The organism is Mycobacterium sp. NGS26, assembly GCF_059813025.1.
The window spans coordinates 344245-401158 of record NZ_JCALDU010000003.1; the positions used below are offsets into that span (position 1 = coordinate 344245).

Annotated in this window: 52 protein-coding genes, 1 tRNA gene and 1 pseudogene (2 of these 54 running past the window's edge); 41 read left to right on the plus strand and 13 right to left on the minus strand. The window is 68.9% G+C overall.

All coding sequences use genetic code 11. The features are described from left to right. The 6 genes from mbtD to AC5Y6X_RS12570 form a co-directional block, all read left to right on the plus strand. A protein-coding gene (mbtD, locus tag AC5Y6X_RS12545; RefSeq protein ID WP_499986753.1) for a mycobactin polyketide synthase MbtD crosses the window boundary here: on the plus strand, positions 1-865 show its 3' portion. The gene continues 2132 nt to the left of window position 1, outside the view; the window shows 865 of its 2997 coding nt (coding positions 2133-2997); its start codon lies off the left edge, out of view; it ends in the stop codon at positions 863-865. Further along, positions 858-6050, plus strand: coding sequence for an amino acid adenylation domain-containing protein (locus AC5Y6X_RS12550; RefSeq protein ID WP_499986754.1), 5193 nt, complete (start codon positions 858-860; stop codon positions 6048-6050). Before mbtD ends, AC5Y6X_RS12550 begins: the two co-directional genes overlap by 8 nt. Beyond that, positions 6047-10390, plus strand: a complete 4344-nt coding sequence (locus tag AC5Y6X_RS12555) for an amino acid adenylation domain-containing protein (RefSeq protein WP_499986755.1) — start codon at positions 6047-6049, stop codon at positions 10388-10390. The genes AC5Y6X_RS12550 and AC5Y6X_RS12555 overlap by 4 nt, the downstream gene beginning before the upstream one ends. Then, on the plus strand, positions 10387-11676 hold the full coding sequence (gene mbtG / locus AC5Y6X_RS12560) for an NADPH-dependent L-lysine N(6)-monooxygenase MbtG (protein WP_499986756.1): 1290 nt from the start codon (positions 10387-10389) through the stop codon (positions 11674-11676). The genes AC5Y6X_RS12555 and mbtG overlap by 4 nt, the downstream gene beginning before the upstream one ends. A gap of 109 nt (positions 11677-11785) precedes the next feature. After that, on the plus strand, positions 11786-12325 hold the full coding sequence (locus AC5Y6X_RS12565; RefSeq protein ID WP_499986757.1) for an MTB12 family secreted protein: 540 nt from the start codon (positions 11786-11788) through the stop codon (positions 12323-12325). A gap of 40 nt (positions 12326-12365) precedes the next feature. After that, a complete protein-coding gene (locus AC5Y6X_RS12570) occupies positions 12366-12875 on the plus strand; it encodes an MTB12 family secreted protein (RefSeq protein WP_499986759.1) in 510 nt (169 codons plus the stop codon). On the opposite strand, the gene AC5Y6X_RS12575 is transcribed toward AC5Y6X_RS12570, so the two are convergent. The 3 genes from AC5Y6X_RS12575 to AC5Y6X_RS12585 all read right to left on the minus strand — a co-directional run bounded on the left by AC5Y6X_RS12575 (position 12869) and on the right by AC5Y6X_RS12585 (position 14746). After that, entirely contained in the window at positions 12869-13756 is an 888-nt protein-coding gene (locus AC5Y6X_RS12575; protein WP_499986760.1) for a sigma-70 family RNA polymerase sigma factor, read from the minus strand. The two genes, AC5Y6X_RS12570 and AC5Y6X_RS12575, sit on opposite strands and share 7 nt — an antisense overlap. Then, entirely contained in the window at positions 13753-14349 is a 597-nt protein-coding gene (locus tag AC5Y6X_RS12580) for a carboxymuconolactone decarboxylase family protein (protein WP_499986762.1), read from the minus strand. The genes AC5Y6X_RS12575 and AC5Y6X_RS12580 overlap by 4 nt, the downstream gene beginning before the upstream one ends. Before the next feature lie 82 nt (positions 14350-14431). After that, entirely contained in the window at positions 14432-14746 is a 315-nt protein-coding gene (locus AC5Y6X_RS12585; protein WP_324680893.1) for a type II toxin-antitoxin system VapB family antitoxin, read from the minus strand. 153 nt (positions 14747-14899) lie between these two features. On the opposite strand from AC5Y6X_RS12585, the gene hrcA reads away from it, so the two are divergent. The 3 genes from hrcA (at position 14900) to AC5Y6X_RS12600 (ending at position 17939) form a co-directional block, all read left to right on the plus strand. Beyond that, entirely contained in the window at positions 14900-15931 is a 1032-nt protein-coding gene (gene hrcA, locus AC5Y6X_RS12590; protein WP_324680895.1) for a heat-inducible transcriptional repressor HrcA, read from the plus strand. Positions 15932-15999: 68 nt separating this feature from the next. Further along, complete coding sequence (dnaJ, locus tag AC5Y6X_RS12595) at positions 16000-17145, plus strand: molecular chaperone DnaJ (RefSeq protein ID WP_324680897.1); 1146 nt, start codon at positions 16000-16002, stop codon at positions 17143-17145. A 23-nt stretch (positions 17146-17168) separates the two neighbouring features. Beyond that, the gene (locus AC5Y6X_RS12600; RefSeq protein WP_324680899.1) at positions 17169-17939 is read left to right on the plus strand and encodes a 16S rRNA (uracil(1498)-N(3))-methyltransferase; all 771 of its coding nucleotides are present in this window, start codon (positions 17169-17171) and stop codon (positions 17937-17939) included. Positions 17940-17957: 18 nt separating this feature from the next. On the opposite strand, the gene AC5Y6X_RS12605 is transcribed toward AC5Y6X_RS12600, so the two are convergent. Beyond that, positions 17958-18761: a maleylpyruvate isomerase family mycothiol-dependent enzyme gene (locus AC5Y6X_RS12605; RefSeq protein WP_499986763.1), complete on the minus strand. Its 804-nt coding sequence runs from the start codon at positions 18759-18761 to the stop codon at positions 17958-17960. A gap of 46 nt (positions 18762-18807) precedes the next feature. Here AC5Y6X_RS12605 and AC5Y6X_RS12610 point away from each other — a divergent pair, with 46 nt between their 5' ends. From AC5Y6X_RS12610 to era, 6 genes are all read left to right on the plus strand, one after another. Next, the gene (locus AC5Y6X_RS12610) at positions 18808-19422 is read left to right on the plus strand and encodes a TetR/AcrR family transcriptional regulator (protein ID WP_324680903.1); all 615 of its coding nucleotides are present in this window, start codon (positions 18808-18810) and stop codon (positions 19420-19422) included. An 87-nt stretch (positions 19423-19509) separates the two neighbouring features. Further along, entirely contained in the window at positions 19510-20568 is a 1059-nt protein-coding gene (locus AC5Y6X_RS12615) for a PhoH family protein (protein WP_324680906.1), read from the plus strand. A gap of 7 nt (positions 20569-20575) precedes the next feature. Then, the gene (gene ybeY, locus AC5Y6X_RS12620; RefSeq protein ID WP_324680908.1) at positions 20576-21109 is read left to right on the plus strand and encodes an rRNA maturation RNase YbeY; all 534 of its coding nucleotides are present in this window, start codon (positions 20576-20578) and stop codon (positions 21107-21109) included. Further along, positions 21106-22404: a hemolysin family protein gene (locus AC5Y6X_RS12625; RefSeq protein ID WP_324680910.1), complete on the plus strand. Its 1299-nt coding sequence runs from the start codon at positions 21106-21108 to the stop codon at positions 22402-22404. The genes ybeY and AC5Y6X_RS12625 overlap by 4 nt, the downstream gene beginning before the upstream one ends. Then, the gene (locus tag AC5Y6X_RS12630) at positions 22394-22717 is read left to right on the plus strand and encodes a cytidine deaminase-like protein (RefSeq protein WP_324680911.1); all 324 of its coding nucleotides are present in this window, start codon (positions 22394-22396) and stop codon (positions 22715-22717) included. Before AC5Y6X_RS12625 ends, AC5Y6X_RS12630 begins: the two co-directional genes overlap by 11 nt. Before the next feature lie 39 nt (positions 22718-22756). Beyond that, the gene (era, locus tag AC5Y6X_RS12635; RefSeq protein ID WP_324680914.1) at positions 22757-23665 is read left to right on the plus strand and encodes a GTPase Era; all 909 of its coding nucleotides are present in this window, start codon (positions 22757-22759) and stop codon (positions 23663-23665) included. 6 nt (positions 23666-23671) lie between these two features. Here era and AC5Y6X_RS12640 read toward each other — a convergent pair whose 3' ends face one another. After that, a complete protein-coding gene (locus AC5Y6X_RS12640; RefSeq protein WP_324680916.1) occupies positions 23672-25147 on the minus strand; it encodes an amidase in 1476 nt (491 codons plus the stop codon). A gap of 61 nt (positions 25148-25208) precedes the next feature. Between AC5Y6X_RS12640 and recO the strand changes: the two genes are divergently transcribed. The 3 genes from recO to AC5Y6X_RS12655 are packed head-to-tail and all read left to right on the plus strand — an operon-like array spanning position 25209 to position 27332. Further along, positions 25209-25994: a DNA repair protein RecO gene (gene recO / locus AC5Y6X_RS12645; protein WP_324680918.1), complete on the plus strand. Its 786-nt coding sequence runs from the start codon at positions 25209-25211 to the stop codon at positions 25992-25994. Then, positions 25987-26904, plus strand: a complete 918-nt coding sequence (locus AC5Y6X_RS12650; protein ID WP_420715957.1) for a decaprenyl diphosphate synthase — start codon at positions 25987-25989, stop codon at positions 26902-26904. The genes recO and AC5Y6X_RS12650 overlap by 8 nt, the downstream gene beginning before the upstream one ends. Next, complete coding sequence (locus AC5Y6X_RS12655) at positions 26904-27332, plus strand: hypothetical protein (RefSeq protein WP_324680922.1); 429 nt, start codon at positions 26904-26906, stop codon at positions 27330-27332. Before AC5Y6X_RS12650 ends, AC5Y6X_RS12655 begins: the two co-directional genes overlap by 1 nt. Here the strand turns inward: AC5Y6X_RS12655 and AC5Y6X_RS12660 are convergent. The 3 genes from AC5Y6X_RS12660 to AC5Y6X_RS12670 form a co-directional block, all read right to left on the minus strand. After that, positions 27329-28327: an alpha/beta fold hydrolase gene (locus tag AC5Y6X_RS12660; RefSeq protein ID WP_324680973.1), complete on the minus strand. Its 999-nt coding sequence runs from the start codon at positions 28325-28327 to the stop codon at positions 27329-27331. The genes AC5Y6X_RS12655 and AC5Y6X_RS12660 overlap by 4 nt on opposite strands. A gap of 130 nt (positions 28328-28457) precedes the next feature. Then, entirely contained in the window at positions 28458-28850 is a 393-nt protein-coding gene (locus tag AC5Y6X_RS12665) for a Fur family transcriptional regulator (protein WP_324680924.1), read from the minus strand. Then, positions 28847-29233, minus strand: a complete 387-nt coding sequence (locus tag AC5Y6X_RS12670; protein WP_324680926.1) for an ArsR/SmtB family transcription factor — start codon at positions 29231-29233, stop codon at positions 28847-28849. Before AC5Y6X_RS12670 ends, AC5Y6X_RS12665 begins: the two co-directional genes overlap by 4 nt. 186 nt (positions 29234-29419) lie before the next feature. On the opposite strand from AC5Y6X_RS12670, the gene AC5Y6X_RS12675 reads away from it, so the two are divergent. The 5 genes from AC5Y6X_RS12675 (at position 29420) to AC5Y6X_RS12695 (ending at position 33125) form a co-directional block, all read left to right on the plus strand. Next, positions 29420-30811, plus strand: coding sequence for a glycine--tRNA ligase (locus AC5Y6X_RS12675; RefSeq protein WP_324680928.1), 1392 nt, complete (start codon positions 29420-29422; stop codon positions 30809-30811). A gap of 102 nt (positions 30812-30913) precedes the next feature. Further along, positions 30914-32107 (plus strand): PPE family protein, encoded by a 1194-nt coding sequence (locus AC5Y6X_RS12680; protein WP_324680930.1) that lies wholly within the window; start codon positions 30914-30916, stop codon positions 32105-32107. Between the two features lie 136 nt (positions 32108-32243). Beyond that, positions 32244-32471 (plus strand): hypothetical protein, encoded by a 228-nt coding sequence (locus tag AC5Y6X_RS12685; protein ID WP_420715961.1) that lies wholly within the window; start codon positions 32244-32246, stop codon positions 32469-32471. A 57-nt stretch (positions 32472-32528) separates the two neighbouring features. Further along, on the plus strand, positions 32529-32825 hold the full coding sequence (locus AC5Y6X_RS12690; RefSeq protein WP_324674753.1) for a WXG100 family type VII secretion target: 297 nt from the start codon (positions 32529-32531) through the stop codon (positions 32823-32825). 15 nt (positions 32826-32840) lie between these two features. Beyond that, on the plus strand, positions 32841-33125 hold the full coding sequence (locus AC5Y6X_RS12695; protein WP_324680932.1) for a WXG100 family type VII secretion target: 285 nt from the start codon (positions 32841-32843) through the stop codon (positions 33123-33125). A 26-nt stretch (positions 33126-33151) separates the two neighbouring features. On the opposite strand, the gene AC5Y6X_RS12700 is transcribed toward AC5Y6X_RS12695, so the two are convergent. Further along, a complete protein-coding gene (locus AC5Y6X_RS12700) occupies positions 33152-35116 on the minus strand; it encodes a TPM domain-containing protein (RefSeq protein WP_324680934.1) in 1965 nt (654 codons plus the stop codon). A gap of 77 nt (positions 35117-35193) precedes the next feature. Between AC5Y6X_RS12700 and AC5Y6X_RS12705 the strand changes: the two genes are divergently transcribed. The 3 genes from AC5Y6X_RS12705 to dnaG are packed head-to-tail and all read left to right on the plus strand — an operon-like array spanning position 35194 to position 39007. After that, on the plus strand, positions 35194-36453 hold the full coding sequence (locus AC5Y6X_RS12705; protein ID WP_324680936.1) for a deoxyguanosinetriphosphate triphosphohydrolase: 1260 nt from the start codon (positions 35194-35196) through the stop codon (positions 36451-36453). A gap of 11 nt (positions 36454-36464) precedes the next feature. Next, positions 36465-37064: a superoxide dismutase[Cu-Zn] gene (gene sodC, locus AC5Y6X_RS12710; RefSeq protein ID WP_324680938.1), complete on the plus strand. Its 600-nt coding sequence runs from the start codon at positions 36465-36467 to the stop codon at positions 37062-37064. A gap of 26 nt (positions 37065-37090) precedes the next feature. Beyond that, positions 37091-39007 carry a DNA primase gene (gene dnaG, locus AC5Y6X_RS12715; RefSeq protein WP_324680940.1) on the plus strand — a complete coding sequence of 639 codons (1917 nt, stop codon included), beginning with the start codon at positions 37091-37093 and terminating at the stop codon, positions 39005-39007. On the opposite strand, the gene AC5Y6X_RS12720 is transcribed toward dnaG, so the two are convergent. Beyond that, the gene (locus tag AC5Y6X_RS12720) at positions 38982-39248 is read right to left on the minus strand and encodes a hypothetical protein (RefSeq protein WP_324680975.1); all 267 of its coding nucleotides are present in this window, start codon (positions 39246-39248) and stop codon (positions 38982-38984) included. The two genes, dnaG and AC5Y6X_RS12720, sit on opposite strands and share 26 nt — an antisense overlap. A gap of 138 nt (positions 39249-39386) precedes the next feature. Between AC5Y6X_RS12720 and AC5Y6X_RS12725 the strand changes: the two genes are divergently transcribed. After that, positions 39387-39459 (plus strand) — tRNA-Asn (locus tag AC5Y6X_RS12725). Positions 39460-39593: 134 nt separating this feature from the next. Here AC5Y6X_RS12725 and AC5Y6X_RS12730 read toward each other — a convergent pair. From AC5Y6X_RS12730 to cysK, 3 genes are read right to left on the minus strand one after another with little or no spacing between them, the layout of a single operon-like run. Further along, positions 39594-41252, minus strand: a complete 1659-nt coding sequence (locus tag AC5Y6X_RS12730) for an NAD-dependent malic enzyme (RefSeq protein WP_499986769.1) — start codon at positions 41250-41252, stop codon at positions 39594-39596. Positions 41253-41311: 59 nt separating this feature from the next. Further along, complete coding sequence (gene cysE, locus AC5Y6X_RS12735; protein ID WP_324680944.1) at positions 41312-41989, minus strand: serine O-acetyltransferase; 678 nt, start codon at positions 41987-41989, stop codon at positions 41312-41314. 2 nt (positions 41990-41991) lie between these two features. Then, a complete protein-coding gene (cysK, locus tag AC5Y6X_RS12740) occupies positions 41992-42924 on the minus strand; it encodes a cysteine synthase A (RefSeq protein WP_324680946.1) in 933 nt (310 codons plus the stop codon). A 237-nt stretch (positions 42925-43161) separates the two neighbouring features. Between cysK and AC5Y6X_RS12745 the strand changes: the two genes are divergently transcribed. From AC5Y6X_RS12745 to AC5Y6X_RS12810, 14 genes and pseudogenes are all read left to right on the plus strand, one after another. Continuing rightward, a complete protein-coding gene (locus tag AC5Y6X_RS12745; protein ID WP_499986771.1) occupies positions 43162-43287 on the plus strand; it encodes a hypothetical protein in 126 nt (41 codons plus the stop codon). Between the two features lie 555 nt (positions 43288-43842). Next, entirely contained in the window at positions 43843-44610 is a 768-nt protein-coding gene (locus tag AC5Y6X_RS12750) for an MlaE family ABC transporter permease (protein ID WP_499986772.1), read from the plus strand. Further along, entirely contained in the window at positions 44607-45455 is an 849-nt protein-coding gene (locus AC5Y6X_RS12755) for an MlaE family ABC transporter permease (protein WP_499986773.1), read from the plus strand. Before AC5Y6X_RS12750 ends, AC5Y6X_RS12755 begins: the two co-directional genes overlap by 4 nt. A gap of 5 nt (positions 45456-45460) precedes the next feature. Further along, entirely contained in the window at positions 45461-46726 is a 1266-nt protein-coding gene (locus AC5Y6X_RS12760; protein WP_499986775.1) for an MCE family protein, read from the plus strand. An 11-nt stretch (positions 46727-46737) separates the two neighbouring features. After that, complete coding sequence (locus tag AC5Y6X_RS12765) at positions 46738-47754, plus strand: MCE family protein (RefSeq protein WP_499986776.1); 1017 nt, start codon at positions 46738-46740, stop codon at positions 47752-47754. Beyond that, positions 47751-48929, plus strand: coding sequence for an MCE family protein (locus tag AC5Y6X_RS12770; RefSeq protein WP_499986778.1), 1179 nt, complete (start codon positions 47751-47753; stop codon positions 48927-48929). The genes AC5Y6X_RS12765 and AC5Y6X_RS12770 overlap by 4 nt, the downstream gene beginning before the upstream one ends. Further along, positions 48926-50251: an MCE family protein gene (locus AC5Y6X_RS12775; RefSeq protein ID WP_499986779.1), complete on the plus strand. Its 1326-nt coding sequence runs from the start codon at positions 48926-48928 to the stop codon at positions 50249-50251. The genes AC5Y6X_RS12770 and AC5Y6X_RS12775 overlap by 4 nt, the downstream gene beginning before the upstream one ends. Then, positions 50248-51369, plus strand: a complete 1122-nt coding sequence (locus AC5Y6X_RS12780; protein WP_499986780.1) for a virulence factor Mce family protein — start codon at positions 50248-50250, stop codon at positions 51367-51369. The genes AC5Y6X_RS12775 and AC5Y6X_RS12780 overlap by 4 nt, the downstream gene beginning before the upstream one ends. Next, positions 51370-52839, plus strand: a complete 1470-nt coding sequence (locus AC5Y6X_RS12785; RefSeq protein ID WP_499986781.1) for an MCE family protein — start codon at positions 51370-51372, stop codon at positions 52837-52839. 15 nt (positions 52840-52854) lie between these two features. After that, positions 52855-53439: an Rv1363c family protein gene (locus tag AC5Y6X_RS12790; protein ID WP_499986782.1), complete on the plus strand. Its 585-nt coding sequence runs from the start codon at positions 52855-52857 to the stop codon at positions 53437-53439. After that, a complete protein-coding gene (locus AC5Y6X_RS12795) occupies positions 53367-54038 on the plus strand; it encodes a hypothetical protein (protein ID WP_499986784.1) in 672 nt (223 codons plus the stop codon). The genes AC5Y6X_RS12790 and AC5Y6X_RS12795 overlap by 73 nt, the downstream gene beginning before the upstream one ends. 10 nt (positions 54039-54048) lie before the next feature. After that, positions 54049-54546: a CAP domain-containing protein gene (locus tag AC5Y6X_RS12800; protein WP_499987042.1), complete on the plus strand. Its 498-nt coding sequence runs from the start codon at positions 54049-54051 to the stop codon at positions 54544-54546. A gap of 18 nt (positions 54547-54564) precedes the next feature. Next, positions 54565-55917: pseudogene (locus tag AC5Y6X_RS12805) on the plus strand (rhodanese-like domain-containing protein); the annotation flags it as partial. Then, positions 55894-56914, plus strand: the 5' portion of a protein-coding gene (locus tag AC5Y6X_RS12810; protein WP_499987043.1) for a molybdopterin-dependent oxidoreductase. The gene runs 407 nt beyond the window's last position; the window shows 1021 of its 1428 coding nt (coding positions 1-1021); its start codon is at positions 55894-55896; its stop codon lies off the right edge, out of view. The pseudogene AC5Y6X_RS12805 and the gene AC5Y6X_RS12810, both read left to right, overlap by 24 nt.

Below are 56914 nucleotides of genomic sequence, written 5' to 3' on the forward strand. Positions count from 1 at the left end.
ACCGCCGTGCGACATCACCGACGCCGCCCAACTGTCGGCGACCGCAGCCGAATTCGCTGGTTCCGGCGCCTCGCTGATCATCCACGCGGCGGGCCGGGCGGTCTCCGGCACCTCCGCAGGGCTGACGGCGGCGGCCGCCGCCGAAAACTTCGTGGCCAAGGTCGCGGGCCTGGCCCGGATGATCGAGCTGTGGCCGGTGCGCCCGGACGCGCGAATGTTGTTGTGCTCCTCGGTGATGGGGGTGTGGGGCGGACACGGGGTCGTCGCATATTCGGCGGCGAACCGCCTGCTCGACGTGATGGCCGCCCAGTTGCGTGCCGCGGGCAGGCACTGCACCGCCGTGAGATGGGGGCTGTGGCAGCCCCCCGATGACGGCGAACCGGTTCGCGGCATCGCGGACACGGCAGAGATCGCCCACATCGAGCGTTCCGGACTGCGCCAGATGACGCCCCGGCGGGCGATCGAGGCGAGCCTGCGCGAGCACTCCGCGGACCCACTGGTGTTCGCCGCCGACGCGGCCCTGTTGCGGGAATTGTTGGACGGCAGGCAATCCCGAACGCGTGACGCCCGAGTGGTTACCCCCGCCGACAACGCGACGGTTGCCGACACGGTGCGCACCCAGCTCGCGGCGGTGCTCGGAGTCCGGCGGACCGGCGAGCTGAACCTGGAGGAATCGCTGTTCGACCTGGGCATCGACTCGATGCTGGCGGTGGATCTGCGTAACCGGCTCAAACGCATGACCGGCCGGACCGTGTCCCTGGCCACGCTGATGGGCGAAATCACCGGCGCCGAACTCGTCGAGAAACTCGGGGGCGCCCACGAGCGCACCGACACCGCACGGAAAGTGGAAGTTTCGCGTGACTGATATCGCCGACACCGGCCCGCGGCTCGACGAGGCCCGATTGGAGCTGCTTCGCCGCAGGCTCGCCGATCGCGGTCTTTCGTCGGAAGCCGAGGCACCCAGAGCGCCCGCGGCCGACCAACTCTCCGACGGTCAGGCGCGAATGTGGTTCGTGCAGATGGCCGACCCCGGTAGCGCATTGCTCAACGTCTGCGTGTCGTACCGCATCACCGGCGCGATCGACCCGGGACGGCTGCATGATGCCGTCGACGCGGTCGCGCGCCGCCACCGCATCCTGCGCACCACCTACCGCGTAGGCGAGGACGGCGACCCGCGGCCGACCGTGCATCCCGACCTGTGGCCGCGGTGGGCGCAACACGACTTGATCGACATGCCGGAGCGCGCCCGGCGGCTGCGACTCGAGGTGCTGGCCCAGCGCGAATTCGCCGCTCCCTTCGACCTTTCCACCGACGCGCCGCTGCGAATCACCGTGATCCGCACCGGGGTCGACGAACACGTGCTGTTGCTGGTGGCCCACCACATCGCCTGGGACGACGGCTCCTGGCGGGTGTTCTTCGACGACCTCACCAGGGCCTACGCGGGCGAGGACCTGGGACCGGAACGCCACCCGCCGGCCCCGTCCGGGCCGGACACCACCGACGCCGACCTCGACTACTGGCGCGCCGTCATGACCGACCCGCCCGAGCCGCTGGAGCTGCCCGGGCCGGCGGGCACGACCATGCCGACCAATTGGCGCGCCGCCCGCGCCACGCTGCGGCTGCCCGGCGACACCGCGCGGCGGGTGCAGGCGATGGCGCGCGAAACCGGTTGCACCCCTTACATGATGCTGCTGGCCGCGTTCGGCGCCCTGATGCATCGCTACACCCACAGCGACGACTTCCTGGTGGCCGCACCGGTGCTCAATCGCGGCGCCGGAACCGACGACGCCATCGGCTATTTCGGCAACACCGTGGTGATGCGGCTGCGGCCGCGGCCGACGATGACCTTCCGCGAATTGCTCGAATCGACGCGCGACGTCGCCACCGGGGCCTTCGCGCACCAGCGGGTCAGCCTCGACCGCGCGGTGCGCGAGCTGAACCCCGATCGCCGCCACGGCGCCGAACGCATGACCCGGGTCAGCTTCGGATTCCGCGAGCCCGACGGCGGCGGCTTCCGCCCGCCCGGCGTCGACTGCGAGCGCTACGACCTGCGCGCCAACCTCACCCAGCTGCCGCTGGGCTTCATGGTCGAATTCGACGGCGCCGGAGCCCTGGTCGAGGCCGAACACCAACTGGAGATCCTCGAACCCGCCCTGGCGCGCCAGCTGCTGGATCACTTCGCGGTGCTGCTCGACGACGCCCTCGCCCGGCCGGACCAGCCGTTGGCCGCGCTGACGCTGATGGACGGGGCCGGCGCCGGGTGGCTGCGCGCGGTGTCGAGCGGCGAGGCGTTCGATACCGACCCCAAGACCCTCGCCGAGCTGGTGTCCGGGCAGGCCGCGCGAACCCCGGACGCCGTCGCCGTCAGCTACGAGGGCCTCCGGTTCAGCTACCGCGATATCAACGAGGCCGCAAACCGGTTGGCGCACTGGCTGATCGAGCGGGGGATAGGCAGCGAGGACCGCGTCGCCGTGCTGCTCGACAAGTCACCCGATTTGGTCGTGACCGCGTTGGGAATCGCCAAGTCCGGCGCGGTGTATGTGCCGGTGGATCCGAGCTACCCGCGCGACCGGCTGGACTTCATCCTGGGCGACTGCGACCCGGAGCTGGTGCTGCGCGAGCCGGTAACCGACCTGGCCGCCTACCGCGCCGACGACCCCACCGACGCCGACCGGGTCCGGCCGCTGGCCCCGGGCAACACCGCGTACCTGATCTACACCTCGGGGACCACCGGCCTGCCCAAGGGTGTCGCGGTGCCGCACCGCCCCGTCGCCGAGTACTTCGTCTGGTTCAAGGGCGAGTATGGGGTCGACCACACCGACCGGCTGCTGCAGGTCGCCTCGCCGAGCTTCGATGTCTCGATCGCCGAGATCTTCGGCACGCTGGCCTGCGGCGCCCGCATGGTGATCCCGCGTCCCGGCGGGCTCAACGACATCGGCTATCTCACCGCCCTGCTGCGCGACGAGGGAATCACGGCAATGCATTTCGTGCCCTCCCTGCTCGGCCTGTTCCTGTCGCTGCCCGGGGTCAACCAGTGGCGAACGCTGCAGCGGGTGCCGATCGGCGGCGAACCGCTCCCCGGCGAGGTCGCCGACAGGTTCCACGCCACGTTCGACGCGCTGCTGCACAACTTCTACGGCCCGACCGAAACCGTCATCAACGCCAGCCGGTACAAGGTGGAGGGCCCGCAGGGCACCCGCATCGTGCCCATCGGCCGGCCCAAGATCAACACCACGATGCACCTGCTCGACGATTCGCTGCGGCCCGTGCCGGTCGGTGTGATCGGCGAGATCTACCTCGGCGGAACGCATCTGGCGCACGGCTACCATCGGCGGGCGACGCTGACCGCCGAGCGGTTCGTCGCCGACCCGTTCAACCCTGGCGCCCGGATGTACCGATCCGGGGACCTCGCGCGCCGCAACGCCGATGGCGACGTCGAGTTCGTCGGCCGTGCCGATGAACAGGTCAAGATCCGCGGTTTCCGAATCGAACTGGGCGACGTCGCCGCGGCCATCTCGGTCGATCCCACGGTCGGGCAGGCCGTCGTGGTGGTCAGCGACCTGCCGCGGCTGGGCAGGAGCCTGGTCGGCTACGTGACACCCGCGGCGGGCGACGACGGACCCGCGGAGGTCGACCTCGACCGCATCCGGGCACGAGTCGCCGCGGCGCTGCCCGAGTACATGGTGCCGGCGGCCTACGTTGTGCTCGACCAGATTCCGATCACCGCGCACGGCAAGATCGACCGCGCGGCGCTGCCCGAGCCCGAGCTGAGCGCCGGCGTCGAGTTCCGCGAACCCGAGCCGGGGACCGAGCGCCGCGTCGCCGAGCTGTTCGCCGAGCTGCTCGGCCGCGACCGGGTCGGGGCCGACGACTCGTTCTTCGACCTCGGCGGCCACTCGCTGTTGGTGACGAAATTCGTTGCGGCAGTGCGTAAGGCGTTCGGCGTCGACATCGGCGTGCGGGACGTATTCGAGCTGGCGACGGTGGCGCGGATCGCCGCTCACATTGACGTCATCGGCACGCTGGATCGGGGGTCGGCGCGGCCGTGCCTGACCGCGGTGAGCCATGACGGGCCCGTGCGACTGTCCTCGTCGCAACTGCGTTCCTGGTTCACGTATCGCTTCGACGGACCCAGCGCCGTCAACAACATCCCGTTCACCGCGGCGCTGCGCGGCCCCTGCGACACCGACGCGCTGGCCGCGGCCATCACCGACGTCGTGGCGCGGCACGAGATCCTGCGCACCACCTACCGCGAGATCGACGGCGTGCCGCACCAGGTGATCCACCCGCCCGCCGAGGTGTTCGTGCGCCGCGCCGACGGGCCCGACGAGGACTGGCTGCAGGCCGAACTGGCCGACGAGCGACGTCACGTCTTCGACCTCGAGCACAACTGGCCGATGCGGGCGGCGGTGCTGAGCCTGCCGGACCGCAACGTGCTGTCGTTGATGCTGCACCACATCGCCGGTGACTACTGGTCCGCCGGGGTGCTGTTCACCGACGTGCTCACCGCGTACCGGGCCCGCAGCCGCGGGCAGCGGCCCTCGTGGGAGCCGCTGCCCGTGCAATACGCCGATTACAGCGTCTGGCAGGCGGCGCTGCTGGACGACGGCGCCGGGATCGCGGGCCCGCAACGTGACTACTGGGTACGGCATCTCGCGGGGCTGCCCACCGAAAATGGTGTGCGCCCGGACTTCCCGCGCCCGGCGGTGCTCAGCGGCGCCGGTGACGCCGTCGAACTGCGTATCGGAAGCCGGACCCGCGACACGCTGCTCACCCTCGCCCGCGACCTCGGCATCACCGAGTTCATGCTGTTGCAGGCCGCGGTCGCGGTGGTGCTGCACAAGGCGAGCGGCAACACGGACATCCCCATCGGCACTCCCACCGCCGGTCGCAGCGAGGCCGAGCTGGACCAGCTGATCGGCTTCTTCGCCAACATCCTGGTGCTGCGCAACGACCTGCACGGAAACCCGACGCTGCGCGAGATCCTGCAGCGAACCAGGGAGACAACGCTGGCCGCCTACGCGCATCAGGACCTGCCGTTCGAACAGGTCGTGGAGGCGGTGAGCCCGACGCGGTCGCTGTCCCGCAATCCGCTGTTCGACGTGGTGGTACACGTTCGCGAACTGTCGCAGCAAGATCGCGTCATCGACACCGGGCCCGACGGTGACACCACATTCAGCCCGCTGCAACCGACATTCGATGTCGCACAGGCCGATATGTCCGTCAATCTCTTCGCCGACGGCGACGGCTACCGGGGTTACGTCATCTACCGCACCGAGTTGTATCGGCGCGCCACCGCCGAGCGATTCGCCGGCTGGCTCGCCAACGTCGTCGAGGCGGTCGCCGACCGCCCCGAACAACCGCTGCACGAGGTCGAGATCGCCGGCCCGCAAGAGAGACGCCGCGTCCTGGACTTCGCGAACGCGGGCGCCGGTGCGGCGCGGGTGTACCTGCTCGACGCGTCGCTGAACCCCGTTCCGGTCGGCGTGGCCGGCGACGTGTACTACGGCGGCGGTCCGGCCGTCATCGCCCGGCTGGCGCGGCCATCGCTCACCGCGACCCGGTTGGTCGCCGATCCCTTTGCCACCCAACCGGGTTCGCGGCTCTACCGCAACGGCGAGCGCGGCATGTGGACCGATGATGGCCAACTGGAGCTGTTCGGGGCCCCCGAACAGCCCGCGCCGGCTCGGGCCGCGTCGGTAGCCGGTGGCGCACGGCCGCCCGGCACCGCCACCGAGCGGGCTCTGGCGGCCATCCTCGCCGAGGTCCTGGAGGCGCAGGACGTCGGGCGCGACGCCGATTTCTTCGACCTCGGCGGCGACAGCATCCTGGCGGTGCGGGTCGCCGCACGGGCCCGGGACGACGGGATGCCGCTGACCCCGCGAATGCTCTTCGAGCACCCGGTTCTCAGCGAGGTTGCCGCCGCGCTCGATGCCAGGTTGCACGACGAAACCGAGTCGGGCGACACGCATCACGCCCCCATGAGCGCATCGGGGCTGCCCCCCGACGAACTGGCGGCCCTGACCGCGGCTTGGGGTGATCGGCCGTGACGCGAGCCGACGAGCGGCCCGCCCTCGAGGACGTGATGGCACTCAGCCCGCTGCAACAGGGGCTCTACTCGATGGCGGTGCTGACCGATGCCGAATCCGGCGAGGCCGACCCCTACGTCATCGCGATGGCCGCGGACGTGATCGGCACGATCGACGTTGCGCTGCTCCAGGACTGCGCCGCAACGATGTTGACGCGACACCCGAACCTGCGGGCAAGCTTCGTGCACGGCGACCTGAGTCGGCCCGTGCAGGTGATACCGACCCGCGTCGAGGTGCCCTGGCGGCGCGTGCGCGCCACCCCCGACGAGATCGAGACGCTGGAAACCGAAGAGCGCCGGCGCCCTTTCGATGTGGGTCGCGGGCCGCTGATCCGATTCCTGCTGATCGAGTTGCCGCACGAGCGATGGCGCCTGCTGATCGTCGCGCACCACATCGTCATCGACGGCTGGTCGTTGCCCCTCTTCGTCTCGGAGCTGCTCGCGCTGTATCGCGCCGGCGGCGACACCGCCGCGTTGCCCGCGCCGCCGCGGCCCTACCGCGACTACATCGGCTGGCTGGCCGGCCGGGACCAGGCCGCCAGCCGCGCATTGTGGGCCGAACACCTGAAAGGCCTTGACGCGCCGACCTTCCTGGTGCCGGCGCTGACCGCGACTCCACCGTCGGCGGGCATCCCGCGGTGCACCCCGCTACGTCTCGACCCGGATCGCACGACGGCCCTGGTCGATGCCGCGCGGGCGCGCGGGGTAACCCTCAACACGCTGTTCCAAATGGCCTGGGCCGCCATGCTTTCCGCGTTCACCGGGCGCGTCGATGTGGTGTTCGGCGTGACGGTGGCCGGCAGGCCGAGCGAACTGTCGGGCATCGACACCATGGTCGGCCTGTTCATCAACACCGTGCCGCTGCGGGTACGGTTGGACCCCCGCGAAACCGTCGCGGCGCAATGCGCCGCGCTGCAACGAGAATTCGCGGCGTTGCGCGAACACAGTTACCTGCCGCACGCCGAACTGCGCTCGCTGGCGGGCGTCGGCGAGATGTTCGACACGCTGCTGGTTTACGAGAACGCCCCGCCCCGGGAGGTGGTTGGGAATCTGGAGTTCGTTGCCAATGGGGCGACCATCCGGCCGGTGGCGCTGGAGAGCGTGTCCCACTTCCCGGTGACCATCGCCGCGCACCGAACGGCCGGCGAGCTCACGGTGTTGGTGGAAACACTCGACGGAGCGCTGGGCGCGATGGCGCCCGAGGTCCTGGGCCGGCGGCTGCTGGCGCTGGTGCAGCGCTTGGTCGAGCGGTGGGACCGGCCGCTGCGCGAGGTCGACATCCTGCTCGACGGCGAGCGGGATCCGCTGAACCCGCCGATTGCGAGTGCGCCGGGGCAGTCTGTGCACGCCCGGTTCTCCAAAATCGCGGTGGCGCAGCCGGATTCGCTCGCGCTCAGTTGGGCCGACGGTCGGCTGACCTACCGCGAGCTCGGCTCGCTCGCCGACCGGGTGGGCGCCGCCCTCGGCCGGGCCGGCGTCGGCGGCGAGACCCCCGTGGCGATCATGCTGCCGCGGGGCCCGAACTACGTGGCCGCGATGCTGGCGGTCCTCAAGGCCGGCGGCACGATCGTGCCGCTCGACCCGGCGATGCCGGACGAGCGGGTGGCCGAGATCCTCCGCCAGACGTCCGCCCCGGTCGTCCTCGACGACGAGTTGTTCACGGCTGCCATCGCCGGACCCGCCGACTGCCCGGCGGCCAACGTGCCACTCGACCATGCCGCCTACGCGGTCTTCACCTCGGGCACCACCGGCACGCCGAAGGGCGTCGTCGGCACCCACCGCGCGCTCTCGGCCTACGCCGACGACCACATCGAACGCGTGCTGCGGCCCGCGGCCGCCCGGCTGGGGCGGCCGCTGCGCGTCGCGCACGCGTGGTCGTTCACCTTCGACGCGGCCTGGCAGCCGCTGGCGGCGCTGCTCGACGGCCACTGTGTGCACGTCGTCGACGAGGACCAGCGCCGTGACGCCGAGGCGCTTGTCGAGACGATCGACCGGCTCGGGTTGGACATGATCGACACCAGCCCGTCGATGTTCGCCCAGCTGTACGACGCGGGCCTGCTGCGCCGGGTGCCGCTGGCGGTCCTCGCGCTCGGCGGCGAGGCCCTGGGCCGCACCGCATGGCAAGCGATCCAAACCGAGTGCGCCCGAGCGGGAATGACCGCCTTCAACTGCTACGGGCCGACCGAAACGACGGTCGAGGCCGTCGTCGCCGCCGTCGACGAGCACGCGCGCCCGGCCATCGGGCGCCCGACCCGGAGCACCCGCGCCTACGTCATGGATCCCTGGCTGCGGCCGCTGCCCGACGGCGTCGCCGGCGAGCTGTACCTGGCGGGCGACCAGCTTGCCCGCGGTTACCTCGGACGCGCGGCCGAGACCGCCGCGCGGTTCGTCGCCGACCCCAACGGCCGCGGCGGCCGGATGTACCGCACCGGAGATGTGGTCCGCCGCATGCCCGATGGCGGTCTGGAGTTCCTCGGCCGCGGCGACGACCAGCTGAAGATCCGCGGTTACCGCGTCGAGCCGGGCGAGATCGCCGCGGCGCTCAACAGTCACGACGGGGTGCGCGGCGCGCACGTGATGGCCCACGGCCACGCGGGCGGGCCGCGGCTCACCGCGTACGTGGCGGGCGGACCCAATCCGCCGGCGGTGGCCGAGCTGCGTTCCACGCTGCTCGATCGGCTGCCCCGCTACCTGATGCCCCACCACATCGTCGTCCTCGACGAGTTGCCGCTGACGCCGCACGGCAAGATCGACGAAAACGCCTTGGCGGCATACGATGTCGTGCAGGGGCCGGGCGCCCCGCCGGAGACCCCGACCGAGATGGCGCTGGCCGAGGCGTTCACCGACGTGATGGGAACCGCGGACGTCGACGTCACGGCCGACTTCCTGCACGTGGGGCTGGACAGCATCGCGGCCCTGTCGGTCGTGCAGGCCGCCCGCCGCCGCGGCATCGCGCTGCGGGCGAGGTTGATGATGGAGTGCGACACCATCCGCGAGCTCGCCGCGGCGGTCGACTCCGACGCCGCCCGGCACGCGTCCGTCAACGGCGCGGTGGACGCCGGCGAACCAATCCCGTTGTTACCCAACGCCCATTGGCTCTACGAATACGGCGAACCGCGGCGGCTCGCGCAGACCGAGGTCATCAGGCTGCCCGACACGATCACCCGCGAGGGCCTGGACGCGCTGCTGGGCGCGGTCATCGACGGCCACGAGGTGCTGCGCTGCCGTCTGGACCGCGACGCGATGACGCTTGTCGCGCAACCGAAACCGGACATCCTTAGCGAAGTCCGCGTCCACGGCGACCTGGTCGACGCCGTCGCGGATCGGGCCCGCGACGCGCTCGAGAGCCTCGACCCGCAGGCCGGCCGGCTGATGTCGGCGGTGTGGCTGCGCGAGCCCGACGGGCCCGGCGTGTTGGTGCTGACGGCCCACGTGCTGGCGATGGACCCGGCCTCGTGGCGCATCGTGCTCGGCGAGCTCGACGCCGGCCTGCACGCGCTGGCCGCCGGGCGCACGCCCGCCCCGGCGCGCGAGCACACCGGCTACCGACGGTGGTCGCGGCTGCTGGCCGAGCGGGCCGCGGCCCTGGACACCGAAGTCTTCTGGGCCGCCGAGCTCCAGGGCGCCGACCCGCCGCTGGGCGCCCGCAGGCTGCACCCACAAACCGACCGGGTCCGCGACGTGGCGATCAGCGTCTCGACCTGCGACGCCGACCTGACCGCCCGGCTGCTCGCGATGCCGCAGCCGATCCACCACACACTCGTCACCGCGACCGCGCGCACGGTCACCGCGTGGCGGCGGCGCCGCGGCCAGGACACCCCGGCGCCGCTGCTGGCGCTGGAGACGCACGGCCGCGCGGACTTCGACGAAACCGTCGACACCAGCGACACCGTCGGACTGCTCAGCGCGATCCACCCGTTGCGCATCCACCGCGACGGCCCCACCGACCTGGCCCGCATTCCCGGCAGCCCGGTCGACTACGGCCTGCTGCGGTATCTGCGGCCCGACACCCGGCTGCGCGAACACCCCGAACCCCAGCTGCTGCTGAACTACCTCGGCACCGTCCACGGCGGCGTGGCCGACCTGGAGCTCGACCGCGAACTGATGTCCGGGCTGGATCGGGCGCCGGAGCCCCAGCAGGCGGTGCGCCACGAACTGACCGTGGTGGCGGGAATCGTCGGAACGGGCGATGGCCGCGTCCTAATCACCCAGTGGCGCACGCTGCCCGACATCCTCGATGCCGCGAGTATCGCTGCGCTGCAAGAACTTTGGTCCGCCACGCTGCGGGAGATGGCGACATGAGCACGCTTGCGGTCCTTGGCGCCGGAGCCAAGGCGGTGGCGGTGGCCGCCAAGGCGTTCGTGCTGCGCGAAATGGGCGTCGAGGTTCCCGACGTGGTCGCGGTCGAACGCACCGGGGTCGGGGCCAATTGGCAGGCCAGCGGCGGCTGGACCGACGGCGCGCACCGGCTGGGCACCAGCCCGGAAAAGGACGTCGGGTTCCCGTACCGGTCGGCGCTGGTGCCGCGCCGCAACGCCGAACTCGACGAGCGGATGACGCGCTACAGCTGGCAGTCCTACCTGATCGCCACGGCGTCGTTCGCCGAATGGATCGACCGCGGCAGGCCGGCGCCAACCCATCGCCGGTGGAGCCAGTACCTCGGCTGGGTCGCCCAGCACGTGGGCCTGAACGTGGTGCACGGCGAGGTCGACGGGCTGGCCGTCGCCGGTGACCGCTGGGCGCTGCACACCCACGAGACCACGGTGCACGCCGACGCGCTGATGATCACCGGGCCCGGCCAGGCCGAAAAGTCGCTGCTGCCGGGCAATCCGCGAATGCTCTCGATCGCCCAGTTCTGGGATCGTGCCGCGGGCCACGACCGCATCAGCGCCGAGCGGGTGGCGGTGATCGGTGGCGGCGAGACGGCCGCGTCGATGCTCAACGAGCTGTTCCGGCACCGGGTTTCGACCATCACCGTCATCTCCCCGCAGGTGACGCTGTTCACCCGCGGCGAGGGCTTCTTCGAGAACTCGCTGTTCTCCGACCCCACCGACTGGACCGCCCTCACGCTCGACGAGCGCCGCGACGCGTTGGCCCGCACCGACCGCGGGGTGTTCTCGGCGAACGTGCAGGAGGCGCTGTTGGCCGACGACCGCATCCACCATCTGCGCGGCCGCGTCGCCCACGCGGTCGGTTGGGACGGCCAGATCCGGCTGACGCTGTCCACCAACCGGGGCGCCGAGAACCTGGAGACGGTCCACGGTTTCGATCTCGTCATCGACGGCTCCGGCGCCGACCCGCTGTGGTTCACCTCGCTGTTCGGCCAGGACGCGCTCGACCTGCTCGAGCTGGGCCTGGGCGGGCCGCTGACCGCCGACGCCCTGCAGGAGGCGATCGGCTACGACCTGTCCGTCACCGACGTCGCCCCGAAGCTGTTCCTGCCGAACCTGGCCGGGCTCACCCAGGGCCCCGGGTTTCCCAACCTGAGCTGCCTGGGACTGCTGTCCGACCGGGTGCTGGGATCCACCACGAATCCGTCCAATCCCCGAACGGACGCGAAGCTTGGTCGTAACGTGACCGGGCCGTGACACAAACACCGGTCGCAGCGGGCAGAATTACTGCACCTAACCGCATGGAGTCGGGCGGCACCGGACCGTCCGATACATTGCATGCGCATCGAAGGGGGAGAACCTGACCATGGCAGTAACTTTGAAGACCACCGTGAAATCCGTCGCGACCGGCGTTGCGGCGCTGGGCGCCATCGGTGTCGCCGTCGTCCTACCGTCGGCCGCGTTCGTTTCGGCCGGCCCGGCCGGGGTGCAGCTGGCCGCGATCGGCGCGCCGCTGCCGCAAGACCCGCCACCGCCCCCGCCCGCGGCGCCGGGTCTGCCGACGCCGGAGCAGTTGTCCACCCTGTGCAACCAGGTCACCGATCCCGGCGTGAACTACCGGGACAAGACCAACTTCGTCGAAAACGGCATCAGTCAAAACGAGGGCATGGTGGCCGACCACGACCTGCGAAAGGCCTGGCGCAACGGGAACTTTCCCGAGCAGTTCAACGTGACGAACATCGCGCCGGCCGGCCCGAACATGGCCCAGGCCGACGTCGCCATCTCGGGCCCGAAATTCGCCGGCCCGGTCACGAAGCACCTCGTGTTCGTCAACCAGGGCGGCAACTGGATCCTGCAGCACGACGCGGCGATCGCTCTGATACAGGCGGCGTCGGCGACGACCTGACCGGTCACCACCGAGTAACTGTTCCCATGAAAGAGAGACCATGAAAATCGTTAGAACCCTTGCCGCCGGCGCGGGAGCGCTGGCCGTCATCGGGGCCGCCGGCATGGCTTCGATCGCGGAGCCAAGCCAGCCGGCCCCGGTGCAACTGGCCGCGGTCGGTGCGCCGCTGCCCCAGGATCCGCCGCCCGCCCCGGCCGTGGACCCGAACGTCCCGACCGCCGATCAGTTGACCAGCGTCCTGAACAGCCTGGCCGACCCCAGCGTCTCGTTCTCCAGCAAGAGCAGCCTGGTCCAGGGCGGCATCAGTGGGATCGAGGCACATGTCGCCGACAAGAAGCTGCAGAAGGCGGCCAAGAACGGTGACCTGCCGCTGGCGTTCGACGTGACGAACATTCAGCCGGCCGCGCCCGGCTCGGCCACGGCCGACGTGTCGGTCTCGGGTCCCAAGCTGACCTCGCCGGTCACCCAGACCGTCACGTTCGTCAACCAGGGCGGCTGGGTGCTGTCGCGCGCCTCGGCGATGGAGTTGCTGCAGGCCGCCGGTCAGTGATCGGTGTCGACCGCGCTCAGGTCGAGCTTGGCGATGCGCGCGGGGTCGGCTAGCACGTCGATGGCCGCGACGCGCCCGTCGCGCACCACGAATCCCATGATCGCCGTGGCGCGTCCGCGGACGAAGACGACCGCGCCGGCGGCGCCGTTGACGGTGGCGGCGCGGGCCTCGCGCTCGGGTCCCGCGTAGCTGCGGGCCAGCTTGGCCACCGCGGCGGCGCCGTCGGCCCGGAACCCGGCCGTCCCGGCGCCGAAGTCGCCGCGCAGCACCACGTCGGGATGCAGCACCGACACCAACCGGTCGAAGTCGCCGCTGCGACCCGCCGCGAAGAACGCGTCGACCGCCTCGCGCTGCGCGGCCATGTCGGCGTCGGGAACCGGGTCGGCCCGCTCGATGCGCCGGCGCGCCCGGCTGGCCAGCTTCCGTGTCGCCTCCGGCGTCCGGTCGACGATGGGCGCGATCTGGTCGAACGGGACGGTGAAGACGTCGTGCAGCACGAACGCCAGCCGCTCCGCCGGCGGCAGCGTGTCCAGCACCACGAACAGTGCCAGGCCCACCGCGTCGGCCAGCATCGCCCGGTGTTCGGGGTCGGACTCGCCGACGGGATCCACGATCGGGTCCGGCAGGTGGGCGACCGGTTCCTCTCGGTGGCGGCCGTGCCGGTCGCGCAACATGTTCAGGCAGATGCGGGCCACCACGGTGGTCAGCCAGGCGTCGAGGTTGGCGATGCCGTCGGTGTCGGCGCTGCCGCTGAGCCGAAGCCACGCCTCCTGCACCGCGTCCTGCGCGTCGTCGATCGAGCCGAGCATGCGGTAGGCGACGGCGCCCAGCTGCGGGCGGGCCGCCTCGAAACGCTCCGCCAGCGACGCGTCCAGAGTCACGCGCGGCCCTTGTCGGGCAGCGCGCACACCTGATTGCCGGAAAATCCCGACGACCCGATGCCCAGCGCGATGTTGAACCGCGCGCGCAGGTTGCCCAGCGTGACGACGTGGGTGAGCGCGACGAGTTGGGGCGTGTCGAAATGGGCGCGCAGCGCGTCGAAAAGCTCGTCGCTCACCTCGACAGGGGTGCGGCTGATCGCGGTCGCGTACTCCAGAATCAGCTTGTCGACGTCGGAGAAGCACGAGGCGTTTTGGTAGTCGGCCATCGCCAACAGTTCCTCGTCGGTGATGCCCCACTGGCGGGCGATCTGTGAGTCGAGGTCGATGCAGTACTCGCAGCGCACCGTCGTTGCCGACTTCAGCTCGGCCAGCGCGCGCTCGCGCGGGCTGAGGACGTCGAGCTTGGACTCCGCCTGTTCGAGCTTGCCGTAGGCGTTGAGCAGGCGGGGGATGTGCGCGTACATTCGCAGCGGCTCCAGCATCCCGGCCGTTTCCAGGCCGGTCATCTGCGCCAGCTTGCGCTTGGTGAAGAAGAAGGCGATCTTGGCGCCCAGGCCGGCGTCGCGGTCGGACACCCCTTCGAGACGAGCCATGGCGGTCCTCCTGACGATTCGCGGTGCGGACCTTCAATGGTCCTCACTACGTCGACACCCGGCGACCGCCGAATGTGACCGGTCAGGTCTGCTGGCTCAGCGGCACGTCCATGTCGAACACCCGGGCATGCAGCACGGTGCGGTTCCGCAGCGCGGCGCGCACCGCACGATGCAGGCCATCCTCGAGATAGGTGACGCCCCTCCACCGCACCGCGTGCGGGAAGAGGTCGCCGTAGAAGGTGGAGTCCTCGGACAGCAGGCGGTCCAATGCCAGCACCGTCGTCGTGGTGACCAGTTCGTCGAGGCGGATCTGTTGGGGCGGTATCTGCGACCACTGCCGGTAGGAAAGCCCGTGCTCGGGGTACGGCTTGCCGTCCCGCACGCCCTTGAAAATCATCGGTGGAACTTCCCCTACGCGTCGCCCAGGCCCGACGGATGCATGTTGGACAGGCTAGCCGCAAAACCGTCGCCCGCGGCCGCCGACGCCCGCGAATGGCAGGTGACACCTCCCGAGACCGTAAAATGAACGCGGTCAAGGAGGTGGGAGTCGATGGCAAGCGCGGACGAGCGTCGCTTCGAGGTGTTGCGCGCCATCGTCGCCGACTTCGTCGCCACCAAGGAACCGATCGGCTCGAAGTCGCTGGTGGAACGCCATAACTTGGGCGTATCCAGCGCGACGGTCCGCAACGACATGGCGGTGCTGGAGGCCGAGGGCTACATCACCCAGCCGCACACCAGCTCCGGGCGGGTGCCCACGGAGAAGGGATACCGCGAATTCGTCGACCGGCTCGAGGACGTCAAGCCGCTGTCGTCGGCCGAGCGGCGCGCGATCCAAAACTTCCTGGAGTCGGGCGTGGACCTCGACGACGTGCTGCGCCGCGCGGTGCGCCTGCTGGCTCAGCTGACCCGGCAGGTCGCCGTGGTCCAATACCCGACGCTGTCCACCTCGACCGTTCGCCACCTCGAGGTGATCGCGCTGACACCGGCGCGGCTGCTGATGGTGGTCATCACCGACACCGGCCGCGTCGACCAGCGCATCGTCGAACTCGGCGACGTCATCGACGACCACCAGCTTTCCCAGCTGCGCGAGCTGCTCGCCCAGGCGCTGGAAGGCAAACGGATGGCGGCGGCCTCGACCGCGGTCGCCGACCTCGCCAGCCGGTTCGACGGCGCCGGCGGTTTGGGTGACGCGGTCGGCCGTTCGGCGACGGTGCTGCTGGAGTCGCTGGTGGAGCACACCGAGGAACGCTTGGTGATGGGCGGCACCGCCAACCTGACCCGCAACGCCGCGGACTTCGGCGGGTCGCTGCGCCCGATCCTGGAGGCTCTGGAGGAGCAGGTGGTGGTGCTGCGGCTGCTGGCGGCGCAGCAGGAAGCCGGCAAGGTCACGGTGCGCATCGGTCACGAGACGGCGGTCGAGGAGATGGCGGGCACCTCGATGGTGTCCACCGCCTACGGCACCACCGACACCGTGTACGGCGGCATGGGTGTGCTGGGGCCCACCCGGATGGACTATCCGGGAACTATCGCCAGCGTGGCCGCGGTTGCTCTCTATATAGGTGAAGTCCTGGGTGCTCGATGAACGCGCACCCCGACAATTTGTGGACGGCCGCCGTAGCGCGGCCGCAAAAAGCCTAAGAAAGGTCAGGCGTGGCACGCGACTACTACGGGCTGCTCGGCGTGAGCAGAAACGCCAGCGATGCGGACATCAAGCGCGCGTACCGCAAGCTGGCGCGCGAACTGCATCCCGACGTCAACCCCGATGAGGCCGCGCAGGCGAAATTCAAGGAGATCAGCGTCGCCTACGAGGTGCTGAGCGATCCGGAGAAGCGCCGGATCGTCGACCTGGGCGGGGATCCGCTGGAGAACGCGGCCGCGTCGGCCGGAGGGTTCGGCGGCTTCGGCGGCCTGGGCGACGTCTTCGAGGCCTTCTTCGGCGGCGGGTTCACCGGTGGTGCGACGTCACGGGGTCCGATGGGCCGGGTTCGGCCCGGGTCGGACTCGCTGCTGCGGATGCGGTTGGACCTCGAAGAGTGTGCGACCGGCGTGACCAAGCAGGTCACCGTCGACACCGCGGTGTTGTGCGACCGCTGCCAGGGCAAGGGCACCCACGGCGATTCCGCGCCGATTCCCTGCGACACCTGCGGGGGCCGCGGCGAGGTGCAGACGGTGCAGCGTTCGCTGCTGGGCCAGATGGTGACGGCGCGGCCGTGTCCCACCTGTCGCGGCGTCGGGGTGGTCATTCCCGACCCGTGCCACCAGTGCATGGGCGACGGCCGGGTGCGCGCCCGCCGGGACATCAGCGTCAAGATCCCCGCGGGCGTCGGCGAGGGCATGCGGGTCCGGCTCGCCTCTCAGGGTGAGGTCGGGCCCGGGGGAGGGCCGGCCGGGGACCTGTACGTCGAGGTCCACGAGCAGGCCCACGACATCTTCGTCCGCGACGGCGACGACCTGCACTGCACGATTTCGGTGCCGATGGTCGACGCGGCGCTGGGCACCACCGTCACCTTCGACGCCATCCTCGACGGCATGAGCGAGATCACCATTCCGCCTGGCACGCAACCGGGTTCGGTCATCACGCTGCGCGGCCACGGGATGCCGCACCTGCGCTCGGGCACCCGCGGCGATCTGCAGGTCCATGTCGAGGTGGTCGTTCCGACCCGGCTGGACCACCAGGACACCGAGCTGCTGCGCGAGTTCAAGAACCGCCGCGGCCGCGACGTGGCCGAGGTCCGTTCGACGCACGGCGGCGGCGGGTTGTTCAGCCGGCTGCGCGAGACGTTCACCGGGCGCTAGCCGCAGCTCCACGGACCGCGCACATGGTGGCGACGCTGTTCTACATCGACGCACTGCCTGACGCCGGCGCGCTGGCCGTCGTCGACGGTGACGAGGGATTTCACGCCGCCACCGTGCGCCGGACCCGTCCAGGCGAGCAGCTGGTCCTCGGCGACGGGGCCGGTGGCCTGGCCCGCTGCGTGGTCGAAGACGCGAGGCGCGACGGCCTGCGCGCCCGGGTGCTGGACCGCTGGAGCGTGGCGCCGGGGCGGCCGCCGGTGACGGTGGTGCAGGCGCTGCCCAAGTCCGAGCGCTCGGAGCTGGCGATCGAATTGGCCACCGAGGCCGGCGCCGACGCGTTCGTGGCCTGGCAGGCGGCGCGCTGTGTGGCGAGCTGGCAGGGGGTTCGGGTCGACAAGGGCCTGCGCCGGTGGCGTGCCGTCGCCCGGTCGGCGGCCCGGCAATCCCGTCGGGCGCACATCCCGTCCGTCGACGGCGTGCTGTCCACCGCGGCGCTGGCCCGTCGGATCCGCGACGAGGTGGCGGCCGGCGCGACGGCGTTGGCGTTGCACGAGTCCGCGACCGATCGGCTCGCGGATGTCGCTGTGGCGCAAGCGAATTCGATCCTGCTGGTGGTCGGACCGGAGGGCGGCATCGCGCCCGACGAGCTCGCGGAGCTGACCGACGCGGGCGCGGTGGCGGTCCGACTGGGCCCGCAGGTGCTGCGGACGTCGAGCGCGGCCGCGGTGGGGCTGGGCGCGCTGGGCGTGCTCACCCCGCGGTGGGACGCTGCCGGTTTGGACGGCGGCCGATGACGCCTCGGCGGCGCCGCTTCAGAAAACGCTGAGCTGGCGCACGATCTCGAGGTTCGCTCGGTCCCCCTCCGCTTGCACACCGAGGGCTTCCCACGTTCCGCGTTGACTGACCCACCGGACGAATGCGTCGGCGTCGGAAGTGATTTGGGCGGTCACGTCCCCATCTCCGAAGCGCAGTGTGCGCGTGCAGCCTCCGGTCAGGCGAACCTCGACCGCGCCACCGATGCGCGCGAGCAGGGCAGCGTTCTGCTGGGGCAGCGCCGCCTCGATCCAGTCGACGGTTGGCTCCAGCCGCAATCCGTCGGACGCCGGGGGCTCCGCCTGCAGCGGGCCATGCGGCCGCAATAGGTCGTGCCTGATGTGCACGTAATGTTCGAAGGCGAACGCCGTCGGTATCACCGATGCGGGATAGGTTCCGACATCGCCGAGCGGCACCTCGAAGTCTTGGCCCTCCGCCGCGGCAAGGACCTCGAGGCCCTTCAAGCTGACCGACTCGTAATCGTCGACGATTTCCCGGGAGGTCATGGACCGGCGCGACTCGACGTACAGGTCCGCTGCCCGCTCCGCAGGCAGGCCGTCGGGATCGGGTAACTGCGACGGGTCGACGGCCAGCCAGAAACTGCACGCCATATGGGACACGACGTCCCGCACCGACCAGCCAGGGCACCCGCTTGCCCGGGCCCAGTCGGATTCTCCGAGGAGCGGAAAAATCGCCAGCAACGCCGCGCGGTCCGCCTCGACGGCCTGTATCGCTGAGCTCATGTCACCGTGTCCCTTTCCGTGGTTGGGTCTTCCCGCTGCTATCTTGAGGGCGGGATTCATACAGTATGTATGAACCTACATACAGTATGTATGAAAGGCAACTGCTTTGAACGACGATCGCCGCACCCAGGCGGAGCGCTCCGCGGAGACACGGGAGGCGCTGGTGGCCGCGGCGCGGCCGTTGTTCGCGGCCCACGGTTTCTCGGAGGTGGCTCTGGAGGCGATCGTGCGATCGGCGGGCGTGACCCGCGGCGCGCTCTACCATCACTTCGCGGACAAGACCGAGCTGTTCGCGACGGTGTTCGAGCAAGTCGAGGCGGAGGTCGCCGCGCGCATGGGCGAGGCCATCGCAGCGGCTGGCGAAACCGACGCCATAGAGGTCATGCGATTGGGCGCCGCTTTCTGGCTGGACGCCTGCTCCGATCCCGAAATCCAGCGCATCGCGCTGGTGGACGCGCCGGCGGTGCTCGGCTGGACGCGGTGGACCGAGATCGGCAACCGCTACAACATCGGGTTGGTGCAGGCGCTGCTCTCCAGCGCCATCGTGGCCGGCCGCATCCCGCCGCAACCAATCGAGGCGACCGCGCTGACGATGCTTGGCGCCATGCGTGAGGCGACTCTCTACGTGGCGAGGGCGGAGGATCATGACACGGCACGCCGGGATGCCGGCGCGGTCATCGATCGGTTGATCCGGGCCCTTAGCACAAGCGACGGTGACTAGAAGGCTGACCATCGAGGGGCCCCCGGCGTAGACTGAGTCAGCTGAGCAAACCCCTGAGAAGCCGAGGAAGCAGGCATCGGAAACCACGTGACGCCACGCGACACCAGCGCCGCTGACGCAACTGGGGCCTTGCAGCCCGACGCTCAGGTTCGCAGCAGCATCGATGTACCGCCCGATCTCGTCGTGGGCTTGCTTGGTTCGGCCGACGAGAACCTGCGTGCTCTGGAACGCATGCTCAACGCCGACCTGCATGTGCGCGGCAACACCGTCACGCTCTCGGGTGAGCCGGCCGACGTCGCGCTGGCCGAGCGGGTGATCTCCGAGCTGGTCGCGATCGTGGGAAGCGGCCAGCCGATGACGCCAGAGGTGGTGCGGCACAGCGTCGCCATGCTGGTCGGCACCGGCAATGAATCACCGGCCGAAGTGCTCACGCTGGACATCCTGTCGCGCCGCGGTAAGACGATCCGTCCCAAGACGCTCAACCAGAAGCGTTACGTCGACGCCATCGATGCCAACACCATCGTCTTCGGGATCGGGCCGGCGGGCACCGGGAAGACCTATCTGGCCATGGCCAAGGCGGTCAACGCGCTGCAGACCAAGCAGGTGAGCCGGATCATCCTGACCCGCCCGGCGGTGGAAGCCGGCGAGCGCCTCGGCTTTCTGCCGGGCACGCTGAGCGAAAAGATCGATCCGTATCTGCGCCCGCTGTATGACGCGCTCTACGACATGATGGACGCCGAGCTGATCCCCAAACTGATAGCCTCCGGCGTGATTGAGGTTGTGCCACTGGCATTTATGCGTGGGCGGACCTTGAATGATGCGTTCATCATTCTCGACGAGGCGCAGAACACCACCGCCGAGCAGATGAAGATGTTCCTCACCCGGCTGGGATTCGGGTCCAAAGTCGTTGTCACCGGCGACGTTACGCAGATCGACTTGCCGGGCGGCGCTCGGTCCGGGCTGCGCGCCGCCGTCGACATCCTCGCGGGCATCGATGACATCTACTTCGCCGAGCTCACCAGTGTCGACGTGGTGCGTCACCGGCTGGTCTCCGAAATCGTCGACGCCTACGCGAAATCCGAGGAACCTGGCCTGGGTATGAATCGGGCGGCCCGGCGGGCTTCCGGTGGCCGCAATCGCCGGTGATGGTCCCATGAGCATCGAGGTATCCAACGAGTCGGGCATCGACGTCTCCGAGGCCGAGTTGGTCAGCGTCGCCCGGTTTGTCATCGCCAAGATGGACGTCAACCCGAGCGCGGAGCTGTCGATGGTGCTGCTGGACACCGCGGCGATGGCCGACCTGCACATGCGCTGGATGGACCTGCCCGGACCGACCGACGTGATGAGCTTCCCGATGGACGAGCTCGAGCCCGGTGGCCGCCCCGACGCCCCCGAGCCGGGGCCGTCGATGCTGGGCGACATCGTGCTGTGCCCGGAATTCGCTGCCGAGCAGGCGGCCGCGGCCGGCCACAGCCTCGGACATGAGTTGGCGCTGCTGACCATCCACGGCGTGCTGCACCTGCTCGGCTACGACCACGGCGAACCCCACGAAGAAAAAGAGATGTTCGCCCTGCAGGAGCGGCTGCTCGAGGAGTGGGTCGCCGAACAGGTCGAGGCCTACCAGCAGGACCGTCAGGAGGAACGGGACCGTCGGTTGCTGGACAAGTCAAGGTATTTCGACAATTGACCGGTGTGTCCCAGCTGCTCGGCGCGATCGCGCTGATCGCGCTGGGCGGACTCTTCGCGGCGATCGACGCCGCGATCAGCACGGTATCCCTGGCCCGCGTGCAGGAGCTGGTGCGCGACGAGCGGCCCGGCGCGGGCGCGCTTTTCAAGGTGATGTCCGAGCGGCCGCGCTACATCAACCTGGTCGTCCTGCTGCGGATCATCTGCGAGATCACGGCGACCGTGCTGCTGGTGGTGTTCCTCTACGACAACTTCGGCATCAAGTGGGCGCTGTTCGGCGCCGCAACCACCATGGTGCTGACCAGCTTCGTCGTCATCGGCGTGGGCCCGCGCACCCTCGGCCGCCAGCACGCGTACTCCATTTCGTTGGCGACGGCCCTTCCGCTGCAGGCGCTTTCGTGGCTGCTGATGCCGCTCAGCCGGTTGCTGGTGGTCGTGGGTAATGCGCTCACCCCGGGCCGCGGCCTGCGCAACGGGCCGTTCGCGTCCGAGATCGAGCTGCGCGAGGTCGTCGACCTCGCCCAGCAGCGCGGCGTGGTCGCGGCCGACGAGCGGCGGATGATCCAGTCGGTCTTCGAACTCGGCGACACCCCCGCGCGCGAGGTGATGGTGCCGCGCACCGAGATGATCTGGATCGAAAGCGACAAGTTCGCCAGCCAAGCCATCAACCTGGCGGTGCGCAGCGGGCATTCCCGCATCCCGGTGATCGGCGAGAACGTCGACGACATCGTCGGGGTGGTGTACCTGAAAGACCTTGTCCAGCAGACGGTTTTGTCTCCCGACGGCGGACGGGACACCAAAGTGTCGCAGGTGATGCGCCCCGCGGTGTTCGTGCCGGACTCCAAGCCACTGGATGCGCTGCTGCGGGAAATGCAGCGCGACCGCAACCACATGGCGCTTCTGGTCGACGAGTACGGCGCGATAGCCGGCCTGGTCAGCATCGAGGACGTGCTGGAGGAAATCGTCGGCGAGATCGCCGACGAGTACGACCAGGAAGAGACGGCGCCCATAGAAGACCTGGGCGACAAGCGTTTTCGAGTCTCCTCGCGGCTGCCGATCGAGGACGTCGGCGAACTGTACGGAGTGGAATTCGACGACGACCTCGACGTCGACACCGTGGGCGGCCTGCTGGCCCTGGAATTGGGCCGGGTCCCGCTGCCGGGCGCCGAGGTGGTCACGCACGGCCTGCGGCTGCGCGCCGAGGGCGGTCCCGACCATCGCGGGCGGGTGCGGATCAACACCGTGCTGCTGAGCCCGGCCGAGCCCGTCGAGCAGGGAGGCGATCATGATGGCTGAGCAACTGGACGCCGAGGACGCCAAGCTGGTGGTGCTGGCGCGGGCCGCGATGGCCCGCGCCGACGCCGACAGCGGCGCCGCCGTGCGCGATGTCGATGGCCGCACGTATGCGGCCGCGCCGGTGAACCTTTCGACGTTGCGGCTGACCGGGCTGCAGGCGGCGGTGGCCGCCGCGGTGTCCAGCGGGGCGACCGGCCTGGAGGCCGCCGTGCTGGTGGCCGCATCCGCCGACGACCCGGGCATTGCCTCGGTGCGCGAGCTGTCCCCGACGGCGGTGGTCATCCTCACCGACCGCGACGGGGTCCCGACGTGACGCCGAACGTCTCGGCGGCAGCCCCCGCGGCGGGCAGGCATGGCTGAATTCCGTTCCGGCTTCGTCTGTTTGGTGGGCAGGCCGAACACCGGCAAGTCGACGCTGACGAACGCGCTGGTCGGCACCAAGGTGGCGATCACCTCGAAGCGGCCACAGACCACCCGCCACACCATCCGCGGAATCGTGCACCGGGAGAACTTCCAGATCATCCTGGTCGACACCCCCGGCCTGCATCGGCCGCGCACGCTGCTGGGCAAGCGACTCAACGACCTGGTCCGCGACACCTACTCCGAGGTCGACGTCATCGGGCTGTGCATCCCGGCCGACGAGGGGATCGGCCCGGGCGACCGCTGGATCGTCGACCAGATCCGTTCGGTCGCGCCCAAGACCACGCTGGTCGTCATCGTCACCAAGATCGACAAGGTGCCCAGGGACCGGGTCGCCGCCCAACTGGTGGCGGTCAGCGAGCTGGTGAAGGACCTGGACAACCCGGCCGAGATCGTGCCGGTGTCGGCGGTGACCGGCGCCCAGGTCGACGTGCTGATCGACGTGCTGGCCGCGGCGCTGCCGCCCGGCCCGGCCTACTACCCCGACGGCGAGCTGACCGACGAACCCGAAGAGATGCTGATGGCCGAGCTCATCCGCGAGGCCGCCCTCGAGGGAGTGCGCGACGAGCTGCCGCACTCGCTGGCGGTGGTGATCGACGAGGTCAACCCGCGCGAGGACCGGGACGATCTGATCGACGTGCACGCGATCCTCTACGTCGAGCGGGACAGCCAGAAGGGCATCGTCATCGGCAAGGGCGGCGCCCGGCTGCGGGAAGTGGGCACCGCGGCGCGCGCTCAGATCGAAAAGCTGCTCGGGACCAAGATCTACCTGGACTTGCGGGTCAAGGTCGCCAAGAACTGGCAGAGCGACCCGAAACAGCTTGGCCGGCTGGGATTTTAGCGTCCGTCAATCGTGTACGGACTCGATGCCGTGCTGCCACCACGGCACCGGCTGCTTGCTCGCCCAGCCGCAGACCGCCTCCAGCTCGGCGGCCAGCGAGATCAGCATGCCCTCGCTGTTGGCCGGCCCCATCAGCTGCACGCCGATGGGCAGGCCGTCGGAGGTGAACCCCGCCGGCACGTTGATCGACGGCCAGCCCAACACATTCCACGGCCATGTCAGCGGGCACGCGGCGATCATCGCGCGGTCGGTGCCGAAGCCGCTCAACCGGTCGAAGGCGCGCGCCAGCGGGGGTGGCTGCGCGGTCGTCGGCGCCAGCACCACGTCGACGATGTCGAAGATCGAACCCACCCGACGCTGGTCGGCGGCCTCATGCCGGAGCGCGCTGCGCAGGATCGCCTCACCCATCACATGGCCCACGCGCAGATTGGACAGCGTGCGGGGATCCCAGATGACGCCGTCGCCCAACCGCTCTTCCCATTCCCGAAGGCCCGCAGTAGATCTGGCGAGGAAGTCCCACGACAACCGCACCCCGTAGTCCGGGTTTCCGGTCACCAGGGTGTGGCCGAGCAGTTCCAGCTGCTTGCCCACAGCACGCGTCGCAGCCAGGATCTCGGGATGCAGCTTGGGCCGAAAACCCGTGTACGGGAAGCGGGTTGACAGCGCGATGTTCAGCGGGCCGGGCGCGATCCCGACATAGTCGGATGCCTTGATCGGGGGCGGCTTGTGCCGGTCGCCCTCGACATTGCCGGACGCGGCGTCGAGCACCAGCGCGGCGTCGGCCACCGTGCGCGCCAGCACGCCGTTGACCGTGATGCCGTTGAAAGCCTCCGGCAGCGGCCAGGTGGAGATCCGACCGCGCTGCGGCTTGATGCCCACCAGGTGCGTCCACGCGGCCGGGATCCGGACGCTGCCCGCCCCGTCGGAGCCGATGGCCGCGGTGACCAGACCCGCCGCCACCGCGGCGGCGCTGCCGCCGGACGACCCGCCCGGGGTGTGCCGGCGCGACCACGGGTTGCGGGTGTGCCCGAAACCGGGTCCGCTGGTGAACGGCCATTGGCCCAACTCGCAGGTGTTGGTCTTGCCGACGATCACCGCGCCGGCCGCCCTCAGGCGGCGGACCACCTCGGCGTCCTGGGTGGCCGGCGGGACGTACCCCTCGGTGCCGAACGCGGTGGGCACTCCAGCAACGTCGACGTCGTCCTTGACCGCGATCGGGACGCCCAGCAGCGGGGCCGTGTCGCCGGCGGCCCGCCGCCGGTCGGCCTCGGCGGCGTCGGCCAGCGCCGACTCGGTGAGCACCACGCGGAACGCGTTCAGGGTGGGCTGGCTCTGCTCGATGGCCTGCAGCGAGCGGCGCACCAATGTGACGGACGTCACCGAGCGGCTGGCAAGCTGATAGAGCAGGTCGGTCAGCGTTGGCAGGCGCTGGCTGCGAGACCCCGAAGCGGACCCGGAAAGGGACCCAGAAGCGCCGACCACGGGGTACGAGACTAACGGCGCGGATACCCGCAATGTCGCGGCGGGGTGCAAAACTATTGTGATGCGGCTATATCGAGACCGGGCTGTTGTGCTGCGCCAGCACAAGCTCGGCGAAGCCGACCGGATCGTGACCCTGTTGACCCGCGACCACGGGCTGGTCCGCGCGGTGGCCAAGGGCGTCCGCCGCACCCGCAGCAAATTCGGCGCGCGGCTGGAGCCGTTCGCGCACATCGATGCGCAACTGCACCCCGGGCGCAACCTCGACATCGTCACCCAGGTCGTTTCGATCGACGCGTTCGCCACCGACATCGTCAGCGACTACGGCCGCTACACCTGCGGATGCGCGATGCTGGAAACCGCCGAGCGCCTCGCCGGCGAGGAGCGCGCGCCTGCCCCGGCCCTGCACCGGCTCACGGTGAGCGCGCTGCGGGCGGTGGCCGACGGGCACCGCCCCCGTGACCTGCTATTGGACGCCTACCTGCTGCGCGCCATGGCCATCGCCGGGTGGGCACCGGCGCTGACCGAGTGCGCCCGCTGCGCCACGCCCGGTCCGCATCGGGCGTTTCACATCGCCGCCGGGGGCAGCGTTTGCGCGCAGTGCCGCCCGGCCGGTTCCAGCACGCCGCCGCTGGGGGTGCTGGACCTGATGTCGGCGCTGCACGACGGCGACTGGGAGGCCGCCGGGGCGGCGCCGCAATCCCATCGCAGCTATGCCAGCGGGCTGGTCGCCGCGCACCTGCAGTGGCACCTGGAACGGCAGCTCAAGACGTTGCCGCTGGTGGAGCGCACCTATCAGATCGCCGAACGGCGCGCGGCGCCGATCGGGCAGGATGAGGCCTGTGGTTAAGTACCGGGCCACCGGATCCGGCCGAAAGGCCGAGCGCAAGCCGAAGTCCACCGACTTCCCGCAGCTGCCCCCCGCCCCCGACGACTACCCGACCTTCCCCGACAAATCGACATGGCCGGTCGTCTTCCCGGAGTTGCCGCCGCCCGCCGACGGGGGTCCGTGCCGGCCCCCGCAGCACGTTTCGAAGGCGGCCGCGCCGCGGATCCCGGCCGACCGATTGCCCAATCACGTCGCCATCGTGATGGACGGCAACGGCCGCTGGGCCACCCAGCGCGGGCTGGCCCGCACCGACGGCCACCGGGCCGGCGAGGCCGTCGTCATCGACATCGTCTGCGGTGCAATCGAACTCGGTATCAAGTGGCTGAGCCTGTATGCGTTCTCCACCGAGAACTGGAAGCGTTCCCCCGAGGAGGTCCGCTTCCTGATGGGATTCAACCGCGACGTGGTGCGCATGCGCCGCGTGAACCTCAACACGATCGGGGTCCGGATCCGCTGGGTGGGCTCACGGCCGCGCCTGTGGCGCAGCGTCATCAACGAATTGGAGATCGCGGAGGCCATGACGCGCGGCAACGACGTCATCACGGTGAACTACTGTGTGAACTACGGCGGGCGCGCCGAAATCGCCGATGCGACAAGGGAAATCGCGCGTTTGGCGGCGGCGGGCAGACTGAACCCGGAGCGGATCGACGAGGGGACCATCGCCCGCCACCTGCAGCGCCCCGACATTCCCGACGTCGATCTTTTCCTGCGGACGTCGGGGGAGCAGCGGTCCAGCAATTTCATGTTGTGGCAGGCCGCCTACGCCGAGTACATCTTTCAGGACAAGCTGTGGCCCGACTACGACCGGCGCGACTTGTGGGCGGCCTGCGAGGAATACGCGTCGCGCAACCGACGGTTCGGGAGCGCCTGATGCCATCACTGCAGGAGCGGCTGGCGGTCATCCTCCGCGACGTGCTGCCCGTCGAGGACGAACCCGACGGCGCGCTGACCGTGCGCCACGACGGCACCATCGCGTCGCTGCGGGTGGTGAACATCGCCGAGGGCCTCGACCTGGTGTCGCTCACCCAGATACTGGTGTGGGACCTGCCGCTGACCAAGAAGGTCAGCGACCTGGTGGCCAAGCAGGCGCGCGAGAGCAACTTCGGCAACGTCACCATCGTCGAGAAGGTCAGCGAAAAAGCGGTGCGGCGCAACTCCGGCAGGGGCGCGGCGAAGACCGCGGATGTGATGCTGCGCTACAACTTTCCCGGCGCGGGCCTGGCCGACGACGCCTTGCGAACCCTGATCCTGCTGGTGCTGGACACGGGCGCCCAGATACGTCGCACGCTGACGGGCTAGGAGGCGGTGGATTCGGTCAGCGCGACGGCCACGGAACCGGCGGCGTCGCGGGCGCCGGTGCGCAACAGCGAGCGCATCAGGTCCGGGTCGTGATCGGCCGGTCGGGTGGAGTCGATGAACCGCTCGACGACCTCGACGAAGCGATCCGGGTCGTCGTGATGCGGTACGTGCCCGGAGTTTTTGAAGATCTCCAGGCGCGAACCGGGCATCGCCGCGTGCGCCTGGTGGGCATGGTCCACCGGGATGATCAAGTCGTCTTCGCCCCAAATGATTTGCACCGGAACGGATTGCACGAGATAGCTGCGATCCAGCATGGTGACGAACTGGCCGCGTCCGTCCACCACCGACCGCAGGGTGCGCGCGAACGCCGACAGCGCGGCGGGGTCCCGGAAGCCCTCGAGCAGGTTCACGGTGTCGACGGCGTCGCGCCCGAACTTGGTGGAACCCAAGAGGGTTTGAACCGCGCGGCCAAAGACTCGCAATACGGGCAGCGCGCCCGGCAGGCGCACCATGGCCAGCGCCTCGGCGCCCATCGGCCTCGCCGCCATCCGCAGCGCCAGGCTCACGTCCTGCGCGACGCCGCCGGCGCTCACCAGCACGATGCGCTCCACCATCTGGGGGTACTGATAGGTGAATTGCGCCGCGACGCCGCCACCGAACGAGTGCCCGACGACGGTGACGCGGTTGATGCCGAGCACGGTGAGCAGGTCGCGCATGCCGTTGGCGAAGGCGGCCAGCGAGTAGTCGGCTCGTGGTTTGTCGGACTCGCCGTGGCCCAGCAGGTCCGGTGCGATGACGGTGAACCGTTGCGCAAGCTTGGCGTGCACCGGCCCCCATGACGCGGATTTGTCGCCGACACCGTGGATCAGCAGCAGAGCCGGACCGGACCCCGCGATCCGGAAGGCGCGGCGGTAGCCGTGGATGGTCCGGAATTGCAGTGACGGAGCCTCGACGTCGCGTACCGGCCGCAGGTGGGGCGCTTGGTGGTCCCGCATCGTGTTCTCACTTCCCTTGAGGATCTCGGCCCGTGGGCCACTCATGGGTAGGAGCACGCGGCGGACGCGTGTCGGACACATTTTCCGGAACTTTCTCCGGGGACGCGGTGGGGGGCCGCGTCGGGTCAGCCTATGACCCGCACTCGGAGCAGGTGCCGAAGATCTCGATGGTGTGGCTGACGTCGGAGAAGCCGTGCTTGGCGGCCACCTGGGCGGCCCACTCCTCGACCTCGTGGTCGCCCACCTCGATGGTGGAACCGCAGCTGCGGCACACCAGGTGGTGATGGTGGTGCTCCGAGCACCGGCGGTAGACCGACTCCCCGGTGTCGGTGCGCAGGGTGTCGACCAATCCCGCCGCCGCCATCGACTGCAGCGTCCGGTACACGGTCGTCAGCCCGATGTTGTCCCCGCGGCGGCGCAGCTCGTCGTGCAATTCCTGCGCCGAGCGGAAGTCGTCGAGCGTTTCCAACAGCGTGGAGATCGCGGCGCGCTGGCGGGTCGACCGGACACTCGCGCCTGTCACTCCGCGTCCTCGCTCGCGTGCGCGACGGCGTCGACGACGATGTGCGCGAGGTGGTGGTCGGCCAGCCGGTACAGCACCTCGCGGCCGGATCGCTCCCCGGCGACCACGCCCGCCGCCTTGAGGATCTTCAGATGCTGGCTGACCAGCGGCTGCGGCACACCCAGTGCGTCGACCAGCTCGTGCACGCAGCGGTGGGATTGGCGCAATTGCAACACGATGGCGATCCGCACGGGTGCGGCCAGCGCGCGCAGCAGCTCGCCGGCGGCGTCCAGGATCTCCCGCGGCGGCGGTACGGGGTATTCGGCGAATTCGGAGTGCGCACCCGACCCGGCCGCGTCGTGCTGGTGGTCGGCCGCCGTCGGCGTTGAGGAGGACATCACCATCGGAGAGTCATCACCTCGAGAAGTCTCGGGCCATAGCAGCGCCCGCCGTCGGACGGGCGTGGGCTTCCTCCACTGTCACATGCATGATGACGCATGTCAAAGACCGCGGCGCTGGTCGATACCATGACTGATGTTTTGCGCACGGCGGTCGATCGCCGCCGGTGCGGACCCCGACCCGGAAAGGGAGTGCACCGCCCCGTGGCGTCCGTCATCGACACCGTAGTCAACCTGGCCAAACGGCGTGGCTTCGTCTACCCCTCGGGCGAGATCTACGGCGGCACGAAATCGGCGTGGGACTACGGCCCGCTGGGCGTGGAGCTCAAGGAGAACATCAAGCGGCAGTGGTGGCGGTCCGTGGTCACCGGCCGCGACGACGTCGTCGGAATCGACACGTCGATCATCCTGCCGCGGCAGGTCTGGGTGGCCTCCGGCCACGTCGAGGTGTTCCACGACCCGCTGGTCGAGTCGCTGATCACCCACAAGCGCTACCGCGCCGACCACCTCATCGAGGCCTACGAGGCCAAGCACGGGCATCCGCCGCCCAACGGGCTGGCCGACATCCGCGACCCGGAGACCGGCGAGCCCGGCCGCTGGACCGAGCCGCGCGAGTTCAACATGATGCTCAAGACCTACCTCGGGCCCATCGAGACCGAGGAGGGGCTGCACTATCTGCGGCCCGAGACCGCCCAGGGCATCTTCATCAACTTCGCCAACGTGGTGACCACCGCCCGGCGCAAGCCGCCGTTCGGCATCGGCCAGATCGGCAAGAGCTTCCGCAACGAGATCACCCCCGGCAATTTCATCTTCCGGACCCGCGAGTTCGAGCAGATGGAGATGGAGTTCTTCGTCGAGCCGTCGACCGCCCCGGAATGGCATCAATATTGGATCGACACCCGCCTGCAGTGGTATGTCGACCTCGGCATGAATCCGGACAATCTGCGGCTGTGGGAGCACCCCAAGGACAAGCTGTCGCATTATTCCGACCGCACCGTCGACATCGAATACAAGTTCGGATTTCAGGGCAATCCGTGGGGCGAGCTGGAAGGCGTGGCCAACCGAACCGACTTCGACCTGGCGACGCACGCAAAACACTCCGGCGCCGACCTTTCTTTCTACGACCAGGTCACCGACACGCGGTACACGCCGTACGTCATCGAACCCGCGGGCGGGCTGAGCCGGTCGTTCATGGCGTTTTTGATCGACTCCTACAGCGAGGACGAGGCTCCGAACGCCAAGGGCGGGATGGACAAGCGCACCGTGCTTCGGCTGGACCCGCGGTTGGCGCCGGTCAAGGCCGCGGTGCTGCCGCTGTCGCGGCACGCCGACCTGAGCCCCAAGGCGCGTGACCTGGCCGCCGAGCTGCGGAAATGCTGGAACATCGAGTTCGACGACGCCGGCGCCATCGGGCGGCGCTACCGGCGCCAGGACGAGGTCGGCACGCCCTTCTGCGTGACGGTGGACTTCGACTCGCTCGAGGACAACGCCGTCACCGTGCGCGCGCGCGACGACATGACACAGGAGCGGATCGGCATGGACGCCGTCGCCGATTACCTGGCGGTGCGGCTCAAGGGCAGCTGATCCGCCAATCCGCCTGGCTCTTTTGTCGCCGGATTGCCTTAGGATCACTGTGGCGGGTTTCACATGTCTAGTCGCCGCGGGCGGGTGTGTGTAGAGGTTGTGATGTTCTTTCCCTGGTTGCCTCCCGAGATCAACTCGGCGCTGATGTACGCCGGCGCGGGTCCGGGACCGTTGCTCGCGGCGTCGTCGGCGTGGGACGCGTTGGCGGCGGATCTGGCGGGCGCGGCGTCGTCGTTCGACTCGGTGATCTCGGGATTGACCGGCGGAATGTGGACGGGCCCGTCGTCGCTGGCGATGGCGGCCGCGGCCGTGCCGTATGTGGCGTGGCTGAACGCCGCGGCGGCACAGGCCTCCGGCGCGTCCGCGCAGGCCTTGGCGGCGGCGGCCGCGTTTGAGACGGCGCAGCTGGCCACGGTGCATCCGTCCGCGGTGACGGCCAATCGGCTGAGGTTGATGGTCCTGATCGCCACCAACTTCCTGGGTCAGAACACGCCGGCGATCGCGATGACCGAGCTCGAGTACCTGGAGATGTGGGCCCTCGACGTGGCCGCGATGACCGGTTACCACGCCTCGGCCATGTCGGTGGCCTCGACATTGCCGTCGTTCAGCGCGCCCCCGGTGGGCCTGGCGGGGCTCGGCGCGGGGCTGGGCAACATCTTCTCCTCGATCGTGTCCTCCCTGTCGGGCCTGTTGCCGGTCGGGGGCCTGGCGGGCGTGGCCGGCCAGATCCAGACCCTGATAGCGGGGATTCCCGCCGCCCTCAGTAGCGCAGTGGGTCAGCTGTCGGCGACGTTGTCGGTGCCGGTGGCGTCCTTGGTGTCGGTGGCGCAGGCGGGGATATACCCCGCGAGCATGGTCGCGACGCCGATGATGGGCCTGGCGCAGGTCGCGAACGTCGCGAACGGAGCGGGGTTGGTCAGCTCGGTGACCCCCGGGATGTCCAATGTCCCCCAGTTCGTCGGTTCGCCTGCTCCCCAGCTGAATCCCCTGAGTAGCGCCGCCACCGGTTTGGGGCCGGTCGGCGCGGGGATCGGTCAGGCGCGGTTCGTGGGCGCGATATCGGTGCCGCCGACCTGGCAGGGGGCGATGCCGATGCGCCTGGCCGCTCCGGCGATGTCCGCGCTGCCCAGCGCCGCGTTGGCCGAGGCCGCTGAGGTCGCTCCCGCGACCGCCGGACCGGTGTCACCGATGCCCGTGGGTGTGGGCGCCAACGGCGTGCCCAAGAAGATGACGGGCCGCGGCGTTCACGTGGTGCCGACGCGGCCCACCGTCGTACCCCGGACCGGGGCCGGATAGGAATGGTCAATCCCCGATATCAAGGTCGGGGCTGATTTACGATAAAGGCGCTTGTGTGAAAGGGGGCATCGTGTTATTGCCTCTTGGTTCGCCATTGCCGGACGATGCGGTGTTGGCATTTCGGGGTGAATCGGGTCTGCTCGGTCGCTTGTCGGTTCCGATGAGTTGGGGCGTGGCCGTTCCCCCCGACGACTACGACCATTGGGCACCGAAACCCGAAGAGGGCGCCGATGCCGACGACAAGATCCCCGACGCGCGCAATTCCGAGGCGGCGCCCGAAGAAGAGTGGGAAGGCGAAGCCGAGCCCCGCTTCGAGGTGCCGCGGATCACGGGTGTGGTGCCACATTCTCCGGCGGCCGGTTGACGCCCCAAGACAGCCGCCGATCTGGCTGAACACATCGAGTCGAGAAGGAGACACCCAATGCCAGCACGTTTTATGACCGACCCGCACGCGATGCGGGCCATGGCGGGCCGCTTTGAGATGCACGCTCAGACGGTGGCCGACGAGGCGCGCAAGATGTGGGCGTCCTCGCAGAACATCGCCGGCGCCGGCTGGAGTGGGCAGGCCCAGGCGACCTCCTACGACACCATGGGCCAGATGAACCAGGCGTTCAACAACATCGTCAACATGCTGCACGGGGTCCGCGACGGGCTGATCCGCGACGCCAACAACTACGAGACCCAAGAGCAGGCCTCGCAGCAGATCCTCAGCCACTAGCGGGAGAACACCGATATGACGATCAATTACCAGTTCGGCGATGTCGACGCCCACGGCGCGTTGATTCGCGCGCAGGCCGCCTCGCTGGAGGCCGAGCACCAGGCCATCGTGCGCGATGTGATTGCCGCCGGTGACTTCTGGGGTGGCGCCGGCTCGGTGGCCTGCCAGGAGTTCATCACCCAGTTGGGCCGCAACTTCCAGGTGATCTACGAGCAGGCCAACGCCCACGGGCAGAAGGTGCAGACCGCCGGCAGCAACATGGCCAGCACCGACAGCGCCGTCGGGTCCAGCTGGGCCTGAGCCCGTTTGGCCGGTGCGCGGGCGCCCTAGAAGCGCCCGCCGCCACCCATGAAGCCGCCCCCGGACGAGGCGCCGCCGAACGACGCGGGGCTCCAGCCGCCGAACCCTCCCCGCATGCCGCCGCTGAGCAGGTCGCCGAGGATGATTCCGCCGAGCAGCGCGCCGGTGTCGTCGCCTCTGCGTCCGGCGTAGGCGCGTTGCGCCGATTGCACATCGGCGTTGGCCAACGACTGCGCGGTGGCGGCCAGCGTCGACGCCGCGTTGGCGTGCGCGATCGCCTCGGCCGGGTTGGCCGCCTTCTTGTCCCGCGCGGCCGCCAGGTGCCGGTTGGCCTCGGCGAGCCGGGTCCGGGCCTCGGGTCCGACGCTGCCACGCCGGGTGTCGATGTATTCGGAAACCCCGCGCACCCGCGACTCGGCGGTGAACAAGGCCTGTTCGAGGGAACGGTTGAGCCGTTCGGCGTTCGCTCGTTCCTCGGCGAGGGTGGCCAATAGCCGGTTGAGGTCGGCGTCGGCCTTGGTCAGCCGGGCGAACGCACCCAGCGGATCGGTGGCGCCGCCGCTGCGCGCGCCGTCGACGGCGTTGGCGGCCGCGTCCCGCGCCGCGAGCAGCTCGCCGCCGTGGGCGGACTTGGCGTTCCGGTCGCGCAGTAGCTCGTCGGCGTGCTCGATGCCCGCCTGGACGTCGGCCATGACGGACGGCAGCTTGTCGATGGCGTGCCGGATGTCGCCGGCCGCGCTGTCGACCGCATCGAGCAACGTGCGCGCCTGGCCGAGCGCCGACTCGGCGGCGTGGTAGGCGTCCACCAGGCCGGTCTGCTGCCCGCTCACCGCCTTGTCGGCGAGGGCGCGGGCCGAGCCGATGTTGCGGTCGGCGAACGCCAGCCGCTGCTTGGCGGTCGTCACGTTCCCGGAGACCGAAGCCAGTGCGGCGGGGTCGAATTCGTTGTGCAGCTCGGCCAGCCGCTGTTCGGCCGGGCCGAGGCGGCTGGTGAGCTCGACCACCTGCCGGGTCAGCGCGTCCAGCCGCGAGGGCGCGTTGATCACCAGATCCCGCAGCTTCTCGAACGCCTCGGCCTGCGACTCCAGTTCGCGGTCGGCGCGCGCCGCCGACACGATCACGCGGGTGAGCAGCTCGCGACGCCGCGCCGGTGTCTCGGGTATGCCGTCGTCAAGCTGCTGTCGCACGGTAAACGCTTGGGACAGAGCCGCTTTGGCGTTGTCCACCGCTCGGGTGAACGGTTGGGTCCGCTCTTCGCCGAATTCGTCGACGGCAAGGGCGAGTTCGTTGGAGCTGGTGCGCAGCGCGTTGTCGACCTCCACCACCATCGAGCGGGACAGGTCGTCGAGGGCCTCCAGCGGCACGGCGGCCAGCGCATCGGCGTCCGTCGGGTCGACTCGCCGCGCCGCGGCCAGCGCGGCGCCGCGGCGCCGCCGGGCGCGAAAGCGCATGACCGACACCAGCACCGCCGCCGCGATGACGATGACACCCAGCGCCACCAGCAGAACCACCCGGTTGGCCGATCCGGGCGGCGCGTCGAGCCCGTCGGCCGCGGCGACGGCCGCGCCGCCGAAGTCGCCGGCGTGCAGCGCGGGTTCGATCCGGTTGTGCCGCAGGCTATCCACCTGGCTTCGGGTGACGCTGCGCACGGCCGACGGCACCAGGAACGCGTACGCCCGGCCGGCGGTGGCCACGGCCAGTAGCGCGTCGTAGTCGCCCAGGTCGCTGACGCTGATGGTGCGCTTCGCCCAGTCCTCTGAGCTCTGCCCGGAGAAGTCGTCGACGTAGACCACCCACAGCCGGATGTGGCGATCGGTGTAGAGCTTGTCGACGGAGGAGGTCACCGCGGCGCGACCGGACTCCGACAGGACACCGGCGTTGTCGGTGATCTGCCCCGGCAGCCGAAACGGCGGTTGCGCGACGGCCGCGGGGGCCAGCAGCAGCCCCGTGGCGAGGATCGCCAGGATCACACCGAACAGGCGAGTGCGCATACGTCAATCTAAAGCCCGGCCCGCGGTGCGGCCGAGCGGGCATCGAGGCGCGCCCGTCCCTGGCAGACTGTGCTGCGGTGGCCGCAAAACAGCAAGATCCCTACGACGACTTCGACCGTCAGCGACGGGTGCCCGAAGCGCCGAAGACCGCGGGCCTGCCGGGCACCGAAGGCCAGCATCGCACCGACTTCGCGCGGGACCGGGCCCGCGTCCTGCACAGCGCCGCGCTGCGCCGGCTGGCCGACAAGACGCAGGTCGTCGGGCCGCGGGAGGGCGACACCCCGCGCACCCGGCTGACGCATTCGCTGGAAGTGGCGCAGATCGGCCGCGGCATGGCGGTCGGCCTGGGCTGCGACCCCGATCTCGTCGAGCTCGCCGGCCTGGCCCACGACATCGGGCACCCGCCCTACGGCCACAACGGCGAGCGCGCCCTCGACGAGGTCGCCGCCGCCTACGGCGGCTTCGAGGGCAATGCGCAGAACTTCCGAATCCTGACCAGCCTCGAACCGAAAGTGCTTGACGCGCAAGGAGACAGCGTCGGGCTGAACCTGACCCGCGCGTCGCTGGATGCGGTCACCAAGTATCCGTGGACGCGCCGCGAGGGCCGGGCCAAGTTCGGGTTCTACGCCGAGGACCTCGAGCCGGCGCACTGGGTCCGCCGGGAGGCGCCCGCGGACCGGACCTGCCTGGAGGCGCAGGTGATGGACTGGGCCGACGACATCGCCTATTCGGTGCACGACGTCGAGGACGGCGTCGTTTCGCAACGCATCGACCTGCGCGTGCTCGCCGACGACGACGAGGCCGCCACGCTGGCCAGGCTGGGGGAGAGCGAATTCTCCCGGCTGAGCGCCGACGACTTCATGGCGGCCGCGCGGCGGCTGTCCGGGCTGCAGGTGGTCGCCGCGGTGGGCAAGTACGACGCCACGCTGGCCTCGTCGGTCGCGCTCAAGCGGTTGACCAGTGAATTGGTGGGACGCTTCGCCTCGGCCGCGATCGCCACCACGCGCGCCGCGGCCGGCCCCGGGCCGCTGGCGCGCTATCGGGCCGATCTGCAGGTTCCCGACCTGGTGCGCGCCGAGGTGACGCTGCTGAAAATCCTGGCGCTGCAGTTCATCATGTCCGACCCGCGGCATCTGGAGACGCAGGCCCGGCAGCGCGAACGCATCCACCGGGTGGCGCAGTGGCTGTACGCCGGTGCGCCCGGAACCCTCGATCCGGTTTTCGCCGCGGCGTTCACCACCGCCGCCGACGACGGCGCCCGGTGGCGGGCCGTCGTCGATCAGATCGCGTCCTACACCGAAGGCCGGCTGGAACGCATCGACACCAGGCGGGGCTAGGCTCGGAGCCTATGACCAAACTGACCGCCGTCGCCGCCCTGCTGTCGCTTCCCGTCCTGGCCGTGAGCGCATGCAACTCGCCCCAGCACCCGAGCACGCAGCCCGGCACCACGCCGCCCGTCAAGAGCGGAGCACCGGAATCGTCGACGACGGGCAGCCCGTCGCCCGGTGCCGCATCGCTTTCGGCCCAACTGAACGCGCCCGACGGGCGGGCCGTGGCCACGGCGACGTTCGACTTCACCGGCGGCTACGCCACCGTCACCGTCAAGACCGTCGCCACCGGAATCCTGGCGCCCGGCTTCCACGGGCTGCACATTCACGAGATCGGCAAGTGCGAGCCGAACTCCGTTGCGCCCGGCGGCGGCCCGCCCGGGAATTTCCTGTCCGCGGGCGGTCACTACCAGGCGCCCGGGCACACCGGGAAGCCCGAAAGCGGCGACCTGACCTCGCTGCAGGTGCGCCAGGACGGCTCCGGCTACCTGGTGACCACCAGTGACGGGTTCACCAGGGACCAGCTGCTGGGCGGCAACAAGACCGCGTTGATGCTGCACGGCGCGGACGACATGGCGATGGACCGGGTCGCGTGCGGCGTCATCGGCCCGGCCAGCTGAACCGGCCGGGGTCTTAGACTGGGCCGATGGCTGGCCGTATCTCCGAGCGCGATATCGCCGCCATCCGCGAACAGGCCCGCATCGAGGATGTCGTCGGCGACTATGTGCAGCTGAAGCGCGCCGGCGCCGACTCGCTCAAGGGCCTGTGCCCGTTCCACAACGAGAAGTCGCCGTCGTTTCATGTCCGCCCGAATCACGGCCACTTTCACTGTTTCGGCTGCGGCGAGGGCGGCGACGTGTACGCGTTCGTCCAGAAGATCGAGCACGCCAGCTTCGTCGAGGCCGTCGAGCTGCTGGCCGACCGGGTCGGGTACACGATCAGCTACACCGGCTCGGCCACCAGCGTGCAGCGCGACCGCGGCAGCCGCAGCAGGCTCGTCGCGGCCAACGCCGCCGCCGCGGAGTTCTACGCGGCGGCGCTGCAGTCCGCCGAGGCGGCGCCCGCCCGCCAGTACCTGAGCGAACGGAACTTCGACGCCGAGGCGGCTCGTCGTTTCGGCTGTGGGTTCGCGCCGTCGGGCTGGGATTCGCTGACAAAACACCTGCAGCGCAAGGGTTTTGAGTTCAAGGAGCTGGAGGCCGCCGGCCTGTCCCGGCAAGGGCGGCGCGGGCCGATGGATCGCTTTCACCGCCGCCTGCTCTGGCCGATCCGCACGTCGGCCGGCGAGGTGATCGGCTTCGGGGCGCGGCGGCTGTTCGACGACGACCCGATGGAAGCCAAGTACATCAACACCCCCGAGACCCAGCTGTACAAGAAGTCGTCGGTGATGTTCGGTATCGATCTGGCCAAACGCGACATCGCCAAGGGGCACCAGGCGGTCGTCGTCGAGGGCTACACCGACGTGATGGCGATGCACCTGTCCGGGGTCACCACGGCCGTCGCGTCGTGCGGCACCGCGTTCGGCGACGAGCATCTGGCGATGCTGCGCCGGCTGATGATGGACGACAGCTTCTTTCGCGGCGAGCTGATCTACGTGTTCGACGGCGACGAGGCCGGCCGCGCCGCCGCGCTCAAGGCCTTCGACGGCGAGCAGAACCTGGCCGGGCAGTCCTTCGTCGCCGTCGCCCCCGACGGCATGGATCCCTGCGACCTGCGGCTGAAGTCGGGCGACGGCGCGCTGCGCGACCTGGTCGCGCGGCGAACCCCGTTGTTCGAGTTTGCGATTCGCAGCGCGATCGCCGAGATGGACCTGGACAGCGCCGAGGGCCGGGTCGCCGCGCTGCGCCGCTGCGTGCCCATGGTGGGCCGGATCAAGGACCCGACGCTGCGCGACGAGTACGCCCGCCAGCTCGCCGGCTGGGTCGGTTGGGACGACGTCGCGCAGGTCATCGACCGGGTGCGGGGCGAGGCGAAGAGGTCCAAGTCGCCCGTGCGGGGCGGCGCGAGATCCGAGGCCCCCGGTCGGGTCGTCCAGCAGCCGCGCGCCGCGGCCGAGCCCGCCGCCGCCCGGCCCGACCCGCGCGACCCCACGCTGTGGCCCCAGCGGGAGGCGCTCAAATCGGCGTTGCAGTACCCGGCGTTCGCCGGTCCGGTGTTCGACGCGCTGCCCGTCGAGAGCTTCACCCATCCCGGGTATGCCGCGGTGCGCGCGGCCATCGACGCGGCCGGCGGCACGTCGACCGGTGCCACCGGGGCGCAGTGGATCGACGCGGTGCGCCGGCACACGACGTCGGACCTGACCGCGGGCCTGATCAACGAGCTGGGGGTGGAGGCCGTCGCCGTCGAGGACGAGCGGCTGCCGCGCTACATCGCCGGGGTGATGGCCCGCCTGCAGGAGGTGTGGATGGGCCGGCAGATCGCCGAGGTGAAGTCCAAACTGCAGCGCATGTCGCCCATCGAGCAGGGCGACGAATATCACGCGCTGTTCGGTGACCTCGTCGCCATGGAGGCCTATCGGCGCAGCCTGCTGGAGCAGGCTAGCGGCGACGATCTGACGGTGTGAGCACCCCGTCCGCGGGCCGCTCGACGACGGCCGTCTGCTCGTCGATCTCGGTCAGCGTCACAAATCCCGCATCGGGCGAGATCCGATTCGCGATCTTGCGGCGGCCCCCCTCGATCATCGACTTGGCCACGGGACTGCTGGTCAGCGCTCGATAGGTGCCGGCGAGCTGCTCGTATCGGCGCCGCCCGGCCTTCGAGCCCAGCACGTAACCCAGCGCAAGCACCACGACATACCGGATCAAAGCGTTCCTCCCGACGATCGATTGCTCCATCCTGCCTCACCCGCCCGGGTGACCGCCCGTCCGCTCCCCTGAGCCGGGCAGTCCGCCAGTTGGGCGCGGTTATGCCAGTACGCTAGAGTCGTCCGGCGATCGGGTTAGTCCCCTGTAGCTCAATTGGCAGAGCGTTCGGCTGTTAACCGAAGGGTTCCTGGTTCGAGTCCAGGCGGGGGAGCGGGCTGGCGCCGTTTCGGCCGTTGACTGTGAACACAGGGCTTTCGCGGTGAGCCCAGGGCGAAAAATCTGGGCGGATCCCACCGTCAGCGCACGCTCGAAGCCCAGGATTCACGCTCGAAGCCCCGAGCCGACTTAGTCGTACACCGGATACCACATTGTGTCGCGCACGGCCCGGGCCGCGTCGTCGTGCTGCCTGGTGGCAACCCCGTCGTCGACGGCGGCGTGATAGACGGCCTCGGCGACCGCGGCCGAGATGTCGCGCAGGTTTTGCACGTCCGGCAGCAGCGAATCTGCCGGGCGTGTGGGACTGGCTTGCCGCACAACGGCTTTCGCCGCCGCCTGCAGCATGTGCCGGGTGAGCAGCCTGGCCCCGGCGACGATGATGCCCAGCCCGATCCCGGGAAACACCAGCACGTTGTTGGCCTGCCCGATGCTGTAGGTGGTGGCGTTGTGGTCGACGGGGGCGACCGGGGTGCCGGTGGTGATCAGCGCCCTGCCGTCGGACCACTGCAGCAGGTCGGCCGGCATGGCCTCCATCTGCGAGGTCGGGTTGGACAGCGGGAAGATCATCGGGTGTTCGCACGACGCGGTCATCGCCTCGACGACCTCCCGGTCGAACGCGCCGAACACGGTCGAAAAGCCCACCAGAACGGTCGGCGACGCCAGCTTGATCGCGTCCACCAACCCGACCCGAACCCCGCCGGCTTTTCCTGTTCCCAAGCCCAGCCGCCGGCGGTTCTTCGCGTAGGGCACCTGGAAATCGCGCAGGTCGTCCATGTCGTCGAAGAGCAGGCCCTGCCTGTCGATCGGAAAGATCCGCGACGTGGCCTGCTCGACGGTGGCGCCGTCGGCGACCATCGCGTCGCGGATCTGATCGGCGACGCCGATGCCGGCGGTCCCGGCCCCGAAGACGATCACCTTCTGCTCGCGCAGCGGGGTGCCGGTGACGTGGCAGCCGCCGTAGACCGCGGCGACGACCACCGCCCCGGTGCCCTGGACGTCGTCGTTGAACACGCAGTAGTCGTCGCCGTAGGTCTGCAGGATCTTTCGCGCGTTGAGCGGCCCGAAGTCCTCGAAATGCAGGATCGCGTGCGGAAACAATTGGTGCGCGGTCTCGATGTAGCGCTTGATGAACTCGTCGTACTCGGCGCCGCGGCGGCGGGCGTGGCGATTGCCCAAATAGAACGGGTCGGCCAGCAGCTGCTCGTTGTCGGTGCCGACGTCGAGCGACACCGCGATGCACCGACGCGGATCGATGCCGCCGCCGGCGGTGTAGAGCGCCAATTTGCCTACGGCGATTTGGATTCCGCCCACACCCCAGTCGCCGATGCCCAGGATGGCCTCGGCGTCGGTGCACACGATCAGGTCGACGTCGTCGGGCCCCAGGCCGAACGTGCGAAAGGCCTCGCCGATCTCGTCGGGCTCGTCGATGCTCAGGAAAAGCCCGCGCTGCCCGCGGTATTCGTCGGAGAAGCGCTGGATCGCCTCACCGACGGTGGGCGTGTACACCACCGGCATCAGCTCGGTCAGATGGTCTTCCAGCACCTTGTAGTACAGGATCTCGTGCCGGTAGTGCAGCTGCTCGAGCAGCAGGTTGCGGCCCAGATCCGTTGCGAGGCTTTGTAATTGATGCCACACCCGGTCGGCTTGCTGATCGAGCGTGAGCACCGCCGAGGGGAGCCGGCCGGTGAGCCCCAGCCGCCGCCGCTGCTCGTGGGTGAAGCCGACCCCGCGGTTCAGGCTGGGCGCGGCCAACGCGGCCGGGATGCGCGGCGTGCAGGGATCGCTCATCACAACCTCCAGTGGTTCGGCCCGTCACGTCACGGTAGCGCCGCCCGGAGTCGGATGGGTCAGATGGAGAAGTCCTCGCCGTGCCACACCCCGGCCTCGGGCGGGCGGATCACGCGGCCGTTCTGCGGGCCGTCGCCGGAGGCCTCCAGCCTGGCCACCCTGGTGAGCAGGGAGTCGAGGCTGACTCCCACCAGATCCGGCATCATCGAATCGTCGGTGGCCGCCAGCTCGCCGATGATCTGCCCGGGGACCCCGACGACCACCGAACTCGCCGGCACCGGCTTTATCACGACGGCGTTGGCGCCGATCCGGGTGTCCTCGCCGATCTTGATCGGGCCGAGGACCTTGGCCCCGGCGCCGATGGTCACCCGGTCACCGATGGTGGGGTGCCGTTTGCCGGTGTCCCGGCCCGTGCCGCCGAGGGTGACGCCCTGATACAGCGTGACGTCGTCGCCCACCTCGGTGGTTTCCCCGATCACCACGCCGGTGGCGTGGTCGATGAACAGGCCGGAGCCCAGGACGGCACCGGGATGGACGTCGACCCCGGTGAGGATGCGGGTGAGTTCCGCGAGCGCCCGGGCGGCCAGCCGTGCGCCGCGGTGCCAGAGCCAGTGGCTGATGCGGTGGCCCCACACCGCGTGCACGCCCGGATAGCAGAAGATGACCTGCAGCACGGTGGGGTTGGCCGGATCCCGCTCTCGGGCCGCCTGAATGTCGCGCCGTATCGCTGCCAGCATGGCTAGTCGGCGAGGTCGGCGAACAGGACTGTGCTCAGGTACCGCTCGCCGAAGTCGGGGAGGACGACGACGACGAGCTTGCCCGCGTTCTCGGGGCGGCGCGCCACCTCCAGGGCCGCCACCGCGGCCGCGCCCGAGGAGATGCCGACCAGCAGCCCCTCTTCGGCGGCCAGCCGCCGCGCCAGGGCGAGCGAGTCGTCGTTGCCGACCGTGATGACCTCGTCCACCAGCTCCTGGTCGAGCACCGGCGGGATGAATCCGGCGCCGATGCCCTGGATCGGGTGCGGTCCCTTCTGGCCCCCGGACAGCACCGGTGAGGCGGCCGGTTCGACGGCGACGAACTGCGCCGACGGCTTGCGCTCCTTGATGACCTGGGCGACGCCGGTGATGGTGCCGCCGGTGCCGACCCCGGACACGACGATGTCGACCTTGCCGTCGGTGTCGCGCCACACCTCCTCGGCGGTCGTGGCGCGGTGGATCGCCGGGTTGGCGGGGTTCTCGAATTGTTGGGGCACGAAATACCGTTGGTCGCTCTTGGCGAGTTCCTCGGCCTTGGCGATGGCGCCGGGCATGCCGTCGGCGCCCGGAGTCAGCACGAGCTCAGCACCGTAGGCGCGCAACAGCATTCGCCGCTCGATGCTCATCGTGTCGGGCATGGTCAGCACGCATCGGTAGCCGCGTGCCGCGCACACCATCGCCAGCGCGATGCCGGTGTTGCCGCTCGTCGGCTCGAGGATGATCGTGTCGGGCTTGATCAGGCCGGCCTGCTCGGCCGCGTCGATCATGGCGACCCCGATGCGGTCCTTGACGCTGTTCGCCGGGTTGAAGAACTCCAGCTTGGCGACGACGTCGGCGACGGCGCCGTCGGTGACCCGGCGCAGCCGCACCAGCGGCGTCCCCCCGATGAGCTGTGTGACATCCTCGGCGATGCTCATGAAATTTCTTCCTAGTGTCGGTACAGGACTGCTGTTGCCGATGCGCCCGGTGCCGGGCGTAGCCCTTCGGTGACGCCGGGCGTCAGTGGGATTGGCACCTGAAATGGTCCTATGAGTTCGGGTTCGGCGGTTGCTTCGGTTGTTGACTGGTTGGGTTCGCTGCGGTCTGGAAAGACAGTGCTCGCCCGGCTGAGTAGGTAATTGTAATGGTTGCCCGGTCGGGCCAGCGTCTTGGTAGTGACGACCCCGGTTCGGCCGGAACGGGCGTCGCCGATTCGCGCCGGCGTGCCCGCCCCGCCGGAGCACACGCTGCCGTGCCCGGCCGACGCCCGGGCCGGGCCGGCCGTGACCCGCTCGTCCTGAAGCCGTCGCACACGACTCGCCCGTCATTCGCGTTGCGCAACACGTTCGACGAGATCGATGTTGCGAAACACCACCGATATCGGCAGTAATCCGTTCGTGGGCACGGCAATTACCCTCACACTGAACCAAACGCTTGCTTTCGAGTCGACTTCGCCGAACTGTGGGCTCGACGGCGATCGCCGGAACAGTCGGTGGTCGTGCACACGCGAGCGGGTCTCGGCATGACAGCACAAAGTTGGTGCAGCGCTTTCCATCTCGGCGCCGACGTCCCGTGCGCGAGGAGGCGCGACCGGTGGCCGGCACATGTGCGCGGACCGCCCGGAGCGAAATCCTCTGTCTGAGCGCGGCATGTGCGTCAGCCAGCATGCGGCGCAGCAACGAGATTTCTTCTGGTTGATTGCAAACCTACGCCGGGCATCGCTGTGCCCGTACGGTGCTGCAATGTTCTATGCGCGCAACTCGTTACGGCCCAACTGATTACACGCGGGTAAACATTGTTACGAAAATGGGGGACCGGATGAGCCGAATCGATCGCCGGCGGTCTGGACGGGGTCGATGAACGCCGCGACCATGGCCAGGCCCGCGAACGCGCTGGGCCAGTTCTTCGTGCTCAGCGTCGAATCGTTGATCGCCGCGGTGCGAGGGCCGTGGGCGTGGCGCGAACTGCTTGAACAGATCTGGTTCGTCGCCCGGGTCTCGATCTTTCCGACGATCATGCTGTCGATTCCCTACACCGTGCTCATCGTGTTCGTCCTGAACATCCTGTTGGTCGAGATCGGGGCCGGCGATCTCTCCGGCGCCGGTGCTGCACTCGCGTCGGTGACCCAGGTTGGGCCGGTCGTTACCGCAATGGCCGTCGCCGGTGCGGGGTCGACCGCGATGTGCGCCGACTTGGGCGCGCGCACCATCCGCGAGGAAATCGACGCGATGAAGGTGATCGGCGTCAATCCGGTTCGGGCTCTTGTGGTTCCGCGCATTATCGCCGCGACGTTCGTGGCGTTGCTGCTGTACTCGGTGGTCGCCGTGACCGGCCTGACGGGCAGCTACGTATTTGTCGTCTTCGTGCAGCACGTCACGCCGGGCGCTTTCATCGCCGGGATGACCCTCGTGACCGGGCTGCCGCAAGTGGTGATCTCGCTCATCAAGGCCACGCTGTTCGGGTTGTCGGCCGGCCTGATCGCTTGCTACAAGGGCCTATCCGTGGGCGGCGGTCCCACCGGTGTGGGGAACGCGGTGAACGAGACCGTGGTGTTCTCGTTCATGGCGCTGTTCTTCATCAACATCGTGGTCACCGCGCTCGGCGTGAAGGTGACCGCCAGATGACCGAGCTGGCAGGGGAACCGACGTGGATCGCGGGTCTCGGACCCCGCCTGGTTGCGGCCACCAGAAGACTGGGAGAACAGACCGCGTTCTATGGCCAGTCCCTGGCCGCCACCGCTGACGCGGTACGACGCTATCCCGGTGAGCTGCTGCGGCTGATCGCCGAGATGGGGATGGGCACGGGTGCGCTCGCGGTGATCGGCGGCACCGTCGGCATCATCGGCTTCCTCACCCTGACCACCGGCGCTCTGGTTGCCGTACAGGGTTACGACACCTTGTCCAACATCGGAGTCGAGGCGCTGACGGGGTTCCTGTCGGCATTCTTCAACGTCCGGATGATCGCACCCTGCACGGCGGGGGTGGCACTGGCCGCCACCATTGGCGCCGGCACCACCGCGCAGCTGGGCGCGATGCGCATCAACGAGGAGATCGATGCGCTCGAAGTCATGGGCATCCGCTCGATCACCTACCTGGCCTCAACTCGGATCCTCGCGGGGATCCTCGTCGTCATCCCGCTGTATGCGGTCGCGGTGTTGATGTCGTTCTTCGCGGCCAAGTTCGGCACGATCTACATCTACGGCCAGTCACGCGGCGTGTACGAGCACTACTTTTCGACGTTCCTGCGCCCCACCGACTTGTTCTGGTCGTTCTTGGCGGCGCTGACCATGGCGGCCGGTGTGATGGTCGTGCACACCTACTACGGCTTCACCGCGACGGGTGGCCCCGCCGGCGTGGGCGAGGCGGTCGGCCGTTCGGTGCGGTCATCGATGATCGTCACCGCCTTTGTGTGCCTGATGATTTCGCTGTCGATCTATGGGCAGTCCGGCAACTTCAATTTGTCGGGATGACGAAGATGAGCACCGAACACAGAAGGCGCAGCACGGGCAACACGGCCCGGCGGTCCAGGGTCGACCCGATCTGGTGGGCGCCAACGTTGTTCATCGTCGTGGCTGGGCTGATCGCGCTGACCGCCGCGTCGTTCTCGGGCGCGTTCCACTCCTCGATCCCGCTCACACTCGTGTCGGACCGCGCTGGGCTGGTCATGGAACCGGGCGCGAAGGTCAAGCTACGGGGTGTGCAGGTCGGCCAGGTCGCATCGATCGGCACCGACGTCAAGACGGCCCAGCTGCGGCTGAAGATGGAGCCGGGCCCCTTCAAATATCTGCCGAGCAACGTCGAGGCCGAGATCAAGTCGACGACGGCGTTCGGGTCGAAGTACGTCGACCTCATCGTGCCGGAGCATCCCAGCGCCACGGCACTCAAGGCGGGCGCCGTACTGCACTCGCGCAATGTCACCGTGGAGGTCAACACGGTTTTCGAGAATCTGCAGTCGGTGGTCCAGGCGCTTGACCCGGCGAAGCTCAACGCGATCCTGTCGGCCTTCGCCCAATCGGTGCGCGGCAAGGGCGATCGGATCGGGCAGGCGATCACCGATGCCAACGCCGTGCTGCTTGCCGTCAACCCCAGGATGGAAACGATTCAGCGGGACTGGCGTTTGTTCGGCAAGACGTCGGCCGCCTATTCCGATGCGGCACAGGACATCCTGTCGATCCTCGACTCGGCGTCGACCACCAGCGCAACTCTTACGGAAAACCAGCGGTCTCTGGATACGCTGCTGTTGTCGGCGGCGGGCTTCAGCCAGGCCGGCATCAACCTGATCGGCAACAACGAATCCAACATCGTGCGGTCGGTTGATCTGCTCGATCCGACCACGGCGCTGCTGAACAAATACTCGCCGACCTACACGTGCCTGTTCCAGGGTGCGCAATGGTACGTCGACCATGGCGGGCGAGACGCGTTGGGCGGCAACGGCTACTCCGTGATCCTCGACGCCGCGCTGCTCTTCGGTGACGACCCCTACCGGTACCCGAGAAACCTGCCGAAGGTGAACGCGACGGGTGGTCCGGGAGGCCGGCCGAGCTGTGGTTCGTTGCCCGACCCGAGCGCGAACTTCCCGGTGCGGGCACTGGTCACCGACACCGGTTGGGGCGCCGCACCGGACGAGATCCGTACCAACGTGGCCGCCGGCAATCCGTGGTGGGCCAACTATTTCCCGACGACGAAGAACCCTCCCGAGCCGCCGCGCTACTTCTTCCGCGGGGGGCAGCCGCCGCCATGAGAAGAAGAAAGATGTCGGCCGTGATTGTCCGGGTGGCGCTGTTCACGGTGATCTGCCTGGTATTCACCTTCGCGCTGATCGCGGTGTTCGGGCAGTTGCGCTTCGAGGACCGCACCGGCTATCAAGCGGTCTTCGCCAACATATCCGGCCTGAAGTCCGGGAACTTCGTGCGCATCGCCGGGGTCGAAGTCGGCAAGGTCGGCGACCTCACGCTGCACCGCGACGGCACGGTCACCGTCGGCTTCGCGGTGGACAGAGGGGTGCGGCTCACCGAGGGCACCAAAGCCGTCGTGCGCTACGAGAACTTGATCGGTGACCGCTATCTCGCGCTCGAGGAGGGCCCCGGCACCCCGGCCAGGCTGCCGCCGGGCGCGACGATTCCGTTGACACGAACGTCGCCCGCGCTGGACATCGACGCGCTGATTGGCGGCTTTCGCCCGTTGTTCCGCGCGCTGGATCCCGATCAGGTGAACGCGCTGTCCGGTCAACTGCTCCGAATTTTTCAGGGTCAGGGCGGCACCCTCGCCTCGGTCCTGGCGCAGACCTCGATGCTGACCTCGACCCTGGCCGGGCGCGGCGAGCTGATCGGCGAGCTGATCACCAACCTCAACACCGTGCTGCACACCTTCGCCACCCGCGACCACGAGTTCTCCGACGGCCTCGACAAGCTGTCGGCGCTCGTGGACGGCTTGGCCCAACGCAAGACCGACATCTCCACCGGGCTGGCGTACATCGACGCCGCCGCCGGATCGGTCGCCGACCTGCTGGTGCAGTCGCGTCAGCCGATCAAGGACGTGGTGCGCGAAAGCGACCGGATGTCCAGTCAGGTGCTGTCCGACCGCGAGTATGTCGACAACCTGCTCAAGGACCTCCCCGACATCTACCAGGTCTTGGCGCGCCAGGGCCTCAATGGCGACTACTTCGGCTTCTACTTCTGCGAAGTGCTGCTCAAGCTCAACGGCAAAGGCGGCAACCCGATCTTCGTCAAACTGTTCGGTCAGCCCAGTGGGCGGTGCACACCGCGATGAAGCGCATCAAACTCAAACCGCTCAGCCAGCGCAACCCGGTCGTGGTGGGACTCGTCGGCACGGTGATCGTGACCGGCGTCGTAATCGCGGCATTCCAATACAACAAGCTGCCGTTCATCAAGGACACCAACGACTACACGGCCTACTTCTCCGAGGCCGGTGGCATCAAAACCGGTAGCACGGTTCGGGTTTCCGGCATGGGCGTGGGCAGAGTCTCCGGCATCCGTCTCGAGGGCACCAAGGTCCGGGTCGGCTTCACCGTTCGCAAGAACATCCAGCTGGGCGACCGCACCGAAGCGGCGATCAAGACCGAGACCATTCTGGGCAGCAAGATGCTCGAGCTCACGTCGCGGGGCGAAGGAAGCCTGACCGGGCCCATTCCGCTGGAGCGCACCCGCTCCCCGTACGACCTTCCCGACGCGCTGGGCGACCTCACGACCACCATCAGCGGCCTGGACACCGCCCAATTGTCCTCTGCGCTGACGACATTGGCGAATACCTTCAAGGAAACCCCACCAGATCTCAGACCCGCGCTGCAGGGAGTGGCGCGGTTCTCGGAGACCCTCAACAACCGCGACGCGCAGCTGCGAAGCCTGTTGGGCAACGCCAACAAGGTCTCGTCGGTACTGGGCCGGCGCAGCCAACAGATCGCCGGCCTGGTTGCCAACTCCAACGCGCTGCTGGCGGCCCTGCTGGACGAACGGGACTCACTCGACGCCCTGATGAACCACCTCACCGCGGTCGCGCATCAGATCACGGGACTGGTCAACGACAACCGGGCTCAACTCAAGCCCGCCCTCGACAAGCTCAACGGGGTGCTCGAACTCCTGGACAACCGCAAAGAAGATCTGCAGCGAACCCTGCCCAAGTTCAAACGCTACGCGATGTCGTTCGGCGAATGCTTGGGCTCCGGCCCGTTTTTCAAGGCCTATGTGGCCAACCTGATTCCCGGTCAGATCAGCGGCCCGATCCTCGACGCGGACATGTATGACCGGTTCTTGGACCCAAACCAGAAGCTGCCGTCGGAGGCGGTCGACCCGCCCACCGGGACCCCGCCCGTCCCGCCGGAGAACGCACCGGTGCCGCTGTGGTCCCAGCCGCCGTCACCGCCCCCGTCGACCCCGCCGGTGCGGACCATCCCCCCGCCCTCACCACACGAGTTCGACGCGCCATGAACCGGAATCGGCGCACCCTTCGGATCCTGGCCGCCATCAGCCTTGCGGCCACATTGACGGTCTCTTCGGTGATTGTCGGGGCGAAGATGTGGAGCGGAGTCGAAAAGAACACGTACTCGGCATATTTCGCCGAGACCAACGGCCTCTTCGTCGGCGACGAGATTCGGATCCTCGGTGTCGCCGTCGGTGTGGTGGACAGGATCGAGCCGCAGCCCGGCAGCTCCAAGGTGACATTCTCCGTCGACAAGCAGTATGCGGTTCCCGCCGATGCCCGCGCGGCGATCCTGTCGCCGTCGCTGGTGACGTCTCGGGCGATCCAACTCGTCCCGGCGTACTCCGGTGGGCCGAGATTGGCTCCCGGTGCGTCGATTCCGCTCGGCCGCACCGCGGTGCCCGTCGAATGGGACGACTTCCGCAGGCAGCTGGAAAAGCTGACCGACGCGCTGCAACCCGCGGCTCCGGGCGGCGTGAACTCGGTCGGCGAGTTCATCAACTCGGCCGCGGACAACCTGCGCGGCGAGGGCGACACGGCTCGGGACACGGTAATCAAACTGTCCGAGGCGATTTCGGCACTCGGTGATCACGCCGACGACATCTTCAGCACCGTGCGCAACTTGCAATTGCTGGTGTCGGCGCTGTACTCCAGCACCGACCTGCTGGCCTCGTTCAACCAGAACCTGGCCGGTGTGACGACGCTGCTGTCGAACACGCCCAACGAGGTCGCCAACGCGGTCAAGGGACTGGATCAGGCGCTGGCGGACGTGCGCGAGTTCCTCGCCGAGAACCGGGACGCGATCGGCGTCACGTTCGACCGGCTGGGTTCGGTCACGACCGCGCTGAACGACAGCCGCGCTGACATCAAGCAGATCCTGCACATCGCCCCGACGGTCTTCCAGAACTTCCTGAACATCTATCAGCCGGCCCAGAGCGCGATGACCGGGATCATGGCGCTGAACAACTTCGCCGACATCCCGCAGTGGATCTGCAGCTCAATCGAGGCGGCGTCGCGCGCGCGGCTGGCGCGGGTGTCGAAGCTGTGCCTGCAATACATCAACCCGGTCATCAAGAACCGCCTCTACAATTACATCCCGATCGGCCTCAACCCGTTCGTCGGGACGCAGGCCCGCCCGAACGAGATCACCTACAGCGAGGACTGGCTCCGGCCCGGCCACACGCCGCCCGCGGCGGCCCCGCCGCCCGAGGCGCCCGCACCACCTGACCCGGCGCCACCCGTCGAGGCGCCGGCTCCGGGACCGCCGAACACCACGATCAGCCCGACGCAGGTGCTGCAGAACCTGATGCTGCCCGCGGGGCCGTCATGAGGCGCGCGATGGCCGCGGCGCTCGGTGTGGTGTGCGTTGCCGCGCTTGCGGGCTGCGGGTGGCGCGGCCTGAACTCGTTCACCCTGCCGGGCACCGCCGGCGGGGGGGCCGGCTCCTACACCATCCAGGCGCAGATGCCGGACGTGGTCACGATTCAGCAGAACACCCGCGTGCGCGTCGACGACGTCAACGTCGGCAACGTCACCAAGATCGAGCTGCAGGACTGGCACGCCCTGGTGACCATGCGCATCAACGGCGACGTTCGGCTGCCGGCCAATTCGACTGCCAAGCTCGGGCAGACCAGCCTGCTCGGCTCGATGCACATCGAACTCGCGCCGCCCAAGGACGAGCCGCCGGTCGGCCAACTCGGGAACGGATCGGTCATCCCGCTCACCCGCGCGAGCATGTATCCCAGCACCGAACAGACGTTGGCCTCGGTGTCGATCCTGCTGAACGGCGGCGGAATTGCGCAGCTGCAGGAGATCAACCAGGCGATCGCCAAGGCATTCGCCGGCCGGGAAAACGACATGCGCAGCCTGCTGGGCCAGCTGGACGAGTTCATCGCCCGCACCAACGATCAGACCGACGACATCATCGCCGCCGCCGAGAACCTCAACTCCCTGGCGGGTCAGGTGGCCGACAAGGACCCGGTCGTCGACAAGGCGCTGACGACCGTGCCCAGGGCGCTGGCCGTATTGGCCGACGAGCGCACCAAGATCGCCGACGCGATCGATCAGCTGGGCAAGTTCAGCGCGCTCGCGGCCGACACCATCCACCAGAGCAGGGAATCTCTGGTGAACAACCTGCGCAATATCGCGCCGGTGCTGCGGTCGCTCGCCGACGCCGGGCCGGCGCTCACCAGGGGCCTGGACGGCTTGGCGGCCTACCCGTGGCCGGCCTCCACCGTGCGCAATTGGTTCCGCGGCGACTACGCCAACCTCACCCTGGTCGTCGACTTGACGTTGAGCCGCATCGACCAAGGGCTTTTCACCGGCTCACGGTGGGAAGGCAATCTCACCCGACTCGAGCTGCAGTGGGGACGCACCATCGGCATGCAGCCCAGCCCGGCCACCGCCGGGAACCCGCTGACGTTTCCGTACCACAGCGGGGGGTACTGAATGCTGCGCCTCAATCGCAGGACATGGATCCAGTTGGCAGTTCTGTCGCTGGTGACGGTCTTGTCCTGCGGCGCAATGGCTTTGAACTTCATGAGGCTGCCGGCGACGGTGTTCGGGATCGGCGAATACAACGTCACGGTCGATCTTCCCCAGTCGGGCGGGCTGTATGAGACCTCCGTTGTCACCTATCGCGGCGCCGACGTGGGCCAGGTCAAGTCGGTCGACGTCACCGCCACCGGGGTGCGTGCCGTGCTCGCCATGCGATCAGCGGTCAAGGTGCCCTCCGACGTCCAGGCGTCGGTGCATAGCCGGTCGGCGATCGGCGAGCAATACATCGAACTGACCCCGCAGCCCGGCAGGGACGGGGGAAGTTCCCGGTCACTTCATGCCGGCGACGTGATTCCGGCCGGCCGTGTCGATGTCCCCGTCGACATCGGACATCTGCTCGACCTGACCAACCGTGCGCTGCAGGCGATTCCGCGCGACAACCTGCGCACGGTGATCGACGAGAGCAACCGGGCCGTCGCCGGCCTGGGGCCCGAGCTGTCCCGGATCGTCGACGGATCGACGGCACTGGCCATCGCGGGCGGCCGCACCCTCGACCCGCTCGCCACCCTGATCGACCAATCTCCTCCGGTACTCGCCTCCCAGGTCCGGACATCGGAATCGATCGCCAGGTGGGCCGACCGAACCGCGGCCATCATGGCGCAATTCAAGGCGCAGGACGCCGCGGTCCGAGACCTGCTGACGCAGGGTGGCTCCGGGCTGGAGGAGGGCCGCGCGCTGTTCGACCGGGTCGCGCCGGCCGTTCCCATGCTGTTCGCCAACCTCGCGAGCCTGGGTGACATCGCCGTCGTGTACCGCCACGACATCGAACAACTCCTGGTGCTGTTACCGCAGGGCATCGCCGCGATGGCGGCGATCGTCGTGCCGAGTTCCAACACCAAGCAGGAGTACCGCGGCGCGCAGCTGGACTTCAATCTCAACATGAACCTGCCGCCGCCCTGCACGACCGGCTATCTGCCGCCGACCCAGCGACGCTCGCCGGCCAGCGTCGACGCCCCGGACCGCCCGGCGGCGGACCTGTACTGCCGGTTGCCACAGGACTCGGAGCTCAATGTCCGTGGGGTGCGCAACATTCCGTGCGAGACGAAGCCGTGGAAGCGGGCACCCACCGTCGAGCTGTGCGAAAGCGACGAGGAGTACGTGCCGCTCAACGACGGCTACAACTGGAAGGGAGACCCCAACGCCACCATCACCGGCCAGGGCGTACCGCAATACCCGCCGGGGCAGGATCCTCGCCTCCCTCCGCCGCGCGACACCGCGCCGTCGACCCCGCCACTCGCCGTCGCGACCTACGACCCGGCAACCGGTGACTACGTAGGCCCCGACGGACACCGCTACACCGAGTCCGACCTGGCCCACCCCCGTGCCCACGACTGGCAATCGCTGCTGGTGCCGCCGCCGTAAGAGTGAAGGAGCAACATGTCCGACGAACCTGAAACACCTGACACCGACGAAACAGTCGATGAGCCAAGCCAATCCACAGGCCGGGTCGCCCGTTGGCGCCACCGGTCCACGCGTCGGCGACTTTCTCCCGTCGCGACGGCGTTGGTTGCCGCCTCGGCGATCCTGGCGACGCTGACCGGGTTGGCCGGCTGGCTCGGATACCACGCCTACCAAAAGCATGAGGCTCAGGCGCAGCGCGATCTCTTCGTCCAGATCGCTCGCCAGGGCGCAGTGAACCTCACCACGATCAACTACACACAGGCCGACGCCGATGTGCAGCGGATCCTCGATCTGGCCACCGGAACCTTCCGTGACGACTTCGCGCAGCGGTCCAAGCCGTTCATCGAGGTCGTCAAGGCGGCGCAGTCGAAATCCGAAGGCACAGTGACCGATGCCGGGCTGGAATCGCAGCGAGACGATTCGGCTCAGGTGCTGGTGGCCGTCGCGGTGAAGTCGCGGACCGCTGGAGGCGAGGAGGCGCCGCGGGAATGGCGCATGCGAATCGAGGTTCAGGCGGTCGGCGACGACGCCAAGGTGTCCAACGTGGTGTTCGTGCCATGACGACCCTGCGGGAAGAGATCGAAAACGCCGACAGCACCGCCGAACTCGAAGAGCCGGAAGCCGGCGAGATCAACGAGGAACCCGGTGAGGAGCCCGGCGTCACGCGGAAATGGCGCGTCGCCTGGACGCGGGTGCTCGCTTATGGTGTGCTGCCCGGCTTGGCATTGGCGCTGGTGTTCGCGGCGGGCTACTTCAAGTGGGTGGCGGAGTCGGCCGATGACCTTGCGCTGGCCCGCGCCGAATCGGTGCGGGTCGCGAGCGAAGACGCGGTCGCCCTGTTGTCGTACAGGGCGGACTCGGCGGACAGGGATCTCGGGGCCGCACGGGAACGGCTGACCGGCGATTTCAAGGACGCCTACACCACGCTGACCCGCGAGGTCGTCATCCCCGGTGCGAAAGAAAAACACATTTCCGCGGTCGCCAAAGTGAGTGCAGCGGCGTCGGTTTCGACAACCGCCAGCCACGCGGTGGTCCTCTTGTTCGCCAATCAGACTGTGACGATCGGCAACGGCACGCCCACGGATACCCAGCCCGTGATTCGGGTGACGTTGGACAAGGTCAATGGGCGATGGCTGGTGTCGCATTTCGATCCGGTGTGATGAGGGCGCCATGATCGCGGGGAAGCGCGCTGCCGCCGCAGCTGCCCTGATTCTGTGCGGGACAGTGGCATTGGCGGCACCGACGGCACATGCCGACAACAAGCGGCTCAACAGCGCTGTCGTCTCGGGTGTCTACACGCTGCAGCACCAGGCCGGCTGCACGAACGACGTCATCCGGGACAACGCCCTGACGCTGGCCGCCGAGTGGCATGCGGACGACATGCTCAACAACCGAAACATCAATGACGACATCGGATCCGACGGATCAACCCCGCAGGACCGCGCCAATGCCGCGGGATTCCAGGGCAAAGCCGCCGAGACGGTGGCCGTCAATCCCGCCATGTCGATCAGCAGTCTCGAGCTGATCAACCAGTGGTACCACAATCCCGATGCCATGGCGATCATCCGCGACTGCGCCAACACCTCTATCGGGGTGTGGTCGGAGAACAGTTTGGACCGCACCGTGGTGGTCGCGGTGTATGGGCAGCCGGCCCCGCATCGCCGGTGACACGGAAGGGACGGCGCGATGATCTTCACGCAGCACTATCTGGACTGTCTGTCGCACGCGTCCTACCTGATCGGGGATGAGACCACCGGTCGCGCAGTCGTTGTCGACCCGCGTCGCGATGTGGACGACTACCTCGGCGAAGCTGCCGAGCATGGGTTGCGTATCGAGCGGGTCATCGAGACGCATATCCACGCCGACTTCTTGAGCGGTCACCTGGAGCTCGCGGCCGCCACCGGCGCGCTGATTTCCTTCGGCGAAGCAGCCGATGTCGATTTTCCGATCGAGCCGTTGCACGACGGCCAACGAATCTCCCTGGGCGAAGTGACGTTAGAGATCCTTGCGACGCCGGGCCACACACCGGAGTCCATCTGCATCGTGGTCTACGAGCACCCCGATGACGCGATTCCCTACGGCGTGCTCACCGGTGACACGCTGTTCGTCGGTGACGTGGGCCGCCCCGATCTCTTCGTCGCTTTGGGCTACTCGGCGGATGCGCTGGCTCGGACGATGTACCTGTCGTTGCACGGCAAATTGCTGAATCTGCCCGATGCCACCCGTGTCTTTCCCGCCCATGGCGCCGGATCCACGTGCGGCAAGCAACTCTCGAACGAGACGAGTTCGACGATCGGCGAGCAGCGGCAAACCAATTACGCGTTGCAGGCTGCCGACGTGGACCAGTTCGTAGCCGTCATCACCACGGGGCAGCCCGTGCGGCCGCGGTACTTCGAGTTCGCCGCACATCGGAATCGCGAGCTCCGGCCGCTGCTCGACGGAAATCCGTTGCCGCTGCTCGATATCGACGACGTGCGCAAGTGCGCTCAGGCCGGGGCTGTCCTCTTGGACAGTAGGGAGCCGGTCGATTACGCATCCCAACATTTGCGCGGAGCGGTCAACGTCGGCCTGCAGGGGCGCTTCGCCGAATGGGCCGGCAACGTGTTGTCGCAGGAACGCGACATCGTGCTGGTCGGCGACCCCGCGTTGGCGTGCGAATCCAGGGTTCGCCTGGCGCGCGTGGGGTTCGATCGCGTTGTTGGCCAATTGCGCAACCCGACAGGTGTGTTCGCTGATCGGCCCGATCTCGTCGAGGTGTCGTCGCGGTTGACCATCGAACAACTCGCCGAGTTTCGCTGCCTGGAGCCGCGGCTGCAGCTCGTCGACGTCCGTGGCCCGCAAGAGACGGCAGCGGGCGGCATTCCCGGAGCGTGCCGAATCCCGTTGCCGGCTCTGATGGATGCGTTGGCAGAGCTCGATGCAACGGCGCCGGTGGTCGTTTACTGTGCCAGCGGCTACCGTTCGATGGTCGCGGCGAGCGTGCTTCGCGCGTCGGGCTTCGCCGACGTGACGGACGTGATCGGCGGGTTCGATGCCTGGCTACGCGCCGGTTTGCCCACCTCCCGCGGCGAACAAGCCGAGATCGTCGATGACACACCGCAAATCGGTCCCCGGGCGGCCGAAGCCCTGGTTGACGGTGGGGCGCTGCTGCTCGATGTGCGAGAGCCCGACGAGTGGTGTACCGAGCACGCGCCGACCGCGATGCTGATGCCGGTCGGCCGCGTGCGTGATCGACAACATGAATTGCCCCGCGACCGGCGAATCGTCGTGGTGTGCCGGTCGGGTGGGCGATCCGCGGCGGTGGCGACATCGCTGCGCAGGGCCGGGTTCGATGCGCTGAACCTGACGGGCGGCATGTGCGCGTGGGCGGCGGCCGGATTGCCGGTCGTCACGCATGGCGGGAGCTCCGGACTTGTTGTGCACCGGGAGGATCCGCTGAACTGCGAGACCTCGCTTCCCGAGCTGATCGGGGGCGTCGTAATGCCCGCCGACCACTTTTACGTCCGAAACCACTTCACAACGCCGGTCCTCGACCCGGAACGATACGAGCTGACGGTCACCGGAATGGTTGAGCGGCCGTTGCGCCTTCGCCTGCGCGATCTGCACAACATGCCGTCGGAGTCGCTCATCGCCACGCTGGAGTGCGCGGGCAACGGCCGGACCGGTTTCGACCCGCCGGTCGCCGGCGAGCAGTGGCGTCATGGGGCGGCCAGCACCGCGGAATGGACGGGCGTGCCGTTGGCGGAACTTCTGGACCGTGCGGGCCCGGTGGCCGGCGCCCACGACGTCGTGTTCCGCGGCGCTGATGCGGGATTCGTCGAGGGTGCGACGGCGCCGGTGAGGTTCGAGCGCGCGCTGTCGGTGCACGAGGCGTTCGGGTCGGAGGCGCTCGTCGCGTTCGCGATGAACGGGGAACCGCTGCCCCTGCAGCACGGTCGCCCCGTCCGGCTGATCGTTCCCGGCTGGTATTCGGTCGCATCGGTCAAGTGGTTGACCGAGATCGAAGTGATCGACCACCCGTTTGACGGCTTCTTCC

Coding starts and splice junctions, on each gene's coding strand:
- cysK (WP_324680946.1), bottom strand. CDS start 42,924: ATGAGCATCGCCGAGGATGTCACACAGCTCATCGGGGGGACGCCGCTG.
- AC5Y6X_RS12800 (WP_499987042.1), top strand. CDS start 54,049: ATGATCGCGGGGAAGCGCGCTGCCGCCGCAGCTGCCCTGATTCTGTGC.
- hrcA (WP_324680895.1), top strand. CDS start 14,900: ATGGCAAGCGCGGACGAGCGTCGCTTCGAGGTGTTGCGCGCCATCGTC.
- AC5Y6X_RS12750 (WP_499986772.1), top strand. CDS start 43,843: ATGAACGCCGCGACCATGGCCAGGCCCGCGAACGCGCTGGGCCAGTTC.
- AC5Y6X_RS12630 (WP_324680911.1), top strand. CDS start 22,394: ATGATGGCTGAGCAACTGGACGCCGAGGACGCCAAGCTGGTGGTGCTG.
- era (WP_324680914.1), top strand. CDS start 22,757: ATGGCTGAATTCCGTTCCGGCTTCGTCTGTTTGGTGGGCAGGCCGAAC.
- AC5Y6X_RS12670 (WP_324680926.1), bottom strand. CDS start 29,233: ATGGTGATGTCCTCCTCAACGCCGACGGCGGCCGACCACCAGCACGAC.
- cysE (WP_324680944.1), bottom strand. CDS start 41,989: ATGCTGGCAGCGATACGGCGCGACATTCAGGCGGCCCGAGAGCGGGAT.
- AC5Y6X_RS12795 (WP_499986784.1), top strand. CDS start 53,367: ATGGCGCATGCGAATCGAGGTTCAGGCGGTCGGCGACGACGCCAAGGT.
- AC5Y6X_RS12730 (WP_499986769.1), bottom strand. CDS start 41,252: ATGAGCGATCCCTGCACGCCGCGCATCCCGGCCGCGTTGGCCGCGCCC.
- mbtG (WP_499986756.1), top strand. CDS start 10,387: ATGAGCACGCTTGCGGTCCTTGGCGCCGGAGCCAAGGCGGTGGCGGTG.
- AC5Y6X_RS12695 (WP_324680932.1), top strand. CDS start 32,841: ATGACGATCAATTACCAGTTCGGCGATGTCGACGCCCACGGCGCGTTG.
- AC5Y6X_RS12680 (WP_324680930.1), top strand. CDS start 30,914: ATGTTCTTTCCCTGGTTGCCTCCCGAGATCAACTCGGCGCTGATGTAC.
- AC5Y6X_RS12790 (WP_499986782.1), top strand. CDS start 52,855: ATGTCCGACGAACCTGAAACACCTGACACCGACGAAACAGTCGATGAG.
- AC5Y6X_RS12755 (WP_499986773.1), top strand. CDS start 44,607: ATGACCGAGCTGGCAGGGGAACCGACGTGGATCGCGGGTCTCGGACCC.
- AC5Y6X_RS12770 (WP_499986778.1), top strand. CDS start 47,751: ATGAAGCGCATCAAACTCAAACCGCTCAGCCAGCGCAACCCGGTCGTG.
- AC5Y6X_RS12765 (WP_499986776.1), top strand. CDS start 46,738: ATGTCGGCCGTGATTGTCCGGGTGGCGCTGTTCACGGTGATCTGCCTG.
- AC5Y6X_RS12585 (WP_324680893.1), bottom strand. CDS start 14,746: ATGATTTTCAAGGGCGTGCGGGACGGCAAGCCGTACCCCGAGCACGGG.
- AC5Y6X_RS12775 (WP_499986779.1), top strand. CDS start 48,926: ATGAACCGGAATCGGCGCACCCTTCGGATCCTGGCCGCCATCAGCCTT.
- AC5Y6X_RS12605 (WP_499986763.1), bottom strand. CDS start 18,761: ATGAATCCCGCCCTCAAGATAGCAGCGGGAAGACCCAACCACGGAAAG.
- dnaG (WP_324680940.1), top strand. CDS start 37,091: ATGGCTGGCCGTATCTCCGAGCGCGATATCGCCGCCATCCGCGAACAG.
- recO (WP_324680918.1), top strand. CDS start 25,209: ATGCGGCTATATCGAGACCGGGCTGTTGTGCTGCGCCAGCACAAGCTC.
- AC5Y6X_RS12600 (WP_324680899.1), top strand. CDS start 17,169: ATGGTGGCGACGCTGTTCTACATCGACGCACTGCCTGACGCCGGCGCG.
- AC5Y6X_RS12565 (WP_499986757.1), top strand. CDS start 11,786: ATGGCAGTAACTTTGAAGACCACCGTGAAATCCGTCGCGACCGGCGTT.
- AC5Y6X_RS12580 (WP_499986762.1), bottom strand. CDS start 14,349: ATGGCTCGTCTCGAAGGGGTGTCCGACCGCGACGCCGGCCTGGGCGCC.
- AC5Y6X_RS12690 (WP_324674753.1), top strand. CDS start 32,529: ATGCCAGCACGTTTTATGACCGACCCGCACGCGATGCGGGCCATGGCG.
- AC5Y6X_RS12655 (WP_324680922.1), top strand. CDS start 26,904: ATGCCATCACTGCAGGAGCGGCTGGCGGTCATCCTCCGCGACGTGCTG.
- AC5Y6X_RS12700 (WP_324680934.1), bottom strand. CDS start 35,116: ATGCGCACTCGCCTGTTCGGTGTGATCCTGGCGATCCTCGCCACGGGG.
- sodC (WP_324680938.1), top strand. CDS start 36,465: ATGACCAAACTGACCGCCGTCGCCGCCCTGCTGTCGCTTCCCGTCCTG.
- AC5Y6X_RS12785 (WP_499986781.1), top strand. CDS start 51,370: ATGCTGCGCCTCAATCGCAGGACATGGATCCAGTTGGCAGTTCTGTCG.
- AC5Y6X_RS12570 (WP_499986759.1), top strand. CDS start 12,366: ATGAAAATCGTTAGAACCCTTGCCGCCGGCGCGGGAGCGCTGGCCGTC.
- AC5Y6X_RS12660 (WP_324680973.1), bottom strand. CDS start 28,327: ATGCGGGACCACCAAGCGCCCCACCTGCGGCCGGTACGCGACGTCGAG.
- AC5Y6X_RS12780 (WP_499986780.1), top strand. CDS start 50,248: ATGAGGCGCGCGATGGCCGCGGCGCTCGGTGTGGTGTGCGTTGCCGCG.
- AC5Y6X_RS12760 (WP_499986775.1), top strand. CDS start 45,461: ATGAGCACCGAACACAGAAGGCGCAGCACGGGCAACACGGCCCGGCGG.
- ybeY (WP_324680908.1), top strand. CDS start 20,576: ATGAGCATCGAGGTATCCAACGAGTCGGGCATCGACGTCTCCGAGGCC.